This window comes from Acidovorax sp. Root219, assembly GCF_001428665.1.
Taxonomy (GTDB): Bacteria; Pseudomonadota; Gammaproteobacteria; order Burkholderiales; family Burkholderiaceae_C; genus Acidovorax.
This window is the reverse complement of sequence record NZ_LMIJ01000013.1, coordinates 1-57671: the sequence shown is the minus strand read 5'-3', so window position 1 is coordinate 57671 and position 57671 is coordinate 1. Positions and strand designations below refer to the sequence as shown.

At 65.9% G+C, this 57671-nt stretch carries 45 protein-coding genes; 17 read left to right on the top strand and 28 right to left on the bottom strand.

The window, feature by feature from the left end; genetic code table 11:
- Window positions 1–504: 504 nt before the first annotated feature.
- The 11 genes from ASE28_RS15445 to dapC all read right to left on the bottom strand — a co-directional run bounded on the left by ASE28_RS15445 (window position 505) and on the right by dapC (window position 14043).
- Window positions 505–2571 carry an ABC-F family ATP-binding cassette domain-containing protein gene (locus ASE28_RS15445; protein WP_057267385.1) on the bottom strand — a complete coding sequence of 689 codons (2067 nt, stop codon included), beginning with the start codon at window positions 2569–2571 and terminating at the stop codon, window positions 505–507.
- A gap of 11 nt (window positions 2572–2582) precedes the next feature.
- Window positions 2583–3071, bottom strand: a complete 489-nt coding sequence (locus tag ASE28_RS15440) for an N-acetyltransferase (RefSeq protein ID WP_057267384.1) — start codon at window positions 3069–3071, stop codon at window positions 2583–2585.
- Between the two features lie 99 nt (window positions 3072–3170).
- A complete protein-coding gene (locus tag ASE28_RS15435) occupies window positions 3171–5723 on the bottom strand; it encodes a hypothetical protein (RefSeq protein ID WP_057267383.1) in 2553 nt (850 codons plus the stop codon).
- Window positions 5724–5731: 8 nt separating this feature from the next.
- Window positions 5732–6079 carry a hypothetical protein gene (locus tag ASE28_RS15430; protein ID WP_057204336.1) on the bottom strand — a complete coding sequence of 116 codons (348 nt, stop codon included), beginning with the start codon at window positions 6077–6079 and terminating at the stop codon, window positions 5732–5734.
- A gap of 46 nt (window positions 6080–6125) precedes the next feature.
- Window positions 6126–7580, bottom strand: coding sequence for a DUF2142 domain-containing protein (locus ASE28_RS15425; protein WP_057204337.1), 1455 nt, complete (start codon window positions 7578–7580; stop codon window positions 6126–6128).
- 3 nt (window positions 7581–7583) lie between these two features.
- On the bottom strand, window positions 7584–8627 hold the full coding sequence (locus tag ASE28_RS15420) for a glycosyltransferase family 2 protein (RefSeq protein WP_057267382.1): 1044 nt from the start codon (window positions 8625–8627) through the stop codon (window positions 7584–7586).
- The gene (gene prmB, locus ASE28_RS15415) at window positions 8624–9526 is read right to left on the bottom strand and encodes a 50S ribosomal protein L3 N(5)-glutamine methyltransferase (RefSeq protein ID WP_057204341.1); all 903 of its coding nucleotides are present in this window, start codon (window positions 9524–9526) and stop codon (window positions 8624–8626) included. Before prmB ends, ASE28_RS15420 begins: the two co-directional genes overlap by 4 nt.
- Window positions 9523–10704 (bottom strand): succinyl-diaminopimelate desuccinylase, encoded by a 1182-nt coding sequence (gene dapE / locus ASE28_RS15410; RefSeq protein WP_057204342.1) that lies wholly within the window; start codon window positions 10702–10704, stop codon window positions 9523–9525. The genes prmB and dapE overlap by 4 nt, the downstream gene beginning before the upstream one ends.
- Window positions 10705–10761: 57 nt before the next feature.
- The gene (locus tag ASE28_RS15405; protein ID WP_057267381.1) at window positions 10762–11925 is read right to left on the bottom strand and encodes a PilT/PilU family type 4a pilus ATPase; all 1164 of its coding nucleotides are present in this window, start codon (window positions 11923–11925) and stop codon (window positions 10762–10764) included.
- A 74-nt stretch (window positions 11926–11999) separates the two neighbouring features.
- Window positions 12000–12833 carry a 2,3,4,5-tetrahydropyridine-2,6-dicarboxylate N-succinyltransferase gene (gene dapD, locus ASE28_RS15400; protein ID WP_057267380.1) on the bottom strand — a complete coding sequence of 278 codons (834 nt, stop codon included), beginning with the start codon at window positions 12831–12833 and terminating at the stop codon, window positions 12000–12002.
- Window positions 12834–12837: 4 nt separating this feature from the next.
- Complete coding sequence (gene dapC / locus ASE28_RS15395) at window positions 12838–14043, bottom strand: succinyldiaminopimelate transaminase (RefSeq protein ID WP_057267379.1); 1206 nt, start codon at window positions 14041–14043, stop codon at window positions 12838–12840.
- A 150-nt stretch (window positions 14044–14193) separates the two neighbouring features.
- On the opposite strand from dapC, the gene ASE28_RS15390 reads away from it, so the two are divergent.
- On the top strand, window positions 14194–15681 hold the full coding sequence (locus ASE28_RS15390) for a methyl-accepting chemotaxis protein (RefSeq protein ID WP_057267378.1): 1488 nt from the start codon (window positions 14194–14196) through the stop codon (window positions 15679–15681).
- A gap of 21 nt (window positions 15682–15702) precedes the next feature.
- Here the strand turns inward: ASE28_RS15390 and ASE28_RS15385 are convergent, their stop codons facing one another.
- The 3 genes from ASE28_RS15385 to ASE28_RS15375 form a co-directional block, all read right to left on the bottom strand.
- Window positions 15703–16404, bottom strand: coding sequence for an RnfABCDGE type electron transport complex subunit B (locus ASE28_RS15385; protein WP_082604335.1), 702 nt, complete (start codon window positions 16402–16404; stop codon window positions 15703–15705).
- Window positions 16401–18005 carry a polyhydroxyalkanoate depolymerase gene (locus tag ASE28_RS15380; RefSeq protein ID WP_057267377.1) on the bottom strand — a complete coding sequence of 535 codons (1605 nt, stop codon included), beginning with the start codon at window positions 18003–18005 and terminating at the stop codon, window positions 16401–16403. The genes ASE28_RS15385 and ASE28_RS15380 overlap by 4 nt, the downstream gene beginning before the upstream one ends.
- Window positions 18006–18226: 221 nt before the next feature.
- Window positions 18227–19291 (bottom strand): GTP pyrophosphokinase family protein, encoded by a 1065-nt coding sequence (locus tag ASE28_RS15375; protein ID WP_057204433.1) that lies wholly within the window; start codon window positions 19289–19291, stop codon window positions 18227–18229.
- Between the two features lie 241 nt (window positions 19292–19532).
- Here ASE28_RS15375 and ASE28_RS33450 point away from each other — a divergent pair, with 241 nt between their 5' ends.
- Complete coding sequence (locus tag ASE28_RS33450) at window positions 19533–22334, top strand: EAL domain-containing protein (RefSeq protein ID WP_057267465.1); 2802 nt, start codon at window positions 19533–19535, stop codon at window positions 22332–22334.
- On the opposite strand, the gene dusA is transcribed toward ASE28_RS33450, so the two are convergent.
- Window positions 22331–23356, bottom strand: a complete 1026-nt coding sequence (dusA, locus tag ASE28_RS15365; RefSeq protein ID WP_255361077.1) for a tRNA dihydrouridine(20/20a) synthase DusA — start codon at window positions 23354–23356, stop codon at window positions 22331–22333. The genes ASE28_RS33450 and dusA overlap by 4 nt on opposite strands.
- 242 nt (window positions 23357–23598) lie before the next feature.
- Here dusA and ASE28_RS15360 point away from each other — a divergent pair, with 242 nt between their 5' ends.
- A complete protein-coding gene (locus ASE28_RS15360) occupies window positions 23599–24867 on the top strand; it encodes an HD-GYP domain-containing protein (protein WP_057267376.1) in 1269 nt (422 codons plus the stop codon).
- A 16-nt stretch (window positions 24868–24883) separates the two neighbouring features.
- On the opposite strand, the gene ASE28_RS15355 is transcribed toward ASE28_RS15360, so the two are convergent.
- Together ASE28_RS15355 and ASE28_RS15350 are read right to left on the bottom strand one after the other, a co-directional pair.
- Complete coding sequence (locus ASE28_RS15355; RefSeq protein ID WP_057267375.1) at window positions 24884–25561, bottom strand: hypothetical protein; 678 nt, start codon at window positions 25559–25561, stop codon at window positions 24884–24886.
- Window positions 25562–25606: 45 nt separating this feature from the next.
- Complete coding sequence (locus tag ASE28_RS15350; protein WP_057267374.1) at window positions 25607–27460, bottom strand: long-chain fatty acid--CoA ligase; 1854 nt, start codon at window positions 27458–27460, stop codon at window positions 25607–25609.
- A 214-nt stretch (window positions 27461–27674) separates the two neighbouring features.
- Here ASE28_RS15350 and ASE28_RS15345 point away from each other — a divergent pair, with 214 nt between their 5' ends.
- Window positions 27675–28838, top strand: coding sequence for a GGDEF domain-containing protein (locus ASE28_RS15345; RefSeq protein WP_057267373.1), 1164 nt, complete (start codon window positions 27675–27677; stop codon window positions 28836–28838).
- Window positions 28839–28924: 86 nt separating this feature from the next.
- Here the strand turns inward: ASE28_RS15345 and ASE28_RS15340 are convergent, their stop codons facing one another.
- Window positions 28925–29560 (bottom strand): GntR family transcriptional regulator, encoded by a 636-nt coding sequence (locus ASE28_RS15340; RefSeq protein WP_057204360.1) that lies wholly within the window; start codon window positions 29558–29560, stop codon window positions 28925–28927.
- 118 nt (window positions 29561–29678) lie between these two features.
- Between ASE28_RS15340 and scpA the strand changes: the two genes are divergently transcribed.
- The 11 genes from scpA to ASE28_RS32055 all read left to right on the top strand — a co-directional run bounded on the left by scpA (window position 29679) and on the right by ASE28_RS32055 (window position 41875).
- A complete protein-coding gene (gene scpA, locus ASE28_RS15335) occupies window positions 29679–31850 on the top strand; it encodes a methylmalonyl-CoA mutase (RefSeq protein ID WP_057204362.1) in 2172 nt (723 codons plus the stop codon).
- Window positions 31851–31887: 37 nt separating this feature from the next.
- Window positions 31888–32352 (top strand): GNAT family N-acetyltransferase, encoded by a 465-nt coding sequence (locus ASE28_RS15330; RefSeq protein WP_057267372.1) that lies wholly within the window; start codon window positions 31888–31890, stop codon window positions 32350–32352.
- Window positions 32349–33395: a methylmalonyl Co-A mutase-associated GTPase MeaB gene (gene meaB, locus ASE28_RS15325; protein WP_057267371.1), complete on the top strand. Its 1047-nt coding sequence runs from the start codon at window positions 32349–32351 to the stop codon at window positions 33393–33395. The genes ASE28_RS15330 and meaB overlap by 4 nt, the downstream gene beginning before the upstream one ends.
- A 36-nt stretch (window positions 33396–33431) precedes the next feature.
- A complete protein-coding gene (locus tag ASE28_RS15320) occupies window positions 33432–34964 on the top strand; it encodes an acyl-CoA carboxylase subunit beta (protein ID WP_057204367.1) in 1533 nt (510 codons plus the stop codon).
- A 53-nt stretch (window positions 34965–35017) separates the two neighbouring features.
- The gene (locus tag ASE28_RS15315) at window positions 35018–37066 is read left to right on the top strand and encodes an acetyl/propionyl/methylcrotonyl-CoA carboxylase subunit alpha (RefSeq protein WP_057267370.1); all 2049 of its coding nucleotides are present in this window, start codon (window positions 35018–35020) and stop codon (window positions 37064–37066) included.
- Between the two features lie 19 nt (window positions 37067–37085).
- The gene (locus ASE28_RS15310; protein ID WP_057267369.1) at window positions 37086–37913 is read left to right on the top strand and encodes a YdcF family protein; all 828 of its coding nucleotides are present in this window, start codon (window positions 37086–37088) and stop codon (window positions 37911–37913) included.
- A 30-nt stretch (window positions 37914–37943) separates the two neighbouring features.
- Window positions 37944–38417: a VOC family protein gene (locus ASE28_RS15305; protein ID WP_057204372.1), complete on the top strand. Its 474-nt coding sequence runs from the start codon at window positions 37944–37946 to the stop codon at window positions 38415–38417.
- 23 nt (window positions 38418–38440) lie between these two features.
- A complete protein-coding gene (locus ASE28_RS15300; protein ID WP_235514745.1) occupies window positions 38441–38785 on the top strand; it encodes a hypothetical protein in 345 nt (114 codons plus the stop codon).
- A 94-nt stretch (window positions 38786–38879) separates the two neighbouring features.
- On the top strand, window positions 38880–39146 hold the full coding sequence (locus tag ASE28_RS15295; RefSeq protein WP_200963950.1) for a phosphopantetheine adenylyltransferase: 267 nt from the start codon (window positions 38880–38882) through the stop codon (window positions 39144–39146).
- A gap of 723 nt (window positions 39147–39869) precedes the next feature.
- Window positions 39870–40904 carry a biotin synthase BioB gene (gene bioB, locus ASE28_RS15290; RefSeq protein ID WP_057267368.1) on the top strand — a complete coding sequence of 345 codons (1035 nt, stop codon included), beginning with the start codon at window positions 39870–39872 and terminating at the stop codon, window positions 40902–40904.
- Window positions 40905–41233: 329 nt separating this feature from the next.
- Window positions 41234–41875 carry a hypothetical protein gene (locus tag ASE28_RS32055; RefSeq protein WP_157421995.1) on the top strand — a complete coding sequence of 214 codons (642 nt, stop codon included), beginning with the start codon at window positions 41234–41236 and terminating at the stop codon, window positions 41873–41875.
- 125 nt (window positions 41876–42000) lie between these two features.
- On the opposite strand, the gene ASE28_RS15285 is transcribed toward ASE28_RS32055, so the two are convergent.
- From ASE28_RS15285 to ASE28_RS15260, 6 genes are all read right to left on the bottom strand, one after another.
- Window positions 42001–42933 carry a response regulator gene (locus tag ASE28_RS15285; RefSeq protein WP_057267367.1) on the bottom strand — a complete coding sequence of 311 codons (933 nt, stop codon included), beginning with the start codon at window positions 42931–42933 and terminating at the stop codon, window positions 42001–42003.
- Window positions 42934–42936: 3 nt separating this feature from the next.
- Window positions 42937–44127 (bottom strand): two-component system response regulator, encoded by a 1191-nt coding sequence (locus tag ASE28_RS15280; RefSeq protein WP_057204381.1) that lies wholly within the window; start codon window positions 44125–44127, stop codon window positions 42937–42939.
- Entirely contained in the window at window positions 44124–47150 is a 3027-nt protein-coding gene (locus ASE28_RS15275; RefSeq protein WP_082608084.1) for a response regulator, read from the bottom strand. The genes ASE28_RS15280 and ASE28_RS15275 overlap by 4 nt, the downstream gene beginning before the upstream one ends.
- 173 nt (window positions 47151–47323) lie before the next feature.
- On the bottom strand, window positions 47324–47854 hold the full coding sequence (locus ASE28_RS15270) for a molybdopterin-dependent oxidoreductase (protein WP_057204383.1): 531 nt from the start codon (window positions 47852–47854) through the stop codon (window positions 47324–47326).
- Between the two features lie 117 nt (window positions 47855–47971).
- Window positions 47972–49174 (bottom strand): CaiB/BaiF CoA-transferase family protein, encoded by a 1203-nt coding sequence (locus ASE28_RS15265; RefSeq protein ID WP_057267366.1) that lies wholly within the window; start codon window positions 49172–49174, stop codon window positions 47972–47974.
- A complete protein-coding gene (locus ASE28_RS15260) occupies window positions 49167–50105 on the bottom strand; it encodes a hydroxymethylglutaryl-CoA lyase (protein WP_057267365.1) in 939 nt (312 codons plus the stop codon). Before ASE28_RS15260 ends, ASE28_RS15265 begins: the two co-directional genes overlap by 8 nt.
- A gap of 293 nt (window positions 50106–50398) precedes the next feature.
- Between ASE28_RS15260 and ASE28_RS15255 the strand changes: the two genes are divergently transcribed.
- The gene (locus ASE28_RS15255) at window positions 50399–53359 is read left to right on the top strand and encodes a Tn3 family transposase (RefSeq protein ID WP_057267364.1); all 2961 of its coding nucleotides are present in this window, start codon (window positions 50399–50401) and stop codon (window positions 53357–53359) included.
- A 176-nt stretch (window positions 53360–53535) separates the two neighbouring features.
- On the opposite strand, the gene ASE28_RS15250 is transcribed toward ASE28_RS15255, so the two are convergent.
- From ASE28_RS15250 to ASE28_RS15235, 4 genes are all read right to left on the bottom strand, one after another.
- Window positions 53536–53979 carry a hypothetical protein gene (locus ASE28_RS15250; RefSeq protein ID WP_057267363.1) on the bottom strand — a complete coding sequence of 148 codons (444 nt, stop codon included), beginning with the start codon at window positions 53977–53979 and terminating at the stop codon, window positions 53536–53538.
- A 127-nt stretch (window positions 53980–54106) separates the two neighbouring features.
- On the bottom strand, window positions 54107–54511 hold the full coding sequence (locus tag ASE28_RS15245; protein WP_057267362.1) for a nucleotidyltransferase domain-containing protein: 405 nt from the start codon (window positions 54509–54511) through the stop codon (window positions 54107–54109).
- A gap of 34 nt (window positions 54512–54545) precedes the next feature.
- On the bottom strand, window positions 54546–55478 hold the full coding sequence (locus ASE28_RS15240; protein ID WP_057267463.1) for a tyrosine-type recombinase/integrase: 933 nt from the start codon (window positions 55476–55478) through the stop codon (window positions 54546–54548).
- A gap of 611 nt (window positions 55479–56089) precedes the next feature.
- Window positions 56090–56392: a putative quinol monooxygenase gene (locus tag ASE28_RS15235; RefSeq protein WP_020228489.1), complete on the bottom strand. Its 303-nt coding sequence runs from the start codon at window positions 56390–56392 to the stop codon at window positions 56090–56092.
- Between the two features lie 117 nt (window positions 56393–56509).
- On the opposite strand from ASE28_RS15235, the gene ASE28_RS15230 reads away from it, so the two are divergent.
- Complete coding sequence (locus ASE28_RS15230) at window positions 56510–57472, top strand: GlxA family transcriptional regulator (RefSeq protein WP_057267361.1); 963 nt, start codon at window positions 56510–56512, stop codon at window positions 57470–57472.
- Window positions 57473–57671 lie beyond the last annotated feature (199 nt).

The following is a 57671-nucleotide window of genomic DNA, read 5'->3' as shown; positions in this document are numbered from 1 at the left end:
GGGCTGAGACGAAGGTGGCGCGACCGGGAGGGGGCGGTGAGCGCTCCAGGGTACCGCAAAGGGCTATGAACGCGGGCTATGCAGCCGCGCCCGCGAAGAGCGCGTTGCGGTCATGCGGCGGCTGCCGCCTGGAAGGGACGCAAAAAAACCCCGCAGTGGCGGGGCTTTCCTGGTGGAGTGGGTTGGAACCGTCAAAAAGAAGGGGCGGCCCGGTTTGGGAGCCGGGGCTGCCACACCCTCAGAAGCGGGCCGGGGCGCGCTTGCGGTCGCGTTCGTCTTCGGGCCAGGCGGACATGATTGCGGTGGTATTCATACTGGAAAACTCCTGTGATGTACCAACAACGCGTTCACTCCCGGCTTGGTTGACAGCGTTTCGCAAAAAAATGCAACCTAAATGGAAACGTTTTTTCGCCGCCAAGCACTGCAAAATTCATAGCAACAATTTCAAGCCTGCCGAGTTGCAATAGCTGGAAACATAGGTAATCGTTTACAGGGTTTTACACTTCACGCGCCGGCAGCTGCCGAAATTTCTTCAAGCGCTGATGAAACTTCCAGCCAGCGTTCTTCCAGTTGCGCGGTCTCGTCGTGGCCCGCCTTCAGGCGGCGCCCGCACTCGGCGATCTCGGCTGGCGGCAGGGCCTGAGTGAGGGTCTGCTCAAGTGCGCTGCGCTCGGTCGACAGGGTCGCCAGGCGCTGGTCGATCTGTTCCAGCTCCTTTTTCAGGGGGCGCGTCTTCTCAGCCAGTTGCTGGCGGCTTTGGGCATCGAGCTTGCGCTGGTCGCGCCCTGCCGCAGGCGTGGCGGCCGGGGCCGGTGTGGGGGCCTTGGCGACCACCGCAGGTGGGGCGGCTACCGGTGCGGGGGCGGGCGCAGGAGCGCTTGCGGCGGCGGCCGCCGCCTTCACGGCAGCCGCTTCGGCCTGGCGCGAGTATTCGCGCAGGCGCTTGGCCTCCTCGAGCAGGTAGCGCTGGTAATCGTCCAGGTCGCCGTCGAACGGGCCCACCACGCCGCGGCCCACCAGCCAGAACTCGTCGCACACGGCGCGCAGCAGCGCCCGGTCGTGGCTGACCAGCATGACGGTGCCTTCGAACTCATTGAGCGCCATGGACAGCGCCTCGCGCGTGGCCAGGTCCAGGTGGTTGGTGGGCTCGTCCAGCAGCAGCAGGTTGGGGCGCTGCCAGACCATCATGGCCAGCACCAGGCGGGCTTTTTCACCGCCGCTCATGGTGCCCACGGCCTGCTTGGCCATGTCGCCGCTGAAGTTGAAGCTGCCCAGGTAGCTGCGCAGGTCCTGCTCGCGCGAAGGTTCGCGGGCCGCAGCGCCCATGTCGCGCGCCAGGCGGATCATGTGCTCCAGCGGGTTCTCGGCGGGGCGCAGCACGTCCAGTTCCTGCTGGGCGAAGTAGCCGATGGACAGGCCCTTGCCCTCGGTCACGGTGCCCGCAATGGGCGCCATCTCGCGGGCAATGGTCTTGACCAGGGTCGACTTGCCCTGGCCGTTAGCGCCCAGGATGCCGATGCGCTGGCCGGCCAGCACCGACTTGCTCACGCCGGTGAGGATGGTTTTGATCTCGTCGTCCGTGGTGTAGCCGAACGCCGCATCGCTGATGGACAGCATGGGGTTGGGCAGGTTCACGGGCTCCTTGAACTCGAAGGTGAAATCGGCCTCGGCCAGCAGCGGGGCCACCTTCTCCATGCGCTCCAGGGCCTTGACCCGGCTTTGCGCCTGCTTGGCCTTGCTGGCCTTGGCCTTGAAGCGGTCGATGAACTTCTGCAGGTGGGCGATCTTGTCCTGCTGCTTGGAGAAGGCAGCCTGTTGCAGTTCCATCTGCTGGGACCGCAGTTCTTCGAACTTGCTGTAGTTGCCGCCGAAGCGGTTGAGCTTGGCGCTGTCGATCTGCAAGGTGACGTTGGTGACGGCGTCCAGGAATTCGCGGTCATGGCTGATCACGATCATGGTGCCGGCGTACTTCTTGAGCCAGGCTTCGAGCCAGACCAGGGCGTCCAGATCCAAGTGGTTGGTGGGTTCGTCCAGCAGCAGCAGGTCGGACGGGCACATCAGCGCGCGCGCCAGTTGCAGGCGCATGCGCCAGCCGCCCGAGAAGCTGTTCACCGGGCGCTCAAGTTCGTGCGACTGGAACCCCAGGCCCAGGATCAGCGCCTGCGCGCGCGGCACGGCGTCGTGGTCGCCCGCGTCGGCCAGGTCGGTGTAGACCTGGGCAATGGCCATGCCGTGGTCGGCGTCGTCGTGCGCGGCATCGCTCTGGTCGAGCTGCGCCAACTGGGTGTGCAGCTCGGCCAGGCGCGTGTCGCCTGCCAGCACGAAGGCGGTGGCGCTTTCATCGGTCTCGGGCATGTTCTGCGCGACCTGCGCCATGCGCCACTGGCGGGGGATGGAAAAGTCGCCTCCATCCTCGTGCAGGCTGCCGTTGAGCAGCGCGAACAGTGTGGACTTGCCGGCGCCGTTGCGGCCCACCAGGCCGACCTTTTCGCCGGGGTTCAGGGTCACGGAGACGTTGTCCAGCAGCACCTTGGCGCCGCGCCGCAGGACGATGTTCTTCAGGTTGATCATTCAGTACTCAATCACGGCGCCTCGGCTGCATCGTGCAGCGCAAGGCCCAGGTAAACCAGGTTGGGGATCGGATGATCCTTGAAAGGGGTGATGGGCCCGAAGCCCATCTGCCGGTACAGCGCCTGCGCGCGTTCGTTGTGGTCCCAGGTGCTGATGCCGGCACGGTCGTAACCCGCGCCCGCACACTGCCGCACCAGGGCCCGCGTCAATTCACGGGCGATGCCCTGGCCGCGTGCGCTTTCGCGCACGTACAGCCGCTTGATCTCGGCCAGGCCAGCCATCTCTGTCGGGGCAAACGCGCCGCAGGCGGCGAGTTCACCCTGCCGATAGGCAAGAACCGCACCACCGGCAGGATGCGCATACCGGCCCGGCAGACCGGCCATGTCCGCCCAGATGCTGCTCTGGCCGGCGTTGGCATGGTCGCGCTGTGCGTACTCGAGCAGCAGTTCCCTGAAATGCCGCCAGCCGTCTTCGGTGTCGACTGCGATGATCTGCAGCATGCTCGGGTTCCAGTGTCCGCGTGGGTGCTTTTCTGGAGCGGCGACACCCCAGGCAACCCCGTATTGTCGCCGATACCGGGCAAACCCTGTAGGACGGCCCTACGGCGCCGCGCCAGCCACCTCGTACCAGGCCCAGCCCTCGTACCTGCCCAGCAGGCGCAGGCGGGGGTTTTCGCCCAGCTCGAAGATGCGGTCACCGCCCACCACCACCTGTGCACCCGTCTGCGCGAAGTCGAAGCGCCGCGGGTCCACCATCACGCGCACGGTGTCGGGCGTGGGGTTGATCACCCGGTAGGCGGCCGGGGCCTGCATGGTTTCCTGCACGAAGGTCAGGTGCTGGTAGCGGTTCACCGTGTCCTGGTCCGCAGCCGGCAACTGCATGCCGCGCCACACGCTGGGCTGGGGGTAGTAGAAAACGCCATCCACCACGGGAACACCCGCCGCGGCGAGCGTCATGGCGAGCGAGGTGCTGGGCAGCAAGGCCAGCACCCGCCGGGGCTTCGCGGTGCCGTCTGCAGATGCCGGGCCTGCCACATAGCCCTGCACGGTGTCGTTCAGGGCCACCTTGGCGGGGGCCAGCCCCAGCGGATTGAAGTCGGCGACGGCGATGGCGTACACCACCACGGTGAGCGCAATCGACTGCGCCACCTTCCCGTACACCAGCCAGTACGCCATGAAGCCACCGGCCACGGCCATGCTGGCCAGCATGGCCACGCTCAGGCCCGGATAGAAGTCTTCGGGAATGCCGGCCACCACCAGTGCCGCCAGGGCCGCCGTCAGCAGGCCCAGCACCACGGCCGCCATGCGCGCCGGGCGTGGTGAAGCCACCGCCCCCTCGCGGCCACCCGCCAGCGCCATGACCAGCAGACAGGACAGCGCCAGCGCCAGATCGATGCGCGACGACGACACGTAGTGCCAGAACATGGCCTTGGACAGTGCCAAGGGCACGCCCCAGACCCCGAACACCACGCTGAACGCCGAGAACGCTGCGCACGCCGCCAGCAGCCAGGGGTAGGGCTTCCTGTCCCGGATCTGCCGCAGGCACAGGAACCAGGTGGCCAGCAGCAGCAGGAAGTACGAACCGAACTCGCTCTCGTTGAACACGCTGCCCTGCAGGTTGGACAGCGTATCGGCATTGCTGAACCCGCGCAGCAGCACCAGGGGGGACAGGTCGCCCCCCTGCAGCGCCGCGCGCTGGCCGGGGTAGACGGTGCTGCGCATGGTGGCAATCGCCTCGCGCGCGTCGTGCCACCAGAAATAGAGCAGGGCGCCCATGAGTACTGCGGCCAGCCCGAAGGCCAGCGGGGTCTGCCAGCTCCAGGCCACCTGCCGGCGGTGGTCAGCCAGCCACGCGGCCAGCACCAGGGCGTAGAGCGTGGCCACGGTGATCTGCCAGGGCGGGTAAAGCACCAGCGCAAACCCGGCCAGGAACCAGGCCAGTGCCAGGGCCAGCCACCACAGGCGGGCACCGGGCTTTTGGCGCAGCATCAGCAGCGCGGCGGCCAGGGCCCCGGACGGGAAGAACACCACATACAGTGGCCACTGCGACCAGCCCGCCGCATAGGGCGCCAAGCAGAACACGAAGGACAGCGCCAGGTTGCGCCCAGAGCGGCCGGGGGCCAGCACGTCCAGCAGCCACCACAGCGCCAGCAGGCAGGCGAAGAACGGGAAGTACCAGTACCAGCCCAGCGCCATGTCCAGCGGCAGCGCGAAGAACCCCCAGGTGGCCGGGCGTGCCAGGGCTGACACGTGCAGCACGGGCACACCAGTCATGCCGATGACCAGCATGTTCTGCCCGTCCAGGCCCAGGTTGCGGTTGATCACCGGAAAGCGGGGGTCGTGGCTGGCCTGGGCCAGCGCGCTGGCGGTGATCACCATCCACTCGTCGGAGCGCACCCCGCGTGGCTGGCCCGCCAGGGGGGTGACGGCGCTGTCGGCCGATACCACAGGGTGCTCGCTCTGGTCGGTGCGGCCCAGCAGCAGTTCCAGCGAAGAGCCGGTGGCGCCGATGCCCACGAGCACCAGGAAGACGCCGGCAATGCCGCCGGCCACCATGCGCCTGTGGCCACCGACCCACTGGCCGCAGCGGTCAAGCACCCGGCCCGTGGCGCCAAGCAGCAGCAGCACGATGGTGGCCGCCACCGCAGCAGCGATGAGCCAGTGCCGCGGGGCAATGTCGGGGCCGAGCACCTTGCCGGCGGCGGGGGAGGATGGCTCGACGTTGAAGCGCGCGGTATCGTCGAAGCGGGCGATCACGCCCACTGGCTGCTCGCCGCCCCCCAGGTAGCGCGGGTAGCGCACTTCGAGCGAGAACTCCAGCGGAATGCTCTCCCCATCCTTGAAGTAGACCGCGACGGAGGGACGGGTCTTGCGCGTGGGAATGGCGATGCGCTTCTCGGTGTCCCCGATGCGCACGGTGAAGTCCTTGGGCAGGCGCTGGTTCTGCGAGTCATAGCACCAGCCGGTGATGCGCACGACGCCTTTGGCCTGGTCGTACTCCACCGTGTCGACGAAGCCGTAGGTGCCGGGGGCCAGGGGCTGCTGGGCGCGGGCGGCCTGCGGCAGCCACAGCAGGGCGAGCAGCAGCGCCGCGAACACAGCGGCAAGCCAGGCGGCGCCCAGCGGATGCAGGTGGTACCCGCGCCTCGGCATGGCGCTGCTCATCGGGATGCGGCCACCGTGACCGCGATGCCCGACATGATGAGCGCCGTGCCGATGAAGTAGCTGGGGGCAAAGCGCTCACCGAAGAAGAAGCGGCTGGCCAGCGGCACGATGACGAAGGCCAGGGCCATGAAGGGGTAGACCTTGCCCAGCTCGGCCTTGCGCAATATCAGCACCCAGCCAATGGAGGTGATGCCGTACAGCACCATGGTGGCAAAGAACACGGCCAGGGTTTCGATGGCGAAGAAGCTGCCGGTCTTGTTCATGGAATTGGCGCTGACCTTGAACAGGATCTGGCCGATGGCGATGCCCACCACACAAAGGATGGTCAGAAGATAGACGTACATGGATCGGGATCTCGGGTGGGAGTGATCGGGCAGGGGCCCGGCGATGTTAAAGGAGCCGCAGGGCGTAACGCTCGGACAGGGTCGTGGCCATGATGTAGAGCGAAGCCAGGGCGAAGGTGGCCGTGAGCACGTTGGCCACGGTCCGGTGGGTGGGCGAGGCCGCATGGCCCATGGGCCCCAGCGCTGTGGCGCCCAGCAGGGCGGGCACAATGAAGTAGCGGCCCTGGACGCCGCTGATGATGGCCACCGGGTAGTCGTTCCAGCTGATGGCCAAGGCCAGGAAGACCAGGACGCAACTGGCCAGCGCCACGAGCAGGAGCAGCGCACGGGCAGCCGCATCACGCCGCAGCCAGCGCGCCGACCCGAGGGTCGCGGCCAGCGCAACCGCCAGGCCATACCAGACGGCCTTCATCGCATCCTTGGTGATGGACGCATCGAGCCAGCCCATCATGCCGACGAAGGAATAGGCGTAGAAGTACCCGGTCTTGCCGTCCAGCAGCGTATCGAGGACGAGGCGGGTGAAACCGAGTGGGTGCTGCAGATAGATCGCCAGTATCTCGATGGTTGCGTGGTTGCGCACCAGGCGCGCGTCCGCCGTGGTGGCGATGCCGTAGAGCGTCCAGCCGGCGCAGGCCGCGCACAGCGCGATCCAGGCCAGCAGGTGCGCGGCCGAAAACCTGCGCACCAGCAGCCACAGGGGCAGCAGCAGCAGGGGGGCCAGATTGACGCGGGAAGTCACGAGCAGGACGATGCAGGCATAGAGCGCGTATTCCTGCAGCGGGTTCGCGTCGCTGCGGGGGGCCATGCAGCGCACCGAGAACAGTGCGGCCAGCAGCAGCGCTGCGGCGATGCTCAGCCCGTCGATGGTGGGCGAGATGATCTGGAACATGGCCATGGGCATCAGCACCAGCGCGCGCACCAGCAGATTGGGCGTGAACAGCCGCCACGCCCATGCGATCAGGCCCAGGGCTGTGGCCGCCACCAGCAGGCGCGTCAGCTCGTAGCTTGCGCGCATCGACAGGTCGAGCGCGCGCGCGGTGCGCAGGCCCAGCGCGTGGGGCAGGTAGATGAAGGGCGCGTAGTAGCCCGTGCCCACGGCGTTGACGAACAGGTCCTTGTGCGCCCAGCGCTCCCCCGCGGCCTGGGCCATGAGTGCGCTGGCCGAAGCCGCGTAGTCGCGCTCGGTGCCGGAGATCGCCCGCATGCGCGACGTGAACGCCACGAAGTTCCGGTCCACATAGCCGCCCTGGTTGCCGAACTCGTCCGGCTCATCCTTGCGCAGGGTCCACTGGCCGTGGGCGATCATGTCGGCGCGCAGCAGGTGCACATTCTCGTCAGGCGACTGGAAGGCCGGTACCAGCCGCATCAGGCCCCATGCCACCACGAGCGCCAGCAGCAAGCCGCCCACCAGCGCAGGCAGGCCTGCCGTGCGCAGGTCGATGCGGGATTTCAGGTGGCGCGTCCCGGTGCGCGCGGCGGTGGCCTGGACGGAAACACCCATCCTTCAGCCATTCTTGGCGAGATCGATCTTCCTGTGCAGCACCTTGTGCAGCGGCTTCTGGGGCACCGAGGCGATGTCGTGCCCGATGAAGGCCAGCAGCAACTGCAGGCCGGCAATGACGGGCAGGGCCGCCAGCATCACGGTGCCGGCCGACGAGTAGGACTGGTGGGCGCTGGAGCTGATCCAGTGCAGCAGGCCGAAACAGGTGCCAAAGCACAGCAGCAGCAGGCCCAGCGGCAGCTCGATGGAGGCCAGCGACATGTCGCGCAGGTAGTAGTTGTAGAAGATCCGCTTGCTGAAGTTGCGCAGGTGCTTGACAGTGAACTCGGGCAGGATCTTGCTGATCTTGAGGTTGCTTTCCTCGTCGGCGTAGTGCGCGTTCATGGGCACGTCCACCACCACGGCGCGCAGGGTGTTCAACCTGAACAGCATGTCCGTCTCGAAGAAGTACCTGCGGCTGATCTTGTCGAACGGCAGGTGGCTGGCCACGCGCGCGTGGATGGCCGTGTAGCCGTTGGTGGGGTCGAACACCTGCCAGTAGCCCGACGAGATCTTGGTCAAAAACGACAAGGCCGCATTGCCGAAGATGCGCATGCGCGGCATCTGGTGGATCTCTTCGAGGTCGAAGAAGCGGTTGCCCTTGGTGTAATCGGCCTCGCCGTTCAAGATGGGGGCGATGAAGCCGGGCAACAGGCGCGGGTCCATCTGGCCGTCGCCATCGACCTTGACGATGATGTCGTACCCCGCCTCGATGGCGCAGCGGTAGCCATGCATCACGGCGCCGCCCACACCCAGGTTCTCGGGGTTGAAGACCACCTGCACGCGCGGATCGGTGCAGTGCTGCTGGATAAAGGCGCCGGAATTGACCGGGCATTTGTCGTCCACCGCAAAGATGCCCTGCACCTCGGGGCCGATGCGCTCGATGACGCCCAGCACGTGGGCCGTGACCTTGTAGCAGGGAATGACCACCGCGACACGCACGGGCGCCGGGGAAACCGAGAGGGAAAGGGGGGCAGTGATGGTCAGAGGGGTGGAAATGCCGTTCATGCCTGGACCAGCGCCTCCCGGGTGATCAGCAGCACCTGGTCTTCGCCGGCGCTGGTGTCGATCCAGTAGACCGGCAGGCGTGGGAAGGCAGCTTCGAAATGCTCGCGCTCGTTGCCGATCTCCAGCAGCAGCACGGCGTTTTCGGCCATGCGCGAAGGCGCATCCTTGAGCAACTGGCGGATGAAATCCATGCCGTCCGCGCCCCCAGCCAGGGCCAGCTCGGGCTCGGCCCGGTACTCGGCCGGCAACTGGGCCATGCTGGTGGTGTTGACGTACGGCGGGTTGCACAGGATCAGGTCCCAGGGGCCGGGCAGGGCGGCGAGACCGTCCGACAGCTGCAGCGTGATGCGATCCTGCAAACCGTGGCGTTCCACGTTGATGCGGGCCACGTCCAGGGCATCGGGCGAAATGTCGGCGCCCGTCACGGCAATCTCGGGCCAGGCCATGGCGGCCAGTACCGCCAGGCTGCCGTTGCCGGTGCACAGGTCCAGCACCCGGTGCGTGTGCTCGCCCAGGAATTCGTCCACGCTGCCGTCGGCCAGCAACTCGGCAATGAAGCTGCGCGGCACAATGGCGCGCTCGTCCACGTAGAAGGACACGCCTTGCAGCCAGGCTTCGCGCGTGAGGTAGGCGGCGGGCTTGCGGGTGCTGATGCGCTCGTCCAGCAAGGCCTGCACCTCGCGCAGTTGGTCCGGCGAGACATCTTGGCTGCTGATGGAGCCGGGCTCGTCCGACAGATCGCTGTCCAGGGGCAGGCCCAGGCGCCACAGCACCAGCCAGGCGGCCTCGTCGTGTGCGTTGGCGGTGCCATGGCCGAACGCGAGGCCGGCCGATGCCAGCAGGGCGGCGGCGGACTGCACCACGGCACCCACGGTGCCCCCGTTCAGCACCGCGCTCATGCCGGCACCGCCGCAGCCGCGAGGGCCTGGGCATGCAGGTTGTCCAGGGTGCGGCGGTAGATGTTGGTGAGCGGCTCGATGTCGGCCACCACGATGTGCTCGTCGATCTTGTGGATGGTGGCGTTGGGCGGGCCCATCTCGATCACCTGGGGGCAGACCTGGGCGATGAAGCGCCCGTCGCTGGTGCCGCCCGTGGTGGACAGTTCGGTGGTGATGCCCGTCTCGGCCAGGATGGCCTGCTGCACCGCCGTGACCAGTTCGCCCGGTGTCGTCAGGAACGGCTGGCCGCCCAGGGTCCAGCGCAGCTCGTAGTCGAGGCCGTGCGCGTCGAGCACGGCGTGCACGCGCTGCTTCAGGCCCTCGGCCGTGGACTCGGTCGAAAAGCGGAAGTTGAAATCCCACACCACCTCGCCCGGGATGATGTTGGTGGCACCGGTGCCGCCATGCACGTTGCTGACCTGCCAGCTGGTGGGCGGGAAGAAGGCGTTGCCCTGGTCCCATTCGGTCGCGGCCAGTTCGGCCAGCGCTGGCAGGGCCTGGTGGATCGGGTTGCGTGCCAGTTGCGGGTAGGCAATGTGGCCCTGGATGCCGCGCACCGCGAGCTTGCCCGACAGCGTGCCGCGCCGGCCGTTCTTGATCATGTCGCCGGTGCGCTCCACCGAGGTCGGCTCGCCCACGATGCAGTAGTCCAGGCGCTCGCCGCGTGCGCTGAGCTGCTCGACCACGACCTTGGTGCCATCCACCGAAGGGCCTTCCTCATCGCTGGTGAGCAGCAGGGCCAGGGTGACATGCGGTTCGGGCGTTGCGGCCAGGAAGTCTTCCACGGCCACCACGAAGGCGGCGATGGAGGTCTTCATGTCGCTCGCACCGCGGCCAAACAGCTTGCCGTCACGGTGCGTGGGCACGAAAGGGTCGCTGGTCCATTGGCTGAGCGGGCCGGTGGGCACCACGTCGGTGTGGCCGGCAAACACCAGGGTCTTGGCGGCAGCCCCATTGGCACCCGCCCGGCGGGCCCAGAGGTTGCTTACGCGAAAGTTGTCAGGGCCGCTGTCGATGCGCTCGCACACGAAGCCCAGGGGGGCGAGCCGTGCTGCCAGCACCTCCAGGCAACCCGCGTCGTCGGGGGTGATGGAGGGCAGGGAGATCAGCTGTTCGGCCAGGTGCAGGGTACGGGACATCGCAGGCAAATAAAGGACAAAGACAAAAAGAACATGGGGGCGCTGCGCGCCTCCGCCTCAGGCGGCTGGCTTCACGTCCAGCACGATCTCGGTGAACGAGGGCATGTCATCGGGCGTGTCGCGCGACTCCTTCTGCGCCTTGGCGGCATTGGCCGCCAGCGAGAAGTCGTTCTGCAGTCGCCACATCAGGTTGGTGGGCGAATCGGCGAAGGCCATGCCTTCCTTCTTGTCGATGCGCTTGTCCATGATCATGCGCGCCAGGTCTTCCTCGAAGGTCTGCGAGCCTTCGGCCATGGACTTTTCCATGGCTTCCTTGACGCCGCCGAAATCGCCCTTTTCGATCAGGTCGGACACCAGCTTGGTGTTGAGCATGACCTCCACGGCCGGCAGGCGGCCCCCATCCAGGGTGCGCACCAGGCGCTGCGAAATCACGGCCTTGAGGGCCGAGGCCAGGTCGCCGAGCATGGTCGGGCGCACTTCCACAGGGTAGAAGGACAAGATACGGTTGAGCGCGTGGTAGCTGTTGTTGCCGTGCAGCGTGGCCAGGCACAAATGGCCCGACTGGGCGTAGGCGATGGCTGCAGACATGGTTTCGCGGTCGCGGATTTCGCCGATCAGGATCACGTCGGGTGCCTGGCGCAGCGCGTTCTTCAGGGCAGTCTGCAGCGACTGGGTGTCGCTGCCGATCTCGCGCTGGTTGACGATGGATTTCTTGTTGCGGAACTGGTATTCCACCGGGTCCTCGATGGTGAGGATGTGGCCGGTGAGCACCTCGTTGCGGCTGTCGATCATGGAGGCGAGCGAGGTGCTCTTGCCCGAGCCCGTGGCGCCGACCATGAGGATCAGGCCGCGCTTTTCCATGATCAGCTCGGTCAGCACCGGGGGCAGTCCCAGTGTGCTGATTTCGGGAATCTGCTGCGAGATGAAGCGGATCACCACCGCATAGCTGCCGCGCTGGCGCATGGCGCTGATACGAAAACGCCCCACGCCCGAGAGCGGCACGCCCATGTTGAGCTCGCCGGTCTCTTCGAGCTCTTCGATGCGGTCGGGCGTGATGATCTCGGACAGCAGGTTGCGCGGCGCATCCGGCGGCAGGATCTGGTTGTTGATCGGCACGCACTCGCCGTTGATCTTGATCAGCGCCGGAGCATTGGCCGACAGGTAGACGTCCGACGCCTTCTTTTCGCTCATCAGGCGAAGAATCCGCTCCATCGTACTCATGGTGTTTCCCCTCTCATTGTCGGTCTGTCTGCCGGCGCTGGCCGTGCGTGCTGGTAGGCGCTGCGGGACTGGAATCAGTCGCGCAGCAGGTCGTTGATGCTGGTCTTGGAGCGGGTCTGCGCGTCCACCTGCTTGACGATGATGGCAGCATACATGCTGTAGGGCGCGCCATTGGCCGCCGTTTTGGGCAGGTTGCCGCTGACCACCACCGAGCCCGTGGACACGCGGCCATAGCTGATCTCGCCGGTGGCACGGTTGAAGATCGGGGTGCTCTGGCCCAGGTACACACCCATGCCCAGCACCGAGTGCTCTTCGACGACCACGCCTTCGACCACTTCGGAGCGCGCGCCGATGAAGCAGTTGTCCTCGATGATGGTCGGGCCGGCCTGCAGGGGTTCCAGCACGCCGCCGATGCCCACGCCACCCGAGAGGTGCACGTTGGCGCCGATCTGCGCGCACGAACCCACGGTGGCCCAGGTGTCGACCATGGTGCCTTCGCCCACGTAGGCTCCGATGTTCACGTACGAGGGCATCAGGATCGCGCCCTTGGCGATGAAGCTGCCGCGGCGGGCCACGGCTGGCGGCACCACGCGCACGCCGGTGGCCTTCATCTCTGCTTCGTTCAGGTGGGCGAACTTGGTCTGCACCTTGTCATAGAAACCCAGGTCGCCGGCCTTGACGACTTCGTTGTCCTTGAGGCGGAAGGACAGCAGCACGGCCTTCTTGATCCACTGGTGCACTGTCCACTGCCCCACGGCCTCGCGGGTGGCCACGCGCAGGGTGCCGTTGTTGAGTTCGGCAATGACGTGCTCGACGGCATCGGCTATTTCCTTGGGGGCTGCGGCAGGCGAGATGGTGGCGCGGTTCTCCCACGCGGCGTCGATGATGTTCTGGAGTTGTTGGGTCATGGTGTCAGACAGTACGAGATTGGATGAATTGGACGATGCGCATTGCGGCCTCCGCGCATTCTTCGGCTTCGGCCACCAGGGCCATGCGCACGCGCTGGGCGCCGGGGTTGGCACCACCGGACTCGCGGGCCAGGTAGCTGCCCGGCAGCACGGTGACATTGTATTGAGCCAGAAGCTCGCGGGCGAACTCGGCGTCGGTCATTTGCAGGGCGTCGGGCACCTTGGCCCACAGGTAAAAGCCCGCATCGGGCAGGGCCACGTCCATCACGCCGGCCAGCAGCGGCGTGACCTGGGCAAACTTCTTGCGGTACAGCGCGCGGTTCTCGGTCACATGCTGCTCATCGCCCCAGGCCGCGATGCTGGCGGCCTGCACGATGGGACTCATGGCGCTGCCGTGGTAGGTGCGGTACAGCAGGAAGGCCTTGATCAGCTCGGCGTTGCCGGCCACGAAGCCGCTGCGCAGCCCGGGCACGTTGCTGCGCTTGGACAGGCTGGTGAAGGAAATCAGGTTCTCGAAGTCCTTGCGGCCCGCCTGGATGGCGGCCTGCAGGCCGCTGAGCGGCGGCTCGTCACGGAAGTAGATCTCGCTGTAGCACTCGTCCGAGGCAATGACGAAGCCATGCCGGTCGCTCAGCGCAAAGAGCTTCTGCCACTCGTTGAGCGGCATCACTGCGCCCGTGGGGTTGCCGGGCGAGCACACGAAGAGCAGTTGCGTGCGCTTCCAGACCTCGGCAGGCACGCTGTCCCAGTCCACCGCGAAGTTGCGCGCGGGATCGCTCGGGGCGTAGTAGGGCGTGGCGCCGGACAGCAGGGCTGCACCTTCGTAGATCTGGTAGAACGGATTGGGGCAGACCACGACCGGGTCGGGCTTGGTCGGGTCGACGATGGTCTGGGCAAAGGCGAACAGCGCCTCGCGCGAGCCGTTGATGGGCAGCACCTGGCTGGCCGCATCGAGCTTCAGGGCATAGCGCTTGTGCAGCCAGGCGGTGAAGGCCTCGCGCAGGCGCGGCTCGCCGGCCGTTGCCGGGTAGCTCGCCAGGCCATTGAGGTTGTTACTGAGTGCGTCCTTGATGAACTGCGGTGTAGGATGGCGCGGCTCCCCCATGCCCAGGCTGATGGGGGAATACTGGGCCGGTGGCGTCACTCCGGCAAAAAGCTTGCGCAGCCTCTCGAACGGGTAGGGCTGCAGGTGGGAAAGCAGGGGGTTCATGGGGCACCATTATGGGTGATGCCGTGCACGCAAGCCGGTGCGCGCCGTCACAAGGCCGCCTTGTCGGGCCACCTTGTCAATCCGGCGTAAGAGCGCGTATCTAGTATCGCGGCAAAGCCCGCTGCGGCCTATAACGATATTGGAGACAACATGGCAGGATTCCTTCCCTTGCGGCCTGGGCTGTGGTGGATGCGCCGGCTGCGCCTTCCCGGCAAGCTGGCCACGCTGGCCGTGCTCATCGCCTGCACGCTGGCGGCAGCGTTGCTGGGGGCCCCCATGTGGGTGGACCTGGCGGGCGCCGGGGTGGTGCTGTATGCGCTGCTGGCGCTGTACCTGAGCCTGGTGGATGACATGGCGGCCCTCTCCGGCGCCATGGCGCGCATCACCGATGGCGACCTGTGCGTGCACGCCGGCACGGGCGGTACCGACGAGATGGCGCAGATGGCCCAGGCGCTCGATGCCATGGTGCTGCGGCTCTCGTCCATGGTGGCCGACATCCGCAGCAACGCCGCGCTGGTGGCCCATGCCGGCCAGAGCCTGGCGCATGGCAACCGCGAGCTGGCCGACCGCACCGAGCAGCAGGCCGCCAACCTCGAAGAAACCGCCGCCAGCGTGGAGCAGCTGTCGTCCACCGTGCAGAACAACGCCCAGACGGCCCAGGGCGCCGACCAGCGCGCCGGCCAGATGCGCCAGGCAGCCGACACCGGCGCCGAGGCCATGGGCCGCGCCGTGCAGTCGGTGCAGGCCATTCAGCAGGGCGCGCGCCGCATGACGGAAATCATCGGCACCATCGACGCGATCGCCTTCCAGACCAACATCCTGGCGCTCAACGCGGCGGTGGAGGCAGCCCGGGCGGGGGAGCAGGGCCGCGGTTTTGCCGTAGTGGCCTCCGAAGTGCGCATGCTGGCCAAGCGCTCGGCCGATGCCGCGCGCGAGATCCGCGACCTGATCAATGCCTCGGTCACGCAGGTGGAGGCCAGTGCAGGCCTGATCCGCACCGCAGGCGAGGGCATCACCGACATGGCCGGCGGCATGCGCAGCGTGGCGGCCAGCATGTCCGAGATATCCAGCTCCAGTGCCGAGCAGAGCACGGGCCTGCGCGAGATCAGCAGCGCCGTGCAGCAACTCGACCAGATCACCCAGCGCAATGCGCAGATGGTGAGCCAGGCGGTGGGGCAGGCCGAGGCGCTGGAAAGCCGCGCCTCCACGCTGTCGCGCGCGGTGTCGGCGTTTCGCCTGCAGCAGGGCACGGCCGAAGAGGCGGTGGCCCTGGTCAAGCGCGCCGCAGCCCTGCACAAGGGCAGCTCGCGGGACCAGTTCCTGGCGCGCATCACCGACAAGAGCCAGCCCTTCAACGACCGGGACATGTATGTCTTCGTGCTCGATGCCGGCGGCACCTACCGCGCCTTTGGCGGCAACCCGGCCAAGGTGGGCACCCGGGTGCAGGACATTCCCGGTATTGACGGTGACCGGTTGATGGCAGAAATTGCGGCCCAGGCAGACATCGGACCAGGCTGGGTGGAGTACGACATCACCAACCCGGCCAGCGGCGCGGTGCAGACCAAGATGTCGTTCGTGGAACGTGTGGGAGACCTGTACCTGGGCTGCGGCGTGTACAAGGCACTGGCCGCACGCTGACGCCTTCCGGGCCCGAACCGCCTAGCGCTGTGCGCGTTGCTCCCGGGCGCGGGCCATGGCGGCGGCAATGGCCGCCTTGCGCGCCTGGGCTGCGGCATCCGCCGCGCTGGCCGTAATGGCTGCAGCATCGGCTGGCGCGGCAGCCTCTTCGTCGTCCAGCTCAGGCGTGCCTGCGGCCACCCGTGCCTTGTGCACCGCATAGCGCCCGCGCGCCTGGTCCGCCAGCTGCGGGCTCCACGCGGCCCAACCCGTGGCCCGGCCGGTCACGGTTTCCAGGCTGATGCAGTCCACCGGGCACACGGGGAGGCACAGCTCGCACCCGGTGCAATGCGGCTCGATCACGGTATGCATGCGCTTGTTGGCGCCGACGATGGCATCCGTCGGGCAGGCCTTGATGCACAGCGTGCAGCCGATGCACCAGTTCTCGTCGATCACGGCCAGGGTGCGCGGCGCCTCCAGGCCATGGTCGGCACTCAGCGGCAGCACCGGCTGGCCGGTGAGGGCCGCCAGCCGGGCGACCCCTTCGGCCCCGCCGGGGGGGCACTGGTTGATGGGCACCGCCTCGAAGGCGATGGCCTGCGCATAGGCCGCGCAATCCGGGTAGCCGCAGCGGGTGCACTGCGTCTGCGGCAGAGCGGCGTCGATGCGCGACGCCAGCGCATGCGCAGCCGGCCCTGCAGGCGGTGAAGGGAGGGGTGTGCGAGCGTCCGGCTGCGGATTCAAGCCTTGCGGGCCGCCGTGGTGCGGCGGGTGCGTGGTGCCGGCGCTGCGGTGACGGCGGCCTTGGCGGTGGGCACGGCGTCCGGCTCGGGCGCGGCGGCGGCCCCGGTGGCGGGTGCGGCTTGCACTGCTGCCTTGGCCGGCGCAGGCACGGCCTTCACGGCCACCACCGCCGGTTTCTTGGGGGCAGCGGCCTTGGCCGCCGGCTTCACGGCCGCTTTGGCGGGCGCCGCCTTCTTCACTGCCGGTTTGCTGGCGACTACCGCCTTGCGGGGAGGCACGGGCGGGCTGTCGTCCGGCAGTTCGGTCACGGCGACAGGGCGGGGCGCCTTTTTCTGGGGCACCTCGTGCGCGAGGATGAATTTGCGCACCTCGGGGTACACGATGTCGCGCCAGCGCCGGCCGCTGAAGATGCCGTAGTGCCCGGCGCCCTTGGCTTCCAGGTGGCGCTGCTCCTTGCGCACGATGCCGGTGCACAGGTCGTGCGCGGCTTCGGTCTGGCCCGAGCCGGAGATGTCGTCCAGCTCGCCTTCCACCGTGAACAGGGCGGTGGTGGTGATGTCCTGCGGGCGCACGCGCTCGACCTTGCCTTCAGGCGAGCGCACGTCCCAGGTGCCATGCACCAGGTTGTAGTCCTGGAACACGGTCTTGATGGTTTCCAGGTAGTAGTCCGCGTCCATGTCCAGCACGGCGTTGTATTCGTCGTAGAACTTGCGGTGGGCCTCGACGCTGGCATCGTCGCCCTTGATCAGGTCCTTGAAGTAGTCGTAGTGGCTCGTGGCGTGGCGGTCCGGGTTCATGGCCACGAAACCCGTGTACTGCAGGAAGCCTGGGTACACGCGGCGCCCGGCACCGGGGAAGTTGTCGGGCACGCGGTAGATCACGTTGTTCTCGAACCACTCGTAGCTGCGGTTCATGGCCAGGTTGTTCACCGCCGTGGGCGACTTGCGCGCATCGATGGGGCCGCCCATCATGGTCATGGTCAGCGGGGTCTTCTCGCCGCGGCTGGCCATCAGCGACACGGCCGCAAGCACCGGCACCGTGGGCTGGCAGACACTGATGACGTGGCAGTTGCCATAGGTGGCCTGCAGGTGGCGGATGAACTCCTGCACGTAGTTCACGTAGTCGTCCAGGTGGAACTCGCCTTCGGACAGCGGCACTAGGCGGGCGTTCTTCCAGTCGGTGATGTAGACCTTGTGGTCCTTGAGCATGGTGCGCACGGTGTCGCGCAGCAGCGTGGCATAGTGGCCCGACAGCGGCGCCACGATCAGCACCACGGGCTGTGCCTTGATCTTGACCAGGGTATCGGTGTCGTCCGAAAAGCGCTTGAAACGGCGCAGTTCGCAGAACGGCTTATCCAGCTCGATGTTTTCGTGCACGGCCACGCCCACGCCGTCCACGTCCACCGTATGGATGCCGAAGACCGGCTTTTCGTAGTCCTTGCCCAGGCGGTACAGCAGATCGTAGCCCGCAGACATGCGCTGCGCGAACGTCGTCTGGCTCAGGGGCGACATGGAGTTGCTGAAGAGCTTGGACGCCGCTTGCGCAAAGTCGGTGAGCGGCTCCATCAGGGAGCGCTGGGTTTCGTAGATCTGGTAGAGCATGGGGTCGAAACTCCGTTATGTTGCAGTGCAATATAGCAGCACTTGGTTACCTCTGCATGCGGGATAACCACCTAGGCCCAGTCGCGTTGGTGACAGCGCTGTCCAACAACCGGACATGGGCCGGGGCAGTGCAGCTGTGAAAAGCTTCGCTGCTATGATTTTGTTCAGAAAAACCCTGCCCGCAACCAGGCCCCCCTGTCCGCGCCACGCGTGGTGCCTGCTCAACCGTTGTCCGCCAGCCAGGATTCGAAGGCCTCGCGCGCCACGTTGCGCAGCGCGGGGCGGAACTGCGTGCGGTTGGCCAGGTACAGGCAGTGCCGTATCACCGTGTAGGGGTTGAAGCTGCCCTGGGGGTTCTGCTCCTCGAAGTGCTGCTTGTAGCGCTTGACCGTGCCCACCGTCTCCCGCATCAGGGTGTTGAAGCGTGCGCGGGTGATGCCGGGTGACCAGGCCTGGATATCGTCCACGAAGCTGTCCACCTTGGAAGGATCGAACTCGAAGTCCTTGAAGAAATGCGTGGCGATCTTGAGGAAGGTGAAGGCATTGAGCTCGCTGCCCAGGGAGGAGTACTTGGGTGCCGTGGCGGCATCGCCGTCCATCTCCGCGCCCACTTCCTCCGTCTCATCGGGCGCCTGCAGCAGTTCGGCGGCCGTCTCGTCGCGGATCTGGCGGAACTCGCGGTCGGCCAGTTCGAACAGGGCCGAGAGCACGTTGATGCGCCGCTTGAGCTGCCCGGGGATGGACTTCTTGTACTTGATCTTGTGGTCCAGCACGCTCCAGGAGTCCTGGATGATGGTGCGCACCTGCAGCTCGAAAGGCTGGTCGGCATGCACCGCCAGCGCCGGCAGATCGCGCTGGCCGGGGCGCAGGTCCAGGTGCAGGCCCTTGTAGCCAAAGGAGGCCTCGGTGCTTTCCACGGCGGAGGCCTTGTCGGTCACGTCGATCACCGCAAAGTGGCTGCGCACGATCTGCGCCACCTTTTCCAACTCGTCCTCGTACAGGCAGACCACGCGTACGCCGACCAGATCGGTGATCCAGTGCTGGATCTCGTAGGGGGTGTTGCTCTCTTCCAGGCCGGGCCGGTACTTGCGCGCAAACTTGCGGATGCATTCGTCCACGTCCTTCACGCGCCCCTCTACCTTGGACACATCCACGCTGCGGGCATCGCCCACCACCCCGGCGATGGCGGCGGTGAAGGCCGCGCACGCCTCCTCCAGCACGGGTTTCTGGGCTGCGTAGAACGCACGGAATCGGGACTCTTCCCGTTCAAAATCAAGCGATGCCATGGTGGGGTCTGCAAAGAGGCGGGTGGTGCCGGGAATGCGAAAGAAATGCCACGCGAACGATACCTGCATTCTGGCAGCCGGGATGTCAGCCGATGCCGCGCTCCCGGTACAAGTTCACACGCATGCCGTCTGCGCCGCGCATCGGGTGACCTCGCTTGGCAGGGCCGCGCGAAACCTGATAATGAGAACGCACGTTACCAGCGCCCCGGTGGGGCGCTGCAGCAGCCGCCTGCCCCATGCGATGACACCAGAACAACACCAGCCCCCCGCGTTCACGGAGTCCGAGACGCTCCAGGACGCCCCCACCAGCCCGCGCTGGCTGGTGCTGGTGTTGCCGCCGCTGATGGCCTGCATGATGCTCGGGGCCACCGGCCTGTACTGGTACCGGGCGCACAGCGAGTCGGCGGACAAGCGGCTGCGCAATCTGCATGCGGCAACCGAGCAGATCGCCTACAACCTGCGCGACCGCATGGCCACCTACGAGGTGGTGCTCCGGGGCGTGCAGGGCTACATGGACGGGTCCGAGCGCATCGACCGGGCCGAATTCCACAACTATGTCGATGCCCTGCAGCTGCAGCAGACGCGGCCCGGCCTGCAAGGGGTGTCGCTGATCATGTACGTGCAGGGCAGTCCCCTGGAGGCCCATCTGGCGGACGTGCGGGGCCGGGGCTTTTCCGGCTACACCGTGCATCCGCCCGGCGAGCGCGCCCAGTACGCGCCCATCACCCACATCGAACCCCTGCAGGGGCGCAACCTGGAGGCCCTGGGCCTGGACGTCCTGACCCTGCCTGCAGCGCGCGAGGCGCTCGGGCGCGCGCGCGACACCGGCCGGCTGGCCCTGTCGGGGCTGCTCGGGGCCTTCGCGCCGGGCAGTACTCTGCAGGGCGAGCTGGGCATGTTCCTGCCGGTGTACGCCCCGGGCCTGGAGGCCGAGTCCCTGCCCACCCGCCGCCACGCGATCCGGGGGTGGGTGGCCGCCCCATTCCGGGTGGGTGACGTGGTCCAGGGGCTGGCGCGTGAGTTCGACCCCGACATTGCCCTGGCCATCTACGATGGCGTAGATCCCACGCCCGAAGCCCGGCTGTACGGCGACGCAGGGCTGCAGTCGCAAGCCCTGGCGCGCGGCGCGCTACCGATCCAGCGGCGCCTGGAGGTCGGCGGACGCAGCTGGACTCTGGTGATGGCGCCCTTGCCCGCATTCGATCTGCGCCATGACGACGACGGCTACTACCTGGTGGCGGTGATGGGGGTATTCGTGAGCCTGCTGCTGGGCTGGTTCGCCTGGGTCCTGGCCACCGGGCGGGAGCGCGCCATGGCACTGGCACGCCGCATGACGGCCGAGCTGCGCGGCACGCGCGATGACCTGGAAAGCACGCTCAACGCCATACCCGACCTGCTGTTCGAGCTGGACGCGCAGGGCCGCATCCACCATTGCCGCTCGGCGCGCCTGCAGCTGCCGGTGCTGGCGCCCGAGCGCTTTGTGGGCCACCGGCTGCAGGACATCGTGCCGCCCGGCGAGGCGGCCGGCAGCCTGGCTGCCGTGCAGGCCGCGCTTCAGAATGGCTACTCGGCGGGCCACCAGTTCCACCTGGAGCTGGAGGGGCGCACCCACTGGTTCGAGCTGTCCGTGGCCCGCAAGGACAGCGCCAACCCGGGCGCCGGCCCGCGCTTCGTGGCGCTGGCCCGCGACGTCACCGAGCGCAGGGTGGCGCAGGAGCGCACGCACCAGTTGGCCTACTTCGATGCCCTCACGGGCCTGCCCAACCGCCGCATGCTGCTCGACCGCCTGGGGCTGGCCCTGGCCGCCGCACGCCGCAGTGGCCAGGTCGGGGCGCTGCTGTATGTGGACCTGGACAATTTCAAGCAGATCAACGACGCGCGCGGCCACTCCCTGGGCGACCGCTTGCTGGTGGAGGTCACCCAGCGCCTGACGCACCTGCTGCGCCCCGGCGACACCGTGGCGCGCCTGGGGGGCGATGAGTTCGTGCTGCTGCTGCAGGGCATCGCCACCGACATGTCCACCGCAGGGCGGCAGGCCCTGCAGGTGGCCGAGCGCGTGCGCGAGGCGCTGGAGCAGCCCTACGCCATCGACACCCACCTCTACAGCAGCACGGGCAGCCTGGGGATCACGCTGTTTCCCAAGCGGGAGGAGGGCGTTGAAGACCTGCTGCGCGAGGCGGACACGGCCATGTACCGTGCCAAGGACCTGGGCCGCAACCGCATCCGCTTCTACGAGGCCGCCATGCAGGCCGACGTGCAGGAGCGCCTGGCGATGGAGCAGGACCTCAAGAAGGCCATGGCCGAAGGGCAACTGGCCGCATTCGTGCAGCCGCAGGTGGATGCGCAGGGCGTGGTGGTGGGCGGCGAGCTGCTCATGCGCTGGAGCCACCCGGTGCGCGGCAGCGTGCCGCCGGCGCGCTTCATCCCCATCGCCGAGTCCTCGGCGCTGATACTGCCCATGGGCGCGTGGATGATCGAGAAAGCCTGCGATGCGATTGCACAGCTGCACGCCGCCCGGTTGGTCCGGGGCGGCGTGGGGGAGCCGCTGTCGATCTCGGTCAACGTCAGCCAGCGCCAGTTCCGGCAGGACGACTTCGTCGAGCGCGTGCGCAACGTGCTGGCCCAGACCGGGGCCACGCCGTCATGCCTGATCCTGGAGGTCACCGAAAGCCTGCTCATCGAGAACCTGGACGACACCATCGCCCGCATGACGGAGCTGGTGCAGCTCGGGGTGCGCTTTTCCATCGACGACTTCGGCACGGGCTATTCGAGCCTGGCCTACCTCAAGCGGCTGCCGCTGTACGAGCTCAAGATCGACAAGAGCTTCGTGCAGGACACGCCCGGCGACCCGAGCGACACGGCCATCGTGCAGTCCATCATCTCGGTGGCGCGCCACCTGGGCCTGCGCGTGGTGGCCGAAGGGGTGGAAACCCGTGCCCAGGCCGACTTCCTCGTGGCCAGCCACTGCGAATGCCTGCAGGGCTACCTGTTCTACCGGCCGGAGCCGCTGGATGGCTGGCTGAAAACCTTTTTACGGTCTTAGACGGGTTCCGGGATCAGGGTGGTGACCAGCGCCAGGGCATGCACCTCGCGTGCGGGCCGGTCCTTGAGCAGGTGGTTGCTCCAGACCTGGCGCCACAGACGTGCCCCGCGCAGGCCATGGCGCAGACCCAGCATGTGGCGGGCGATGTGCGGCCAGGGCGTGCCGTGCAGCGCGGCCTCACGCTCCATGTAGTCCACCATGGCCAGCTCGACCTCCTCGCGCGTCAGGGTGCAGGGCTCGCCGCCGTAGTAGAGCTGGTCCCAGCGGGCCAGCCACCAGGGGTTGTGGTAGGCCTCGCGGCCGATCATCACGCCGTCCAGGCGTGCCAGTTGCCCGTGCACCACCTCGTCGGCCTGGATGCCGCCGTTGATGGCAATCGTCAGGTGCGGGAAATCGGCCTTGAGCTGGTGCACCACCTCGTAGCGCAGCGGCGGGATGTCGCGGTTCTCCTTGGGCGACAGGCCCTGCAGCCAGGCATTGCGCGCATGCACGATGAACACCGAGCAGCCCGCATCGGCCACCGTGCCCACGAAATCGCGCACGAAGCCGTAGTCTTCGTCCTTGTCGATGCCGATGCGGTGCTTGACCGTCACGGGCACGTCCACGACATCCTTCATGGCCTTCACACCATCGGCCACCAGCTGGGGCGCCTTCATCAGGCTGGCACCGAAGGCACCGCGCTGCACCCGGTCGCTCGGGCAGCCGCAGTTCAGGTTGATCTCGCCATAGCCCCATTGCGCACCGAGCCGCGCAGCCTCTGCCAGCCGGTCGGGCTCGTTGCCGCCCAACTGCAGTGCCACAGGGTGCTCCTCGGCATTGAAGCGCAGGTGCCGCTCCGTACCGCCATGGATGATGGCGCCCGCGTTCACCATCTCGGTGTAGAGCAGGGTCTGGCGCGTCAGCAGCCGGTGGAAATAGCGGCAATGGCGGTCCGTCCAGTCCATCATCGGGGCCACGGACATGCGCCAGGGGCTGAAGATGGCTGGAGGAGCGGCGGCAGGGGAGGTGGGGCTGTTTTCCAAGGCGAGAAACCGGTGTTGCAAGGGCGAGGGGCTCCAAAGAGGTGCCGGACTGCATTTTCTCAGGTCTTGGGTCAATATATTGGTTCAGGGGCTTCCGAGGCCCGAGACAGGCGTTCCTCTGCGCGAATTTGCACTCTGTTGACGCACATGGCCGCGCATTGTCTTTAGTATGGGGGAGCCGCATCCGGTGCTGCGAACGCCGCCGGGGCCGAATCAGCCATTTCTTTCTTTGAATCGCCTGCATGTGGAAGAACCCCGGTATCGCCGTAGCGATCGACCCGTCCCAACTCACCGTCGGCCTGTACGTCTGGCTCGACATGCGCTGGGACGAGCACCCCTTCATCGCCAACCGCTTCATGGTCCGCACGGCGAAGGACGTGGCGGTGATCCAGTCATTGGGCATCGAAGGCCACCTGTACCACCACCCGGACCGGAGCACATCGCAGCCGCTGCCCCTGGTGCCCATGGCCGCGCACCCACCGGAGCCGGAGCACGCCGACGGGCAGGCCGCCCTGGCCGCCGAGGTGCGCCAGCGTGACCAGGCCAAAAAGGAAAAGCGCCAGCGCCAGCGAGACGCCGCGGCGCGCGCCGACCGGGCCTGGGAGGACGCCGCGCGACAGACCCGGGAGGCGCTGCTCACGCTCACGCGCTCGCCCAAGGCGGCGGGCCGGATCCTGGCCGACCTGTCGGGCGAGACGGCGGCCCGCATTGCCCAGAGCCAGGAGGTGCTGCTGCACCTGCTGGGCGACAAGAAGGACCAGGGGCCGCAGTTCCACGCGCTCAACGTGCTCACCCTGTGCATGCTGGTGGGCAAGAAGGCCGGCCTTGCCGAGCGCGAACTGGCCGACCTGGCCATGGCGGCGCTGGCGCACGACGTGGGCAAGTCCAAGGTGCCGCCGCAGCTGTTCAAGACCGCCCGGCGCAAGCGCCACGAGGAGGAGTTCGTGCGCCAGCATGTGATGTACAGCACCCAGCTGGCGTCAGACTCGGGCGCCTTCAGCAAGGAGGCGCTGGCCTGCATCGCCAGCCACCACGAGGCGGCCGATGGTTCGGGCTGGCCGCGCGGCCAGCGCGAAACCCAGCGCCTGGCGCTGATCCTGGCGCTGGTCAACCGGTATGACAATCTGTGCTCGCCCGAGGCCCGCGACGTCGAGCCGCTGATGCCGGCCGAGGCGCTGGCGCACATGTTCAAGAACGAATCGGGCCAGCACGACCCGGCACTGCTCAGTTCGCTCATCAAGCTGCTGGGCGTGTACCCGCCGGGCACGGTGGTCCAGCTCACCGATGGCGCGCTGGCGCTGGTGGTGGCCCCGGGGCCCGAGGCCCTGCGCCCGCAGGTGCTGGTCTACACCCCCGAAATCCCCAAGGACGAGGCGCCGCTGGTGGAGCTGCACACCGAGCCCGACATCCGCGTGGCCGAAGCGATCCGGCCGTCCACGTTGCCTGCCGAGGTGCTCGACTGGCTCAATCCGCAGCAGCGGCTGTCGTACTTCTACTCTGTGGAGGACTGAGTTCTACCCCCGTGCACTACCTGCGGACGGTGAAGTCCTCGTTGATGTAGACCAACGGGTCCATGGGGCTCTCATCCCCACAATTGAATCCGCGCAGGCGCAGGACGGCAGGCTGCTTGAGCGGCGCCTTCAGGTCCTTGCGCTTCTTGCCGGCAATGCGGGTGTAAATGGCGACCTTGGCCAGGTAGTTGACGCTGGCCCGGTAGGACGATCGGGCGTCGTAGTTCTCCGCCAGGTCTTCCCTGCCGATGAGCTCGAAATCCCGGAGCTTGGGGTTGTAGCGGAACTGCATCGTGAAGCTGTCCATGCCCGAAGATTCAGCGCGCCAGACCCCCTGGACCAAGAGGGAGGTCGCGGTGATCTCAAGGTTGTAGCCCTTGTTTGCCTCGCAGAACTGTCCAGAGACGGAAAGCGGGGTGTAGCCGCCGCCCGGCGTGCCGGCCAGCACCAGAAGCCGTTCCTCGCGCGGGCCTTCCCCGGAGAGGTTGACCACCACCGCCGCCAGGTCCGCGATCCCATCACCGTCGAGGTCACCTTTGGCGCTGGTCCAGATGCTGAATCCCTTGGTGGGCAGGGCCGTATCAACGGCGGCCTGCAGCTGGGCAGCGCGCTGTGCGGCGGTGTCCTGCGCCAGGGAGGCACCCGCAGCACAAATCAGGGCGGCAAAGGTGCATGGCAAGCGCCGGGAAATCATGGCGCAAGTCTACAACCCCAGGGGCCTGGCCCGCCCGGTGCTGGTTCAGCGCGCCCCTGGTTTTTGCTGGTACATGCCCTCGATGGCCTGCCCGAAGTGCGCCATGAGCGGGGCGCGCTTGAGCTTGAGCGTGGGCGTCATGAAGCCGTTCTCGATGCTCCAGGGCGCCAGCGTCAGGTGCACGGCGCGCGGCACGGCATAGCGCGCGAAGCTGGCCGTGCTCTTTTCAATGCGCGCCAGCACGGCGCGGTGCACGGCAGGGTGGTTCAGGCTCTCGGGGTCGGCTGCGGCCAGGCCCAGGTCGCCGGCCAGGCGCTGCCACTCGTCGCGCTTGAGCACGGCCACGCAGGCGATGAAGGGGCGGTTCTCGCCCACCACGAAGGCCTGCTCCAGCAGCGGGTCGGCCAGCAGGGCCAGTTCCAGGTCGCCCGGGGGCACCTTCTCACCGGTGGAGGTGACGATGATCTCCTTGATGCGGCCGCGGATGAAGATGCGCCCGTCCACGATGTCGGCCTGATCGCCCGTGCCCAACCAGCCATCGGCCGACAGAATGCGTGCCGTGTCCTCGGGCCGCTTCCAGTAGCCCTGCATCACGATGGGGCCGCGCACCTGCAGCTCGCGGTTCTCGCCGATCCGCACCTCCACGCCGGGCAGGGCGCGCCCCACGCAGGCCGGGTCGTTGTCCTGGAGCGAGTTCACCGACACCACCGGCGCCGTCTCGGTCATGCCGTAGCCCTGCACCAGCGGCAGGCCCAGGCCCAGAAAGCACTTGGCGATGGTGGGCGACAGCGGCGCGCCGCCGCTCACGGCCACGCGCACGCGGCCGCCGAACTGGGCCAGCAGGGGCTTGGCCACCAGGGCCTGGAGCAGGCCCCAGGGCAGGACGGCCATCCAGCCGCCGGCTTGGTCGTCTTCGGGCCGGGCCAGCCCCTGCGCGGCGCAGAACTGCTGCCAGCCGCGGGCCTGGGCGGCCTCGTAGAGCTGCATCCTCCAGGGCGATGGCGAGAGCTTTTCGAGCAGCTTGGCGTGGATGCGCTCGTAGATGCGTGGCACCGAGACCAGCACCGTGGGGCGAATGGTCTGCAGGTCCTCGGCCAATTGCTGCACCGAGCGGGCATAGGCCACGCAACTGCCGGCCGCAATCGGCAGGTAGTAGCCGCCAGTGCGCTCGAAGGTGTGCGACAAGGGCAGAAAGGACAGGAACACGTCGTCCACCGTGGGGGCGATGCGCTCGAGTACGGCCTTCACGTCGCTCACCACATTGCGGTGCGTGAGCATCACGCCCTTGGGCTTGCCGGTGGTGCCCGAGGTGTAGACGATGGCGGCCAGGTCTTCGGGGCCGGGGGCCTGCGGCGGGGCCTGTTCCACCGCCTGGGCTGCGCCTTCGAGCCATTGCGCAAGCGAGCCCACGGCGGGGCTGTGCGCGCTGGGAGCGCTGGCCTTGAACGAGGCGTCCGTGTCGGTCACGATCACCGCCCGCAGTGCGGGAAAGTCGGTGCCCGCGGCGCGGATCTTCTCCCACTGCTGGGCGCTGCCCACGATGAGCATCGAGGCCTCGCAGTCGGCCAGGATGTAGGCGATGCTGCCGGGGTTGTCGATGGCGTGCAGCGGCACGGGCACGCAGTTGCTGGCCAGGGTGGACTGGTCGGCGCACATGGCGTCCAGGCCATTGGGCAGCAGGATGGCCACGCGGGCACCGGCCGGCAGTTGCAGGGCCACCAGGGCCCGCGACCAGCGGGCCACATGGGCGGCGGTCTCGGCCCAGGTCCAGGTCAGCCAGGCCTGGCTGGCGGCATCGAAGGCGCGAAAGGCAGGGGCGTCGGGCGTCAGGCTGGCGCGCCACGAGAGAAGCTGGGGCAGCGTCTGGACGCTGCCAATGTCGGGAAGGGAAGAGGTCATCGGATGGTTGGGTGCCGGGGCGGCGTGCGCCGTGCCAAGGTGGTGCCATGCTGCACTATCCTGGGGAAAACCCGCGGAATCATACCCATCCGGGCGGCACAAGCTGTGCTTCTTTGTTTCGCGCGCCAAAGAGTGCTCTGGGGGCGGGCCCCGGTCGGCCACAATCCCTCCATTGCCACAGCTGCGTCCTGCCTGCCCGCGCCCCCTTCGGTCCATGGATCCCATCACCATCTTTATCGTCGCGACGCTGATGATGCTGGCCAATGGTGCGGTGCTGGGTTTCATGCACAAGGACTTGCCGGTGTCGCTGCAGCCCTGTGCCGAAACCTGGCGCATCGCCACCTTGCTGCTGGCAGGCAGCGCCGTGCTGTATGCCGTTCAGTACGAATTGCCCCTGGGCCTGGTCTCGCCCATGGCCAATGGCATGGTGATGCTCGGCTGCACGGGCTACTGGCGTGCGCTGCGCCAGTTCGATGGCGTGCCGGACCGCTGGTGGATGCTGTTGCCGGCCGTGGCGGGCATTGGCGGCGTGGTGTGGTTCGCGGGGGTGCGGCCCGATACGCCCAGCCGCATCCTGCTGCTGTCGGGCGTGGTGGCTTTCGTGCTGATGGCTGGCACCCTGCAGCTGGTGCGGGGTGGCACCGGGGAGCGGGCGCGCAGCCGCAGGGCGCTGGCGGGCCTGTTTTTTCTGGTCGGCCTGTTCGTGGCCTTTCGCGCCGCGTACTTCCTGGTGCGGCGCGTGGGGCCGTCGTTCGACATCACCGGCGAGGGCGCCTGGATCAACGCGGCCAGCCCGCTGGTCACGGCCCTGTTGCCCGTGGTGGGCACCACGGCCTTCTTGTTCATGTGCTCGCAGCGCATCGGCCGCCAGTGGGAGCTGGCCGCTGCCACCGACTACCTGACGGGCCTGGCCAACCGCCGCACCTTGCTCGCCGAAGGCGCGAAGCGCTTTGCCACGGCACGCCAGGGCGGCACCCGCCTGGCCCTGGCACTGATCGACGTGGACCACTTCAAGGCCATCAACGACGGCCATGGGCACGAGGTGGGCGACAGGGCGCTGCAGCATGTGGCCGACCAACTGCAGGCCTCGGCACGCGGGCTGGACTTCGTGGCCCGCCACGGGGGGGAGGAGTTCGTGGTGCTGCTGGACGTGGCCCAGCATGGCGACGCCCATGCGGCCGGAGAGCGGCTGCGCCTGGCCGTGGCGGGCACGCCGTTCACCACGGGTGGGACATCGTTGCCGATCACCATTTCTGCGGGTATCGCGGCGCAGGCAGATGGCGATGCCAGCATGGACCAGATGCTGCGACGCGCCGACGACGCGCTGTACGCCGCCAAGCGCAGGGGGCGCAACCGGGTGGAAATGGCGGAAAGCTGACCGAGCGGCAGGTGCCGGTAGGGCGNNCAGTGCTGTAGCACGGCAAGGCGGACCAACGAAGTTAGACGGTTGAAGGCAAATCCGTATCAGGCCGCTGCTTCCAGCCCCTGGGCGAAGTGGGCCTGCATGGCCTGGGCCGTGGCGGCGCCATCGCGCCGGGCCAGGGCGGCCATTACCGCACGGTGTTCGCTCAGCGAATCCTCGATGCGCCCCTGCTTGAGCAGCGAGTTGTGGCGGTTGAGCTTCATCACCTTGCGCAGGTCGGCCACCATCTGGCTGCGCCAGCGGTTGTCGGCCAGCTCCAGCACCCGCATGTGAAAGCGCTCGTTCACGGCAAAGAAGCGCTCGCGCTCGCCGGCTGCGGCCTCCAGCTCGGCATGCAGAGCCTGCAACTCGTGCAACTGGGCCGGGGTGGCGGTGGTGGCTACCACCGCAGCGGCGTCGCTCTCCAGCAGGCTGAGCAGGTGGTAGACGTCGCGCAGGTCCTTGTCCGACATCTCGGTCACATAGGCGCCACGGCGCACCTTCATCGTGACCAGGCCTTCGGCGGCCAGCACCTTGAGCGCCTCGCGCAGGGGCGTGCGGCTGATGCCGAATTCCTCGGCGATCTTGAGCTCATCGATCCAGCTGCCGGGCTCCAGCTCGCGGCGGAAGATGCGCTGGCGCAGTTGCTCAGCCACTTCTTCGTACAGGGCGCGGGGCGTGAGGGTCAATGCAGACATGGGTGGATTGTAAGCTGCGAAGAATATTTTGAATCAATAATTATGAATGATGTAAACTTGCCGCCACATCGGGAACAGCCCTGACAACGTCCAACGCTTCCTCGGAGACCGCTTCGCCATGAGTGCCACGCCCCCCAACAGCCCCCCTGAATTCGCTGCCTCCTCGCTCGAGGACTGGGCGAAAGCCGCTGCCAAGTCGGCGCCGGGTGGCGATGTCAATGCGCTGAACTGGGTCACCCCCGACGGCATCACCGTCAAGCCGCTGTACACGGCGGCCGATACGGCCGACCTGCAGTACGCCAACACCTTGCCGGGCTTCGAGCCCTACCTGCGCGGCCCCCAGGCCACCATGTACGCGGTGCGGCCCTGGACCATCCGCCAGTACGCGGGCTTTTCCACGGCCGAGGAATCCAACGCCTTCTACCGCAAGGCGCTGGCCGCCGGCGGGCAGGGCGTGAGCGTGGCCTTCGACCTGGCCACCCACCGCGGCTACGACAGCGACCACCCGCGCGTCACCGGCGACGTGGGCAAGGCCGGCGTGGCCATCGATTCGGTGGAGGACATGAAGATCCTGTTCGACCAGATCCCGCTGGACAAGGTGTCCGTCTCGATGACCATGAACGGCGCCGTGCTGCCGGTGCTGGCCGGCTATGTGGTGGCGGCGGAAGAGCAGGGTGTGTCGCAGGACCAACTGAGCGGAACCATTCAGAACGACATTCTGAAAGAGTTCATGGTGCGCAACACCTACATCTACCCGCCCAAGCCGAGCATGCGCATCATCGGCGACATCATCGGCTACACGGCACGCAATATGCCGAAGTTCAACTCCATCTCCATCTCCGGCTACCACATGCAGGAGGCGGGCGCCAACCAGGCGCTGGAGCTGGCCTTCACGCTGGCCGATGGCAAGGAGTACGTGAAGACGGCCATCGCCTCGGGCCTGGACGTGGACGAGTTCGCCGGCCGGCTGTCGTTCTTCTGGGCCATCGGCATGAACTTCTACCTCGAAGTGGCCAAGATGCGCGCGGCGCGCCTGCTGTGGTGCCGCATCATGAAGGAGACGGGCGCCAAGAACCCCAAGAGCCTGATGCTGCGCACCCACTGCCAGACCAGCGGCTGGAGCCTGACCGAGCAGGACCCCTACAACAACATCGTGCGCACCACCATCGAGGCCATGGCGGCGGTGTTCGGCGGCACGCAGAGCCTGCACACCAATGCGCTGGACGAAGCCATTGCCCTGCCCACCGAGTTCTCCTCGCGCATCGCGCGCAACACGCAGCTCATCATCCAGGAAGAGACGCACATCACCAACGTGGTCGACCCCTGGGCCGGCAGCTACATGATGGAAAAGCTCACGCAGGACATGATGGATGCCGCCTGGAAGATCATCGAAGAAGTCGAGGCCATGGGCGGCATGACGCAGGCCGTGGACAGCGGCTGGGCCAAGCTCAAGATCGAGGCCGCCGCCGCCGAGAAGCAGGCGCGCATCGACAGCGGCAAGGACGTGATCGTCGGCGTCAACAAGTACAAGCTCAAGAAGGAAGACCCGGTCGACATCCTGCAGATCGACAACGTGATGGTGCGCGACGGCCAGATCGCGCGCCTCAAGGACATCCGCGCCAAGCGCGACACGGCCAAGGTGCAGGAGGCGCTCGACGTGCTCACCTCGGCTGCCGAAACCGGCGAGGGCAACCTGCTGGACCTGGCCATCAAGGCCGTGCGCCTGCGCGCCACGGTGGGCGAGGTGTCGGACGCGCTCGAAAAGATCTACGGGCGCCACCGCGCCGATACGCAAAAGGTGACCGGTGTGTACGCTGCCGCCTATGACTCGGCCGAGGGCTGGGACAAGCTCAAGAGCGAGATCAGCGATTTTGCCGAGGCCGAAGGCCGCCGCCCGCGCGTGATGATCGCCAAGCTCGGCCAGGACGGCCACGACCGCGGCGCCAAGGTGGTGGCCACGGCCTTTGCCGACCTGGGCTTCGACGTGGACATGGGCCCGCTGTTCCAGACCCCCGAGGAATGCGCGCGCCAGGCCATCGAGAACGACGTGCACGCCGTGGGCGTGAGCACGCTGGCCGCTGGCCACAAGACCCTGGTGCCGGCCATCATCCAGTCGCTCAAGGACCAGGGGGCGGACGACATCATCGTCTTCGTCGGCGGCGTGATCCCGGCGCAGGACTACGACTTTCTGTACGAGGCCGGCGTCAAGGGCGTCTACGGACCGGGCACGCCCATCCCGGCCAGCGCGAAGGATGTGCTCGAACAGATCCGCAAGGCCATTGCCGCATGAGCGTGCGCCAGACCAGGGGCCGCACGGGAGCCGCCCGATGAGTGCACCCGTGTTCGTGCTGCACCCCGTTGCCGAAGACGACTTCGAGCCGATGCTGAAGCTGCGTACCGCCGCCATGCGCGAGAGCCTGGAGCGCGTGGGCCGCTACACGCCCGAGCGCTCGCGTGAGCGCCTGCGCGCCGCCTTCACCCCGGAGCACATGCAGCATCTGGCCTCGCCCGGCGGCCAGCGCATGGGCTTTGTCACGGTGCTGCCCGAAGGGGCGGGAATCCTGCGGCTGCAGCATCTGTACCTGCACCCCGACTGGCAGGGCAGCGGCATCGGCGCTGCGGTGCTGGCCAGCGTGCAAGACCGTGCGCGCCGCGAAGGCGCCGTGCTGCGCGTGACGGCGCTCAAGCACAGCAATGCCAACCGCTTCTACCTGCGCCACGGCTTCGTGCAGACCGGCGACGAGGATGTGGACGTGCACTACGAGTGGCGGGCCGGGGAGGCTGTGGAATGAACGTGCCCCTGCCTTTGGCCGACCTCAAGCCTCCTTCCAGCACATGGTTCGATGGCATTCTGCACGGCACCCAGCCCGTGCAGCGCCGCGCCATGGCCAAGGCCATCACCCTGCTCGAATCCACCCGTGCCGACCACCGCGCGCAGGGAGACGAATTGCTCACCGCTCTGCTGCCGTACACGGGCAAGGCCTTCCGCCTGGGCATCAGCGGCGTGCCGGGGGTGGGCAAGTCCACCTTCATCGAGGCGCTGGGCCTGTTCCTCATCAACCGCGGGCACCGCGTGGCGGTGCTCACCATCGACCCGTCGAGCACGGTGTCGGGCGGCTCCATTCTGGGCGACAAGACGCGCATGGAGCGGTTGTCGATGCGCGAGGAGGCCTACATCCGCCCCAGCCCGTCGAGCGGCACGCTGGGCGGCGTGGCCGAAAAGACGCGCGAGGCCATGCTGGTCTGCGAGGCCGCAGGCTACGACGTGGTGATGGTCGAGACCGTGGGCGTGGGCCAGAGCGAGATCGCCGTGGCCGGCATGACCGACATGTTCGTGCTGCTGCAGTTGCCCAATGCGGGCGACGACCTGCAGGCCATCAAGAAGGGGGTGATGGAAATCGCCGACCTGGTGGCCATCAACAAGGCCGACATCGACAAGAATGCCGCCACCCGGGCCCAGGCGCAGATCACCTCCAGCCTACGCCTCCTGGGCATGCACGGCAACCCCGACCATGCCACGCACGGCGCCCTGTGGCAGCCGCGCGTGGTGCAGATCAGCGCGCTGCTGGGGCAGGGCGTGGACGGCTTCTGGGATGCCGTCACCCAGTTCCGCACCCAGCAGACCGACAACGGCCGCCTGGCCCTGCGCCGCGAAAAGCAGTCGCTGGCCTGGATGTGGGAGCGCATCGACGCCGGGCTCAAGCAGGCGTTTCGCCAGCATCCGCAGGTGCGCGGCCTGCTGCCCGCGCTGCAGACCGACGTGGCCGCGGGGCGCATCGCGGCGTCCACCGCTGCGCGCACGCTGCTGGCCGCATCCCATACCGCTACACCCTAGATAGACAACCACAGCCATTTCACCGAAAGAGCGACCATGCAAGACATCCTGGAGCAACTGGAGAAGAAGCGCGCCCTGGCGCGCCTGGGCGGCGGGCAAAAGCGCATCGATGCGCAGCACGCCAAGGGCAAGCTCACGGCGCGCGAGCGCATCGAGCTGCTGCTGGACGACAACACCTTCGAAGAGTGGGACATGTTCGTCGAGCACCGCTGCACCGACTTCGGCATGGAGGACAACAAGATTCCCGGCGACGGCGTGGTCACCGGCTACGGCATGATCAACGGCCGCCTGGTGTTCGTCTTCAGCCAGGACTTCACCGTCTTCGGCGGTGCCCTGAGCGAGACGCATGCCGAGAAGATCTGCAAGGTGATGGACCAGGCCATGAAGGTCGGCGCCCCGGTCATCGGCATCAACGACTCGGGCGGCGCGCGCATCCAGGAGGGCGTGGCCTCGCTGGGCGGCTATGCCGACGTGTTCCAGAAGAACGTGCTGGCCAGCGGCGTGATCCCGCAGATCAGCATGATCATGGGCCCCTGCGCCGGCGGCGCCGTGTACTCGCCGGCCATGACGGACTTCATCTTCATGGTCAAGGACTCGAGCTACATGTTCGTGACCGGCCCCGAGGTGGTCAAGACCGTGACGCACGAGGAAGTCACCGCCGAGGAGCTGGGCGGCGCCGGCACCCACACCACGCGCAGCGGTGTGGCCGACATGGCCTTCGAGAACGACGTGGAGGCGCTGATGATGCTGCGCCGCCTGTACAACTACCTGCCGCTGAACAACCGCGAGAAGGCGCCCGTGCGCCCCAGCAACGACCCGGCCGACCGCATGGACCGCAGCCTCGACACCCTGGTGCCCGAGAACGCCAACAAACCCTACGACATGAAGGAGCTGATCGCCAAGGTGGTGGACGACGGCGACTTCTTCGAGCTGCAGCCCGACTACGCCAAGAACATTGTGATCGGCCTGGCGCGCATGGAAGGCCAGACCGTGGGCATCGTCGCCAACCAGCCGCTGGTGCTGGCAGGCTGCCTGGACATCAAGAGCTCCATCAAGGCCGCGCGCTTCGTGCGCTTTTGCGATGCCTTCAACATCCCCGTGGTCACCTTCGTGGACGTGCCCGGCTTCATGCCCGGCACCAGCCAGGAGTACGGCGGCATCATCAAGCACGGCGCCAAGCTGCTGTATGCGTACGCCGAGTGCACCGTGCCCAAGATCACCGTCATCACGCGCAAGGCCTATGGTGGCGCCTACGATGTGATGAGCTCCAAGCACCTGCGCGGCGACGTCAACCTGGCCTGGCCCAACGCCGAAATCGCCGTGATGGGCGCCAAGGGCGCGGTGGAGATCATCTTCCGCGAGGACAAGAACGACCCGGTGAAGCTCGCCGCGCGCGAGGCGGAGTACAAGGAGCGCTTTGCCAACCCCTTCGTGGCCAGCGCCCGCGGCTTCATCGACGACGTGATCCTGCCGCACGAGACGCGCAAGCGCATCTGCCGCAGCCTGGTCATGCTGCGCGACAAGAAGCTCGAGAACCCCTGGCGCAAGCACGGCAACATCCCTCTGTGAGCGGTACTGCCACCAACAGTTCCAGGTCGTCGTCCTAGAAAAGAAAACTCACCATGTTCACCAAAATACTGATCGCCAACCGCGGCGAAATCGCGTGCCGGGTCATCGCTACGGCGAAGAAAATGGGCATTGCCACCGTGGCTGTGTACTCCGACGCCGACAGGGAGGCCCGCCACGTGAAGCTGGCCGACGAGGCCGTGCGCATCGGCGCGGCGCCGAGCCGCGAGAGCTACCTGCTGGCCGACAGGATCATTGCGGCGGCCAAGGAAACCGGGGCGCAGGCCATCCACCCGGGCTACGGCTTCCTGTCGGAGAACGAGGCTTTTGCCAAGCGCTGCGAGGACGAGGGCATCGCCTTCATCGGCCCCAAGGCGCATTCGATTGCGGCCATGGGCGACAAGATCGCCTCCAAGAAGTTGGCCAACGAAGCCAAGGTCAACACCATCCCCGGCTACAACGACGCCATCAGCGGCCCCGAGCAGGCCGTGGAGATCGCCAAGGGCATCGGCTACCCGGTGATGATCAAGGCCTCGGCCGGCGGCGGCGGCAAGGGCCTGCGCGTGGCCTTCAACGACAAGGAGGCCTTCGAGGGCTTCACCAGCTGCCAGAACGAGGCACGCAACAGCTTTGGCGACGACCGCATCTTCATCGAGAAGTTCGTGCAGCAGCCGCGCCATATCGAGATCCAGGTGCTGGGCGACAGCCAGGGCAATGTGATCTACCTGAACGAGCGCGAATGCTCCATCCAGCGCCGCCACCAGAAGGTGATCGAAGAGGCGCCGTCGCCCTTCATCACCGATGCCACGCGCAAGGCCATGGGCGAGCAGGCCGTGGCCCTGGCCAAGGCCGTGAAGTACCAGAGCGCCGGCACGGTGGAGTTCGTGGTCGGCAAGGACCAGGATTTCTACTTTTTGGAGATGAACACCCGCCTGCAGGTGGAGCACCCGGTGACCGAGTGCATCACTGGGCTGGACCTGGTGGAGCTGATGATCCGCGTGGCCGCTGGCGAGCCGCTGCCGCTGACCCAGGCCGACGTGAAGCGCGACGGCTGGGCCATCGAGTGCCGCATCAACGCCGAAGACCCGTTCCGCAACTTCCTGCCGAGCACGGGGCGCCTGGTGCGCTTTCAGCCGCCGGAAGAATCGATGTTCCAGTCCGACACGGCCAAAAAGCTGGGCGTGCGCGTAGACACCGGCGTGTACGAGGGCGGCGAGATCCCGATGTTCTACGACTCGATGATCGCCAAGCTCATCGTGCACGGCACCGACCGCGACGATGCCATCCACAAGATGCGCGCGGCGCTCAACGGCTTCGTGATCCGCGGCATCAGCAGCAACATCCCCTTCCAGGCGGCGCTGCTGGCGCACCCCAAATTCGTCTCGGGAGACTTCAACACCGGTTTCATCGCAGAGAACTACAGCCAGGGTTTTGCCGCCGAGGACGTGCCGCACGAGGACCCGCTGTTCCTGGTTGCGCTGGCCGCCTACATGAACCGCCGCTACCGCGCACGCGCCTCGGGCATCAGCGGCCAGTTGGCCGGCCACGAGGTCAAGGTGGGCGAGCAGTTCGTGGTGGTCACGCTGGGGGCCGAGGGCAAGAACATCCACCACGAAGTGTCGGTGACGGATTTCGAGGACAAGTCCGGCTCCAGCGCGGTGATGGTGGAAGACAAGAGCTACAAGATCAGCAGCTCGGCCACGCTGGGCCAGGTGCGCGTGCAGGGGCAGTGCAATGGCCTGGGATTCACCGCCCAGGTCGAGCGCGGCCCGGGCAAGAACCCGCTGGCGCTGCGCATCGCGCACAACGGCACGCAGATCGATGCACTGGTGCTTTCGCCGCTGGGTGCGCGCCTGCACCAGCTCATGCCCTTCAAGGCGCCGCCGGACCTGAGCCGCTTCTTGCTCTCGCCCATGCCCGGCCTGCTGGTGGACGTGGCCGTGCAGCCCGGCCAGAAGGTGCAGGCCGGGGAGAAGCTGGCCGTGATCGAGGCCATGAAGATGGAGAACATCCTCTTTGCCGCGCAGGATGGCGTGGTGGGCAAGATCGTCGCCGGCAAGGGCGAATCGCTGGCCGTGGACCAGGTCATCCTGGAATTCGTGTGAACCCAGGGCGCGCATAACCGTGTTCGTGACGGTGGATGAGTGGTCGAGCAGACCACGCGAGCGCTGGCCGCTGCTGCGCCTGGCCTGCCTGCTGGCGGGCGCCGTGCTGCTGGCCGATGGCCTGGTGCTGATGTCCATGGGCTTGTTCTCGATGGGCGTCACCGTGCCCGGCGCATTGGGGCTGGCCCTGTGCATGCTCACCTGGGGCTGGCACCCGCTGCAGGCCCGGTTGGGCCGGGCAGGGTGGACGCGGCGCGCGTGGCGCGCGGGCTGGCTGCTGTTTCTGGCCTGGGTTGCCAGCGTCGCCCTGTTCTGGAATGCGCTGGCCGGCCAAGTGCAGGCTTTCAACGCTGCGGCGGGCGATGTGCCCCTGAAGGCTATCATCGTGCTGGGCAGCGGAACGCCCAACGGCCAGCCCTCGCCGGCCTTGCGGGCGCGGCTGGACAAGGCGCGCGAGCTGGCCGCCGCCCATCCCGCCGCCTGGGTCGTGGTTTCGGGCGGGGTGGATTTCGGCGAAACCGCGAGCGAAGGCCGCATCATGGGCGACTACCTGCGAGCCCAGGGCATGGCCGCCGAGCGCATCCTGCAGGAAGAGCGCAGTACCAGCACCGAGCTGAACCTGCGCTACAGCCTGCCGCTGCTGCAGGCCAAGGGCCTGGGACTCACCAGCCCCATGGCCGTGGTCACCAGCGACTTCCACACCGTGCGTGCCCAGCGCATCGCCCGCAGGATCGGTTACACGCAATCCGTGGTGGCGGGGGCCCCCACGCCGCTCTACCTGCGCTACAACGCCTGGCTGCGCGAATACTTTGCCACGGCCAGCAGCTGGATCCTCGGTGAAGTCTGAAACCATTCCCTTGTTCTTGAAAGATCTGCCATGAATACCGCCGTCTCCCGCCCCTTCAAAGTCCTGGGCATCCAGCAGGTCGCCATCGGCGGCACCGACAAGGCGCGCATGAAGACCCTGTGGGTGGACATGCTGGGCCTCACGCAGACGGGCACCTTCCAGAGCGAGCGCGAGAACGTGGACGAGGACATCCTGGCCATGGGGCAGGGCGCCTGGAAGGTCGAGGTGGACCTCATGCAACCGCTCGACATCGACAAGAAGCCGGCCGTGCATACCACGCCGCTCAACCACATCGGCCTGTGGATCGACGACCTGCCAAAAGCGGTGGAATGGCTCACCGCCAAGGGCGTGCGCTTTGCGCCGGGCGGCATCCGCAAGGGGGCTGCGGGCTTTGACATCACCTTCTTGCACCCCAAGAGCAACGACGAGTTCCCGATTGCGGGCGAGGGCGTGCTGATCGAGCTGGTGCAGGCGCCGGCCGAAGTGATCGCCGCACTGGGCTGAGCCCGCTGCAGCCGATGGCCTTCATGGGGCGAGCCCGGAGCGCAGCAGCGCTGCTGTTTGCGCTGGCAAGTCCCACCCTCTGGGCCTCAGGTGGCACAGGCACCTCCCCACTCGACTGGGGGCACGCTGGCGAAACGCTGGAATACCGCTCCTGCGGCTGCGCCGACAGCTGCTGGGTGGCCGAGGTGAAGAACCGCCGCACCCGGCAGACCCTGGCGCGGCTGCGCTGCGACTGCGAACGCCTGTTCTCGCAGACGGGCGCACGCGGCCCCGAGGTGGAGCGCGCCCCGAGCTGCGCTGCCTTCGAGGGCACGGCGGACAAGCCGGGCGCCATCCGCCAGGCGCTGGAGAAACTGCTCAAGCGCTGACCCAGCAGTGCGCCCATGACCTGGCGGGTCATGGATCCACATGCCGATGAGGGATACAACGGGGACATTCCGTCCCTTTCTGGAGTTGTGCCCCATGCGTATCCTCACCACCTTGGCCTTGCTGGTCGTGGGCGTCATCCATCTGATCCCCTTGTCGGGCGTACTCGGGCATGAACACCTCGCCCGTCTGTATGGGGCCGCGCCCTCCGACCCCAGCGCCCTGATCCTGATGCGCCACCGCGCCGTGCTGTTCGGCATCGTGGGTGGCGTGTGCGTGCTGGCCGCGTTCAAACCCGCTTTGCAATGGCTGGCGCTGGTCCTCGGGGGCTTCAGCGTCGTTTCCTTTCTCTGGCTGGCGTAGGGCGTGTCATCCATCATTTCACCCCCGCGAAAGCCTGCAGCGCGGTGCAGTGCAAGGCGCCCTGAGTGCCGTGTAGCTCGGCTACACAAGCGAAGGGCAACGCCGCAATGTGCCGCGCTGCAGGCTTTCCCTTCGGGCTGGCCCCGGCATGCGGCGTCTGCTTTGTCGCTCGGCTTGCCCATAGTCCACTATGGGCTGCGCCGCGCTTCGCGCATCCATCCGCATGCCGGGGCCAGCGCGGGGGCGAAATGATGGATGACACGCCCTAGTCCACCGGCGGGTTCAACGCCCACCTGCAGCGCGTGGTCGTGGCCGTTGTGCTGGCTTTGCTGTGCCTGGTGGCCGGTGCGGGCGCTCTGGCGCTGGCCGAACGTGCGCCAGGAACGCGCTAACTTGCACCAACGTCGAGGCACGCGGCGTGCCCTGCCATGGGTGTTGGATGCCGAAGCTGAACATAGGCGGCATGTTCTGACAACGCATTTCCCAGTGCCTTCAATATGCAACCTACATCTGCCAATTGCTGGCTTCGCCGCTCTTCATGCATGGGTAAATGAGCGAGGTTGTTCGCGAGAATTCAGTGGCACTTTTTGTGACCCATGAGGGTGCATTTGAACCAAAACCTCATTCAAAATCATGGTGATAGCAACATGAGGCTTCGCTCCCGCAGGTACAGGGGTGGCGCCTTGTGTGGCATCTGATCCACTTGATGAAAGGACCGAACCCATGGTGAACACCGCACTTTCCACCCCCCAGCCGATCCAGCTGCACCGCCCCGTCTCCGCACCGGTGGTGCGTGGCGAATGGACAGTCGCGGCCATCCAGGCACTGCTCGACAAACCCTTGATGGACCTGCTGTTCGAGGCCCAGACCGTGCACCGCCAGCACTGGCCCCAGGGCGACATCGAGCTGGCCACGCTGCTCTCGGTAAAAACCGGCGGCTGCCCCGAAAACTGCGGCTACTGCCCGCAGGCGGCCGAGTTCGACACCGGCGTGAAGGCCGAGAAGCTGATGGCGGTGGACGAAGTGCTGCGCGCCGCCCAGGCCGCCAAGGACGCGGGCGCCACGCGCTTTTGCATGGGGGCCGCCTGGCGCGCCCCCAAGGACCGCGACATCGAAAAGGTGAGCGAGCTGATCGGCGCCGTCAAGGGCCTGGGCCTGCAGACCTGCGCCACCCTGGGCATGCTCGAATCGCACCAGGCCCTGGCGCTCAAGGACGCAGGGCTGGACTACTACAACCACAACCTCGACACCGCGCCCGAGTACTACACCGACGTGGTGAGCACCCGCGCCTACCAGGACCGGCTCGATACCTTGCAGCATGTGCGCAGTGCCGGCATCAGCGTGTGCTGCGGCGGCATCGTGGGCATGGGCGAGGCGCCCGTTCACCGCGCCGGGCTCATTGCCCAGTTGGCCAACCTCAACCCCTACCCCGAGTCCGTGCCCATCAACAGCCTGGTGCGCGTGCCCGGCACGCCGCTGGCCGACAGCGAGCCCATCGACCCGCTCGATTTCGTGCGCATGATCGCCGTGGCCCGCATCACCATGCCCCGGGCCCGCGTGCGCCTGTCGGCCGGGCGCCAACAGATGGGCGAGGCGGTGCAGGCGATGTGCTTCCTGGCGGGGGCCAATTCGATCTTCTATGGCGACAAGCTGCTGGTGACGGGGAACCCGGATGTGGGGGCTGATGAGCAGTTGCTGCGCAAGCTGGGCCTTTGCGCAACCGGCCAAGCATGCGCCAGGGAGCTGGAGCTCAACTGAATTTGAAGTCTGGCGACGGCGCGAGAGCGGAATCGTTTGGTTTCAAACTCACCCGTTTAGGTGAACCTCTGAAGCACCTGCTTCAACCCGTAGACAGCTAGCATCTCCCTAATAAGAGCGACTGTCGTGAGGGAGCGTGATGGACGAATTTCGGGAGGATACTGCGCACGCGGCTGGCGAGCCTCTACATAAGGCAGTGCATCCGCGAGACCGCAACCGCCATGCCGAAGTGCCCATCGCGCAAGTCATGATCGTCTCCAAACAGCGCGAACATGATGTTGAAGCCGTCTGAGATTATTATGACTCCAACCTTTTCTGATCGGTGCTACATGAGTCTTAAGATCAAAGTGGTATTTTCCAATTTTTTAATTTTCATATCGGCGTTTTGCTGCTTTCATATCGAGACAAGATCCGTACACGCTGGAATTCCGACATCCCCGCAAATCACTATCGAAGAAAGTTTGAGAAATGACACTGATTTCATTTTTCAAGGGCATTTCAAGCGCATTGTTTGGATAGACAAAAGTTTATACTACAAACTTTGGAAAAGAGGTGAGCCTATACCTATGGAGGAATTGGTCTTGCATGAGGAAAACGACGACGGTAGATCTGGCGCCTCCTTTGTCGAGGTGGTTGGGGTTAAATTGCTGTCCGTTCATCCAAATAACAAAAATGCCAAATCATATCAATGCGACCATGAGAAAATATACATACTCGGATCATTAGATGATGAACCGGTGGGACGATATCTTAGAAAACTCATAGGCAAGGATGTTATTTTGCGTCTGTCGCCAGAAACAAGTTATGCGGTTGGTTCTGCCAATTTCCCACAGCCATTTTTTCGAACAGCCGGTCGACAATTCAATTGGTTTGATGGAATGCCTCTGTCCATCGAGGAAAAGCCGACGATTGAAAGTATTTATAAAAAACTTGGCTACATTTCATCGGCAAATATCACTTGCAGCAAATAGGATTTTTTGCCATTGCGCCCATGCAATGCATGGCACTATGCCCAGCTCATGAAATAGTGCATGCACCACGCATGTTGGTCTTCGCCGCCTTTGAAGGGGGCAGTTGAGCATCTATTTCATTACCTTCACCCGCCCCGCAGGCCTTTTACCTCCGCCCGCAACCGCTCCACCTCCGCCTGCAGCCGGCTGTTCTCGTGCATCTGGTCAAAATCCTTCTGCAGCTGCTTGCGGTGCTCCACGTAGTACATGAGGTTGCTGACCCGCAGGCGCAGCAGCTCGGGCTCGATGGGCTTGAAGACGTAGTCGATGGCGCCCAGGCTCAGGCCCTGGTGGCGTGAGGCTTCGTCGGTCATCGCGGTGACGAAGATGATGGGCGTGCATTCCGAGGCATGGTGTTCGCGCAGGCGGCGCGCCACCTCGAAGCCGTCCATGCCGGGCATCATCACGTCGAGCAATATCAGGTCCGGCGGCGCGTCGGACTGGCAGATGGACAGGGCCTTCTCGCCGTTGTGCGCGATCTTGACCTTGAAGCGGTCGCGGAACAGGCCGGCGATCAGCTGCAGGTTGTCGGGCGTATCGTCCACCACCAGGATGGTCGCGCGCTCGGGTTCAGTGGAAAGTTCGGGGGTGGACTCCAGTGCAGGCGGGGGCGCCAGCGCGGAGACCAGGGATTGGGCGTCACGCTGCATCACGCGCTGCATGCGCTCGATGAGCCGGCGCACGGTAAAGGGCTTGACCAGCAGGTCGCCAATGCCCAGGCGGATGGCTCGGGCGGCCGAATCCCGGTCCAGCCCGCCCGACATCAGGATGAAGGGCAGGCCCGCCAGCTTGGGGTCGGCGCGCATGGCTTCGAGCACGGTGAGGCCGTCCATGCCCTGCATGTCCAGGTCGCAGATCACCACGTGCACGGGTTCGGCACGCAGCATCTGCGGGGCGCGTGTGCCGTCACGGGCCTGCAGTACCTGGCCGAGACCGAAAGTCTGCAGCTGGCTGGCCAGGGCCTGGCGCATGGCGCTGGCGCCTTCGGCCAGCAGCACGGTGGTCTTGGAAGGATGCATGTCTCAGGATGGGGTGTCTTGTGCGGTCAGTTCGATGTGCTCGGCGGGCAGATCCGTGGCCATGCGGTCTACCTGGGCGTGCAGTGCCTGCTCGCCATCGGCAAAGCGCTGGGCGATTTGTCGGAACTCTTCGGACAGCGCCAGGAAGGCGTCCACCATGTCGGGGTCGAAATGGCTGCCTCGGCCGTCGCGGATGATTTCCACGGCCACCTCGTGGGGAAACGCCTCCTTGTAGACGCGCACGGAGATCAGCGCGTCGTACACATCGGCCACGGCCATCAGCCGCGCAGACAGGGGAATGGTGTTGCCCACCAGCCCCTCGGGGTAGCCCGAGCCGTCCCACTTTTCCTGGTGGCTGTAGGCGATCTCCTTGGCGTAGCGGAAGAAGGGGTTGGTCTGCGAGGCCTCGCGCTCCGCGGCCACGATGGCGTCGCGTCCCAGCGTGGTGTGGGTCTTCATGATTTCGAACTCTTCGGGCGTGAGCTTGCCCGGTTTGAGCAGAATGCGGTCCGGGATGCCCACCTTGCCGATGTCGTGCAGCGGCGCCGACTTGAAGATCATCTCGATGGCCGCCTCGGTGAGCTCGTCCTGGAAGCGCGGGTGGTGCTGCAGCTTACGTGCCAGCACTTCCACGTAGTGCTGGGTGCGGCGGATGTGGTTGCCGGTCTCATTGTCGCGCGTTTCCGCCAGCGAGGCCATGGCGCGAATGGTGCCGTCCTGCAGCTCCACTACCTCGCGCGTGCGCCGGGCCACTTCTTCCTCCAGGTACTGGTTCTGGCGCGCCAGCAGGTCGCGGGCGCGCTTGAGCAGCAGGTGGTTGCGCACCCGCGCCAGGGTGATGGCCGGGTTGATGGGCTTGGTGATGTAGTCCACCGCACCGAGCTCCAGGCCCACCGTCTCGTCGTCCGACGCGCTCATGGCCGTGAGGAAGATCACCGGGATGTCCTCGGTCTCGGGGTTGAACTGCAGGCGGCGCAGCACCTCGTAGCCATCCATCTCGGGCATCATGATGTCCAGCAGGATCAGGTCGGGCTTGCCGTCGCCCGCGACGATCTGCAGGGCCCGCTCGCCGCTGTTGGCCAGCTTGACCTTGTAGTCCGGGCGCAGCAGGCCGCTCATCACCGACAGGTTGTCGGGCATGTCGTCCACCACCAGCACGGTGCATTTGCCGCTCGTTTCCATGGGATTGCTCATGACGTGGGTCCTCCTTGTATCGCGGGGCGGGGCAGCGGGGCTGCACGCAGCAGCGCCAGTGCGTCGGTGAAGATGTAGCTGTCCAGCGCGCGCTTCATCTCGCCGTAGACGGGGCCAAGCAAGGCCTTGAGGGCGGGGCCCGAGTCCTTGAACAGTTCCACGGCGTCCGAATCGTCGTCCGCCAGCAGTGCCTCCAGGCGCGCGAGCAATTGCTGCGCCTCTGCGGCGTCCACCGGTGCCTGCTGGGCCGCGGCCTCCTCCGTGGGCAGTGCGCTGCGCAACGCTGCCACCAGGGCCTGACAGGCCGTGTCCACCGGCTCCAGCAGCGTGCTCACCACCTGGACATCGGCATCGGCCGCAATCGCGTGCTCCACCACCTCGGCCAATTGGGCCAGGGGCGCGGCGCCGATGGTGCCCGCAGTCCCCTTGAGGGTGTGCATGGCGCGCAGGGCATCCTGCCGCTGGCCGGCAGCAAGGAGGGCGCTGGTGTTCTGCGCTGCGACCGCCTGGCCGGCCACGAACTTGCGCAGCAGGCTCTCATAGGCAGCGGGCTTGCCCAGCACCCGGCGCAGGCCGGCGGCTGCGTCCAGCCCCTCAATGCGGGCCAGGGCTTCAAGGGCGATTGCAGGCTCCGCCGCCGATATGGACGCAGCAGGAGCCAGGGCCGGGGCCCCGGCACGCGCAGGCACCCACTGCAGGAGCTGCGAAAACAGCTCATCGGGGTCGATGGGCTTGGCCACATGGCCGTTCATGCCGGCGGCCAGGCAGCTGTCGCGGTCGCCGCTCATGGCATTGGCGGTCATGGCCAGCACGGGCAGCTTGTGCCAGTCGGGGTTCTCGCGGATGTGGCGCGTGGCAGTCAGACCATCCATCACCGGCATCTGCATGTCCATGAGCACGATGTCGTAGGCGGCGCGCTGCTGCAGCATGTCCAGCGCCACCTGGCCATTCTCGGCCACCTCCACCACCAGCCCGGCGTCGCCCAGCAGGTCGGCGCCCACCTGCTGGTTCAGGTCGTTGTCGTCCACCAGCAGGACCCGGGCGCCGCGGATGGGGGCGAGGTCGGGCGCACGGGTCCGGTGCAACGCTGCGCGGTCTGTCGGGCCGGCATCCTGCACACCTCCCAGCGCGCGGATGGCGGTGTCGAACAGCTGGGATGGGCTGACCGGCTTGGTCAGCATCAGGGCAATGCCGGCCTTCTCCAGCTCGCGGAACACTTCCTCGCGGCCATGCGCGGTGACGATCACCGGTACCGGCGGGTGGGGCAAAAGGGCCAGTTGGGCGGCTGTCTGAAAGCCATCCAGCCCCGGCATTCTCCAGTCGAGAAACGCGATCTCGCAGGGCAGGCCGGCCGCGTCGGCATCGCGTGCCGCAACAATGGCTTCTTCGCCCGAGGCGGCCGTCGTCACGGCAAAGCTCATGCTGGCCAGCAGGCCCGAGAGGATCTGGCGTGCCTGTTCGCTGTCGTCCACCACCAGCACGCGGCGCCCGCGCAGGTCGGGCTCGGGCATGAGCGGGCGCGCCGAGGGCGTGCCCAGGCCTACCCGGGCGGTGAACCAGAAGCTGCTGCCCTGGCCGGGCGCGCTGTCCACGCCCACCTCGCCGCCCATCAGGCCCGCCAGCTTCTTGGAGATGGCCAGCCCCAGCCCGGTGCCGCCGTACTTGCGGGTGGTAGAGGTGTCGGCCTGCTCGAACGAGCGGAACAACCGCGACTGCTGCTCGGGCGTGAGGCCGATGCCCGTGTCCTGCACCTCGAAGCGCAGCAGCAGGCCCTCGGCATCGCGTGCCACTTCGAGCACGCGCACCACGATCTCGCCGGTGTCGGTGAACTTCACGGCATTGTTGCCATAGTTCACGAGGATCTGGCCCAGGCGCAGCGGGTCGCCCAGCAGGTCATCCGGCAGGGCTGGGTCCACGTCGAACATCAGCTCCAGGCCCTTGGCCGAGCACTTGTCGCCGATCAGGTTGGCCACGTTGTCCAGCACCCCGCGCAGTCCGAAATCGACGGTTTCCACTTCCAGCTTGCCGGCCTCTATCTTGCTGAAATCGAGAATGTCGTTGATCAGCCCCAACAGGTGCTGGCCCGAGCGCTGGATCTTCTCGACATAATCGCGCTGGCGCGGCGAGAGGTCGGTGGTGAGTGCCAGGTGGCTCATGCCGATCACGGCGTTCATGGGGGTGCGGATCTCGTGGCTCATGTTGGCCAGAAAGTCCGACTTCATCTGCGAGGCGTCTTCGGCACGGGCGCGGGCCACCTCCAGCTCGTCCTCGTGCTCGCGCAGGGTGGCATTGGCCTGCTCCAGCTCCTCGGTGCGCTGGACCACTCGGGCTTCGAGCACCTCTTCGCTGCGCTTCAAGGCCTCCACCAGCTCGGCCTGCGCGGCCAGGGCCAGCGACTTGGCCTTTTCGCGCTTGAGGAACTGGCGGCCCATGGCCACGGCCAGCAGAAAAGTCAAAAGCGCCTGGAAGGCCGTAAGCCCCGTGGTCAAAAGGGTCTGGTACTGCACCTCGGCGTTGCGCTGGTCTCCCAGCAAGGCCGAGATGCGCGAGGCATTGAGCGACAGCTCCTGCACCGTCGCGCGCAGATCGACCAGGCGCTCGCGCAACAGCCGCATGTTGGCCTGGCTGGTTCGCACGTCGGCTGCCAAACCAAAATAGCTGTCGCCGGCTTCGACGAATTCCTGCAGCTCTGCCAGGGCCTTGGCGTAGATCGGCTCGCTCTGCATGAGGGTGCGCGCGGTGCCGCTCTCCAGTGCACTGAAGCGGCTCAGGAACAGGTCGTAGCGCAGCTGCAGCGCGTCCATCGAGGTGCTTTCGGGGTCTAACTCGTACTGGTGCAGGGCGTGGTCCAGCCGTTCGTGCTCCACATTGAGCTGCAGGAAGGACCACAGGGCGTTCACGTCGCCCCGGCGCATCACGGCTTCGACGCTGCGGTACTGGTGGTACTGGACGGCCGCAATGGACACGTAGACCACCACCAGGCTGGCGATGATCAGGGGCAGGAGGTGCTTGCTGCGCAGCATGGGGAGCCCACTAGTGTGCTGTCCGGCAAAAGGATGACCGCGATAAAACCGATGGATTTCGCGCCAGGGCAAGGCGCAAACCGCATCGATAGCCGCAGCTATCGAGAGGATTTGCAACGCAGCCTTGGCGTGAAAGACGCGGTTTTATGGGCATTTATTTGCCGGACAGCACACTATCTGATCTGCAGGGTGCTGAGCTGCCAGGCAGAACGGTTGTAGTACAGCTCGGTACGCAATTCGGCCTTGGTATCGAAGGGGAAGACGATGAAGAGGGGGCCCTTCTCCCGGATCGGCATGGAGCGGTCGTTCATGAGCCGGGCCACGATCACATCGTGGCGCGTGGCATCGTCGAACGGGATCTCGGTCTTGTAGTCGTTGAGCGCCACTGCCGTGATCTTGCTGCCCTTGGCACCGGCAGCCGCGAGCACATCGCGCAGCAGCGGCCCGGTGAAGGTGACGGGCTGGGGGTACCAGGGGGTCTGGGTGGTGAAGCTCTTCTGGGGCAGCTTTTCGAGCATCTTCATGTCGAACTGTGCCTTCTCCCCCTGATTCGTTTTGCTGACGCCCCCCTGGAGGGTCAACACCACAGGCCCTGCGGGCTTCTCCAGCGTCTGCGCCTGGGCTTGAAAAAGCATGCACGCCGCCACCAGAACGCCTGCAGCCAGGCGTGACAACGGGCCAGTGGCCCCCTTCGCATCGGTCATGGTGTTCCCCCTCGCCAGCCTTTGCGGCCGTTTCTAGGTGGAGTTATAACAGCCGGCGCGCATTCATGCACTCCCAAAATGACCGCCGGCAACGCCCGCGTGCCGTGGCCCTGTCCGTCAGTCGCCGGCCACGGCACCCTGCGCCCGCAGGGCGGCCACCTCGGCGTCCGAGTAGCCCACCTCCTGCAGCAGCGCAGCCGTGTGCTCGCCCGCGCGCGGCGGCTGCAAACGGACGCCGGGGCGCATGCCGCTCAGCGTGAGGGGCAGCAGCGGCACCTTGGATTCAGTGCCGTTGTTCAGGCGGATGGGTGCCAGGCCCCCGCTTTGGTTGAGGTGCGGGTCGTCGAACAGCTCCTCGGGCCTGGTGATCGGGGCGAATGGCAGTTCGTTCGCCTCGAAGATGGCCGCCAGTTCACCTGCGCTGCGCTGTGCCAGGTGCGAGCGCAACTGGGGCATCAGCCAGTCGCGCGCCTGCACACGCTCGTTGTTGGTTTTCAGGCGCGGGTCGGCCAGCAGGTCAGCCAGGCCCAGCGCCTCGCAGAAGATGGCCCACTGCTTGTCGCTCACGGCGGCCAGGAAGATCTGCGCGCCGTCCTTCACGGTGAACACGTCGTAGATGGCCCAGGCCGAGATGCGGCTGGGCATGGGGTTGGCCGCCTTGCCGGTGCTGGCGAACTGCATCATGTGCTGCGCCACCAGGAAGACGTTGTTCTCGAACAGCGCTGACTGCACCTCCGAGCCCTCGCCGGTCAGCTCGCGCTGGCGCACTGCGGCCATGGCACCGATGGCACCGAACATGCCGCCCATGATGTCGTTCACGCTGGTGCCCGCGCGCAGCGGGTCGCCCGGGCGTCCGGTCATGTAGGCCAGGCCGCCCATCATCTGCACCACCTCGTCCAACGCGGTGCGCTGCTCGTAGGGGCCGGGCAGAAAGCCCTTGTGGCTCACGTAGATCAGGCGCGGGTTGAGCTTGCGCAGGGAGGCATGGTCCAGCCCCAGCTTGGCCATGGTGCCGGGCTTGAAGTTCTCGCTCACGATATCGGCCGTGGCGATCAGGCGCAGCGCGGCCTCGATGCCCTCGGGTTTCTTGAGGTCGAGCGCAATGCTCTTCTTGTTGCGGTTGAAGGTCGGGAAGAACCCCGCGCCCGAGCCCAGCAGGTGGCGCGTGCTGTCACCCTTGATGGGCTCGACCTTGATGACCTCGGCGCCCAGGTCCGCCAGCACCATGCCGCAGGTGGGGCCCATGACCATGTGGGTGAACTCCACCACGCGGATGCCGGCGTAGGGTAGGGGCTTGTCGTTCTGCAGGGCCTCAGACATGGCGGGCTCCCTGCTGCACGAAGCCCTTGGGCAGTCCGGCCTCAGGCGTCATGCCGTACACAGGCTCGCCGGGCAAGCCGGCCACCAGCGGGGCGCGGGCCTGCATGAGCCGCTGCAGGTCGATGCCGGTGGCGATGCCGCTGGCCTCGAACATGAACACCAGGTCCTCGGTGACCACATTGCCCGAAGCGCCTGGCGCATAGGGGCAGCCGCCCAGGCCGCCCAGGGAGGCATCGAAGGTGCGCACGCCTTCCTCATACGCCGCCAGGCAGTTCGCCAGGCCCAGGCCGCGCGTGTTGTGCATGTGCGCGGCGCCGGCCTTGTCACCCAGTTCGGCGCGCAGGCGCCTGAACAGCCGGCGCACCTGGGCCGGGTTGGCATAGCCCACGGTGTCCGACAGGCCCGACTCGTCGGCACCGGCCTCGACGCACTGGGCCGCCAGCCAGATCACCTCGTCCTCGGGCACCAGGCCTTGCAGGGTGCAGCCGAAGGCGGTGGAAATGCCGGCTTCCAGCTTCACATGCGGGGCGATGTCGCGGCGCAGGTCGGCAATGGCGCGCACTTCCTCGACCATCTCCTCGCGCGTCTTGCGCACATTGGCCAGCGAATGGGCCGCACTCGCCGACACGGGCATGGTGAGCTTGTGTACCCCCGCGTCCAGTGCCGCCTGCGCGCCCTTGCGGTTGGGCACCAAGGCCATCACCGTGAGGCCGGGCAGGGTGATGGCGTGGCGCACCACCTCGGCCGCGTCGGCCATCTGCGGCAGCAGCCGGGCGGGCACAAAGGACGCCACTTCGATCTCGCGCACGCCTGCGGCGTAGAGCGCGTCGATCCAGCGCAGCTTGTCGGCCGTGGCCATGGTCGCCTTCACGGACTGCAGGCCATCGCGCGGGCCGACCTCGCTGATCAGAACATCGAAAGCATGGGGCACCGGGGTCTCCTGTAGTGTTCTATAAGAAAGAACTTCAATCTGTCTTATGAAATTATGGAGACCATCAACGAGAGGGTCAAGCATTGGCCGGCCAATAAAAAAAGCCGTTCTGCATAACAGAACGGCATGGCAGTCGACCCGTAACGGGTAAAGGTGCTACGCAGCGAGTGCCGCCGGCTTGCGCGGGGTGATCTCGGTTTCCGTGCAATTTCGGAATCCATCTCCGAATAAGCCACTGGCGACAACAACTTAGCTGCGCTTTATAGTGTTCTCTGGAGCGAAGGAGAACGCTGATGTCGAGCTACCGATACAGATTCGTAGGCTACGAAAAACTGCCGTCCGGCTTGAATGCAGGCGACGTGGAACTGCACTGTCGGCTGCCAGACGAGCTGGTCAGGGAGATCAGGAACAGTGGCTACGCGAAACGCTATCACCTGGGACTGGCCGTGCAGCTGTCATTCCTCGCACTGACTGGCAGGAACGCCGACGCCGGGCTCAAGATGCCTACTGCGATGTTGAATATGCTGTGTGAGCAACTGGGCATCCACTCGACGGCGATTGCTTCCCTGAAGTCGCTGTACTCGAATGCCGACCGGACCATCAGCAACCATAGGGCTTGGGTTCGCGAAAAGCTCCTCTTCTCTACCTACGACTCCAACGCCGAAGAACGCCTCAAAGCGGCCCTGTCGCAGCAGGCGATCGACGCCTCGTCCGTCGATGAACTCCTCGCCTCCGCCCAGGAATGGCTCTTCGACAACAGGATCGTCCTGCCAGGCCAGCGTGTGGTGCTCGACCTGGCCCGATCTGCGTTTCAGGTTGTCGAGAACCTGGCCCTGGCAACAATTCGAGCAGCGGTCACTCCAGTACGCCTTCGCGCGGTGCTCAAGGTCATGCACGAAGAGAGTCCGACTCCTGGCATCTCGTTGCTGGAGTGGTTGAAGCAATCGGCCGGCAAACACGGGGTGAAGGGCCTCAAAGAAGTGAACTCACGCATTGATGCGCTCAAGACGCTGGGCGTGCACCTGTGGGACCTGCAAGGGCTCTCGATCGGCCGCTTCCATGCGTTCGCCCAAGCGGTGGTCAATCGGCCGCCCTCCGAGACCGCCCGCCGCATCGAGGACACCCGCTCAATCGAGATCGTGTGCTTCCTCAAGCACCTGCTCGGTGAGCTCAGCGATGAGGCGATTTTTCGGAACAATCGGCACACCAGCGATTTCGTCCACAGGGCTAAAAAGCGTGTCCAAGCCAAACAGGCACAGCGTGCAATCGAGTACCGCCATTCCATCGAATCGATGCGGAGCATTGCTGCGGACAGCGGGCGTGAGGCGCATGAACGGCTGGCAGCCATCATGGCGCTGGCTGACGATATGCTGGGCCGTCCGCTGGTCAGCCAGGCTGAGGTTGTCCGGGAAACCTTGACCGAGCAGAGCACTCAGGTTCGCACGATCCTGGACGGCATGGGCTGCCTGGACCTAAAGGGCGATCCCGAGCACGCCGACAGCCGCCTGGTGTTGGCATTGCAGGCGCTGCGAGCAGCAGGCGCCAAGGAGCTTCCAGTCGACTTTGATACCTCCCTGGTCGAACCGAAATGGCGCCCCTTTCTCGATGTTCCTGATCGCAAGGCGGCACTCAGGGCTTTCGAAGGTTGCGCACTAATGCGCATCAGCAAGGGGCTGCGGGGAGGAAGCCTGTATGTGAACCACAGCGCTACCTACCAGAACAAGGCGAGTTTGCTGATTCCGCAGGACGAGTGGGAGCGCGACAAGGTAGCTCTCTGCGAAGCCTATGGTCTGGAATTGGATCCGCGCAAAGCGCTTGACCTCCAGTACGAGTTGCTGCGTGCCGGCCTTGCCGATGTGGAGGTCGGACTTGAAAAAGGCCTGCTTGAGATCGATGAAGACGGCTGCGTGCGTATACCGGCGATTCGCGCCGCGGAGGAAGACCCGGAACTTCGACACACGAACCAACGCCTCAGCGACTTGATTGGCGCAACCCAGCTGCCGGACGTCATTTTGGAGATCGACAGTCGGACCCAAATCAGCACCATGCTGCTGGGCCGCCAGCCGGAAGACGCCGAAGAACTCATCGCACTGTATGCGGGCTTGCTCGCGCACGGCACAGAGATCGACGCCAAGGCGGCAGCAGCCATGATTCCCGGCGTGCCCGTCAGCCGCGTATCGGCCGCCATGCGCATGCTCGAGGCGCCTGGCCGGCTGCGCTCCGCCAACGATAGCGTGGTGGCATTCCAGCAGCGGTTTCCGATCGTCAAGCTGTGGAGCGATGGGAAGAAGGCCTCCTCGGACATGATGGCGCTCGACGCAACTCGCCACCTGTCCATTGCCCGCACCGATCCCCGTCGCAAGACCGCGGCGGCAGGCATCTACACCCATATCCTGGGCAGCTACCCGGTCATCTTTGACCAACCCATCGTGTTGTTGACGCGCCAGGACGCGCCGGCAGTGCATGGAATCGAAGCCTACAACTCCAACAGCGAGGACCGCATCAAGGTCGACCTCTTGGCAGTGGACACCCATGGCTACACCTACTCCGGCATGAGCGTGGCCAAGCTGCTGAAGTTCGACTTGTGCCCCCAGTTGGCCGGCCTGCCAGACCGCAAGATCTGGACACCCCGCTCGATCAAGGTGTCCGAGGCCCTCGAGCAAATCGCCATACCAGCCATCACAGAAAAAGCTATCCGGGAAGGCTGGGACCAGACTATGCGCCTTATTGCCTCGATCAAGTCTGGCCGCGTGAGCGTCGCTTGGGCGCTGGCCCGCCACGGGAGCGCAGCGGCCGGGGATGACGTTCGCCGCTGCCTGGACCAGTACGGCCGCCTGCTGCGATCGGTGTTCCTGTGCGACTATTTCACCAACGACGTCTTCCGGCGGGAAATCCACACTTTGCTCAACCGCGGTGAGTCGGTGCACCTCCTTCAGCGGGCCATCTACTACGGTCGAATCACCGCCGAAAGAGGCCGCCGCCGCGATGAACTCAAGTCGATTTCGGGATCGCATGCGCTCTTGACGAACGTCGTGATCGGCTGGAACACGATGAAACTGCAGGAAACCGTAGATCGTCTGAAGTCCAGCGGGCAACGCATTGACGACAGCATCCTGCGCCGAATCGGGCCGGTCCACTTCGGGCACATCAACTTCCGGGGCACCATGAGCTTCAGTGTTGCCCGGTATGCCAGCGTGCTTTTGAAGGGAGAAATGACCTCGAAACGCACTCCCGCAAAACGCGCCGAAAAATAACCCTATTTCGTGCTTTTGCATTTCCGTCTGCAAAATCGGAAAGCTGCTCTATATAAATCAACGACTTAGCACGCCCGTGCATTTCGCCATTTCATTTATTCCGTGCAAAAAAGGAAATACCCGACTAATTAAGTAGGCTATTGAGGGCTCGGCGGAGAAGTCGTTCGGGGCGCAAATTATTCCGTTGGCGGCCCAACGTCTACCCCCGCTTGCGCCAGTTGCCCAAGTGTCACCAGCTCAGAAGGCATGTGGAGCACCCGGATGTTGGCGAGCGCCTGTATCGCGTCGCGCTTGGACCAAATGTCTGTCTTGTCGCTCGTGAGAAAGACCGTGCAACCGGCCTTGGCCGCCGAATCGAGGTGCTGTGCGTCGACCTGGGCGCCCAACAACTTGCGTAGCGGTTCGAAGAGAGCGGACGATTTGTAGTCGTTCCAGGTTCCAGGAGCCTCTTTCGAACTCAGATTGCTCTGCTTCCAGGTAGCGCCCGAGCCGGGGACGAAAGTTTTGACCCGGCGATTTCGCTGCTCGAAAGGAAAGTAATGGGTTTTCAGAAGGCCAGCAGCCTCCAAGGCGGCCACTTCCTTGAGCATTCCGCCGGTGTCCACATACACAAGAAGCATCTCATCTCCCAGAATTTGATGGGCTCATTGGCTCACGGTTGGGCGAGCTCGCTGCGTCGGGTGCCAACGAACATCGGTGGAATTGCCCGCAAGGCTCCAGGTGACAAGATTCTTTTGCAGCTCGACTTCAACTGGGCCAGATGCGGATGGCTCTCTCCTGCCGAGTTTCAAATTGGCCAAGCGTTCCGTCAGGCTCATCTGCGATGAATTTCGTCCCCTCGTACTGGGCCTCGGTGGCTGATTTCAAGACCCAATTCCAGCGGGCCAGGGCTCCACGCTTGTGCTGCCAGGGTTCTTCGAAGTCGTTGCCGTTCACCACCACCAGGCAGTCGATGCCGCTCGGTTGGGGCAATGCCGCGCGCACAGCGGCGAGAAACCCGGATGAGCCGAACACAAGCAGGTCTGTGTCAGAGCCCGCCTGGGCTCGGCCACTGGCCTGCGAGCCGATCAGCCACACCGATGAAGGCAGTACCGGGAGACCCGTCAGGGAGTCGACGAAGGTGCGCACGTAAGGGGCAAGAATCGGCTGCATGCTGTCCTTTGGTTGGAGAGTTGTCCAGACAACGTCAGAGGCCGCTTTCGAAGCGCTCCTGTAGTCCCGCGGTTGGGACATCAAGGTACCTCAACGCCGACTCCATGTCGCGCCATCCAACGTACTCCATCATCTCCTTGATATCCCACCCGCTGGCGCGTGCCCATCCGGCAAATCCGCGCCTCAGCGAATGGCTCGAGTAGCCCTCGGCAGACTCGACGCCGGCGTCATGGAACATCTTGCGCAGCAAGGGAATCAGGCTGGTGGGGTACATGGGGCGCTCGGACATGTGACCCCACTGGTCGATGCCGCAGTACACCGGGCCCGCCTGGCGGCCGCTGACGGCGATCCATTCCAGGTAGGCGTCCACTGGACACAGCCGGGACAGAGCTGGGCAATGGAACGTGCGGCCCTCCATCGCGCGATCCGTCTTGCTCCTGTCCAGCCTGCAGGCCAGGCCCTTACCGGAGATGGCCGTCACGTTCTCCACTCGCATGTTGACAATCTCATCGGATCGAAACGCGCGCCAGAAGCCCAGCAGCACGATGGACCGGTTGCGCGTCAGTTGCAGCAAGGCCGTTTCATCGCCTCGTTCGCGTGCCGCGCGCTGCTCGGCTTGCAGCCAGTCGGAGATCTTTTGAAGCTGATCGAGCTCCAGCGGGCGCGCCTGCTTTTGCTTGGCCGGGTGCTTCGCCACAATGCCCCTGAGCACCTTACGTACCAACGGTGCCTTGGTCGGGTCCGCAAAGCCCTGTTCTGCATGCCAGCGCGCGAGCGCCGCCAGCCTTTGCCTCAAGGTGCTGACCTTGTGCGTGCTCGCGTAGGCCACGAGGTAGCGAGCGACGGTATCGCTGGTGGCCGGTAGCAACCCTTTCCAGTCCTGCTCGAAGTGCTTGATCGCAGCTGCGTAACTTCGCACCGTGGTCTCACGGTCGGCAGCCTGCAGATAGTCATCCAGTTCACCCACCACGCCTCCTTTGCACTCGGCCCCGAAGCCGCATCTCACCGGGAACAGGCCCACCTGCCGGCACTATAGGCGTTCGAGCCGCTTTCGCAACGACCTGCGGGTCGGGTCCATCAGAAATGTCCCGCCTACGTGTTTCGGGACCTCTTCAACTGCAAGCTGCGTATTTCGGATCTCCTGGACAGCCGGCTCGGTACCGTGGACACCGAGTTCGACACCGCGGTCGGAGGTCGGCAGATTGTCTAACTCTTCGCTGAGTAACAGTCGGGGCGGTCGGCTAGACTTCGGCAATCGGTCAGACGCGGCCATTTGGGAAGTGAAAGTCAACGACCGCTCCAGGCTGGGTGCGGTCGCTCGAGCGCTGAGGTTGAGTGTCGGCTTCAATACCGCTGTCTGCCACACGCAGGTTGCGGCTACCGATGACCGGACTGAGTTCTGGACCGGTTGCCTGTCAGATGCCGTGGGTTCCGCAAATGTCTGACGACCGCTGCTCCACTTAGCGGAGGGCAGATCTTGACCACTTGCGGTCAATCACCGAGTGAAGCCCCCCGCGCGCCTCTCAACGCTCAACTGAATCATCCGGCGCGACCTGATGCGGTCAAAGACGGTTGTCATCACGCAGGCAGTTTGACGGCAAGCAGTTCGACCTTCTCGATATTGGGCGGCGAGCTGAGCAAGGTCGCTGCATTGGCCATCAAAGCCGCGGCGATCTGACCATCAAGGTGTGCCTGGCGACCTGCCTCATCGGCGAAGGCATCGAACACACCGAACGTGGAAGGGCCAAACTTCAGTGCAAACCAAGCGGTGGTGCCGGACTCGGCATTAGCGAGTGGAAGTGCACTGGCCAGGAAATCGGCCAGCGCAGCTTCCTGTCCGGGTTTGGCCTCGAGACGAACAAACAGGGCGAGCTTGGTCATGGTGTGATCCTTTGGGTTGACGGGAGCTTGGTTAAAGGGATGGGCTGGTGTGTAGTCTAGGCCTGGCTTGAAGGTATCTCTATCGGCAGGAATGACAATATTGATATCATTTCTGCCATGAAGGTACATTTGCTTGTTTCTGATGGCGTGTTTGATCTGGGGCTTGCGGCGCTCACTGACACCCTGGGCTTGGCCAATGCCGTGGCGGGTTCGCTGCCACAGGCTCCCGCGCCAATTGAGATAACGCTGGTGGCCGTGCGGCGTCGCATCCGGACTGCGCAAGGATTGACGGTCCCCGTGATCCCCGCGCGCGGTGTGCCTGAACCTGACGTCGTGCTCGTGCCCGCGTTTGGCGAAAAGATGCCTGACACACTCGCCGCGCGACTCGCACGACCCGACATGCCTGACGCGGTCGCGGCTCTGCAAGAATGGTCCACCGCCGGCGCGCACCTTGGTACCGCCTGCTCAGGTGGTTTTTTGCTCGCGGAGAGTGGGTTGCTTGACGGGCACCACGCGACCACATCATGGTGGCTTGGGCCAATGTTTCGGCACCGCTATCCGAACGTCACGCTGGACGAGTCCCGCATGGTCGTGAGCACGACACGCTTCACCACAGCGGGTGCCGCTTTGGCCCACGTTGACTTGGCCTTGCGCATCGTCCGAGGGCAAAGTCCAGCGCTGGCGACCCTGGTGGCGCGTTACCTACTGGTTGAGGCACGCAGTTCGCAAGCCGAGTTCGTGATTCCCGACCACCTTGCGCATGCCGACCCCATAGTCGAGCGCTTCGAGTCCTGGTCCAGACGTCGGCTAGCGCATGGTTTCTCGCTGGCCGAGGCGGCCAGCGCCGCGGGCACAAGCGAACGTACTTTGGCGAGGCGGCTACAAAGCGTGTTGGGAAAGACGCCACTCTCGTACTTCCAGGACCTGCGCGTCGAACAGGCAGTCCATCTCTTGCGCACCGGGAACGCGAGTGTCGACCAGATTGCCGCCCAGGTTGGGTACACGGATGGGGTCACCCTGCGGGCTCTATTGCGTCGAAAATTGGGTCGCGGTGTCAGGGAGTTGCGGCGGGGGCCATGACCAGGGGTCTTTGGTGCAAAAAGCAGCCCGATGCCGCCGGAAAACGGTCGGTTGCAGCGGCTCTCGGCTGATTGCAGACCCTCGCAATCAGGGCATCGAAAGGCTGCTCCCGCTGCTTATGGAGAGCTCTCCATAAGCAGCGTTATGCACAGCACGCAGTTATGCACAGTTGGTCCGGCAGCGCGGCGTCGCCGCCCTC

Bases quoted from the DNA above. Each gene is read 5' to 3' on its own strand.
- ASE28_RS15425 (WP_057204337.1), bottom strand. From the start codon at position 7,580: ATGGGTGTTTCCGTCCAGGCCACCGCCGCGCGCACCGGGACGCGCCAC.
- bioB (WP_057267368.1), top strand. From the start codon at position 39,870: ATGGTGAACACCGCACTTTCCACCCCCCAGCCGATCCAGCTGCACCGC.
- ASE28_RS15350 (WP_057267374.1), bottom strand. From the start codon at position 27,460: ATGACCTCTTCCCTTCCCGACATTGGCAGCGTCCAGACGCTGCCCCAG.
- ASE28_RS15375 (WP_057204433.1), bottom strand. From the start codon at position 19,291: ATGGCATCGCTTGATTTTGAACGGGAAGAGTCCCGATTCCGTGCGTTC.
- ASE28_RS15245 (WP_057267362.1), bottom strand. From the start codon at position 54,511: ATGCAGCCGATTCTTGCCCCTTACGTGCGCACCTTCGTCGACTCCCTG.
- dapD (WP_057267380.1), bottom strand. From the start codon at position 12,833: ATGACCCAACAACTCCAGAACATCATCGACGCCGCGTGGGAGAACCGC.
- ASE28_RS15250 (WP_057267363.1), bottom strand. From the start codon at position 53,979: ATGCTTCTTGTGTATGTGGACACCGGCGGAATGCTCAAGGAAGTGGCC.
- ASE28_RS15265 (WP_057267366.1), bottom strand. From the start codon at position 49,174: ATGTCTGAGGCCCTGCAGAACGACAAGCCCCTACCCTACGCCGGCATC.
- ASE28_RS15440 (WP_057267384.1), bottom strand. From the start codon at position 3,071: ATGCTGCAGATCATCGCAGTCGACACCGAAGACGGCTGGCGGCATTTC.
- ASE28_RS15430 (WP_057204336.1), bottom strand. From the start codon at position 6,079: ATGTACGTCTATCTTCTGACCATCCTTTGTGTGGTGGGCATCGCCATC.
- ASE28_RS15405 (WP_057267381.1), bottom strand. From the start codon at position 11,925: ATGAGTACGATGGAGCGGATTCTTCGCCTGATGAGCGAAAAGAAGGCG.
- ASE28_RS15280 (WP_057204381.1), bottom strand. From the start codon at position 44,127: ATGAGCAATCCCATGGAAACGAGCGGCAAATGCACCGTGCTGGTGGTG.
- ASE28_RS15285 (WP_057267367.1), bottom strand. From the start codon at position 42,933: ATGCATCCTTCCAAGACCACCGTGCTGCTGGCCGAAGGCGCCAGCGCC.
- ASE28_RS15330 (WP_057267372.1), top strand. From the start codon at position 31,888: ATGAGTGCACCCGTGTTCGTGCTGCACCCCGTTGCCGAAGACGACTTC.
- ASE28_RS15315 (WP_057267370.1), top strand. From the start codon at position 35,018: ATGTTCACCAAAATACTGATCGCCAACCGCGGCGAAATCGCGTGCCGG.
- ASE28_RS33450 (WP_057267465.1), top strand. From the start codon at position 19,533: ATGACACCAGAACAACACCAGCCCCCCGCGTTCACGGAGTCCGAGACG.
- prmB (WP_057204341.1), bottom strand. From the start codon at position 9,526: ATGAGCGCGGTGCTGAACGGGGGCACCGTGGGTGCCGTGGTGCAGTCC.
- ASE28_RS15390 (WP_057267378.1), top strand. From the start codon at position 14,194: ATGGCAGGATTCCTTCCCTTGCGGCCTGGGCTGTGGTGGATGCGCCGG.
- dapC (WP_057267379.1), bottom strand. From the start codon at position 14,043: ATGAACCCCCTGCTTTCCCACCTGCAGCCCTACCCGTTCGAGAGGCTG.
- dapE (WP_057204342.1), bottom strand. From the start codon at position 10,704: ATGTCCCGTACCCTGCACCTGGCCGAACAGCTGATCTCCCTGCCCTCC.
- ASE28_RS15235 (WP_020228489.1), bottom strand. From the start codon at position 56,392: ATGACCAAGCTCGCCCTGTTTGTTCGTCTCGAGGCCAAACCCGGACAG.
- ASE28_RS15275 (WP_082608084.1), bottom strand. From the start codon at position 47,150: ATGCTGCGCAGCAAGCACCTCCTGCCCCTGATCATCGCCAGCCTGGTG.
- ASE28_RS15380 (WP_057267377.1), bottom strand. From the start codon at position 18,005: ATGCTCTACCAGATCTACGAAACCCAGCGCTCCCTGATGGAGCCGCTC.
- ASE28_RS15300 (WP_235514745.1), top strand. From the start codon at position 38,441: ATGGGGCGAGCCCGGAGCGCAGCAGCGCTGCTGTTTGCGCTGGCAAGT.
- ASE28_RS15355 (WP_057267375.1), bottom strand. From the start codon at position 25,561: ATGATTTCCCGGCGCTTGCCATGCACCTTTGCCGCCCTGATTTGTGCT.
- ASE28_RS15420 (WP_057267382.1), bottom strand. From the start codon at position 8,627: ATGAACGGCATTTCCACCCCTCTGACCATCACTGCCCCCCTTTCCCTC.
- ASE28_RS15340 (WP_057204360.1), bottom strand. From the start codon at position 29,560: ATGTCTGCATTGACCCTCACGCCCCGCGCCCTGTACGAAGAAGTGGCT.
- ASE28_RS15435 (WP_057267383.1), bottom strand. From the start codon at position 5,723: ATGCCGAGGCGCGGGTACCACCTGCATCCGCTGGGCGCCGCCTGGCTT.
- ASE28_RS15270 (WP_057204383.1), bottom strand. From the start codon at position 47,854: ATGACCGATGCGAAGGGGGCCACTGGCCCGTTGTCACGCCTGGCTGCA.
- ASE28_RS15255 (WP_057267364.1), top strand. From the start codon at position 50,399: ATGTCGAGCTACCGATACAGATTCGTAGGCTACGAAAAACTGCCGTCC.
- scpA (WP_057204362.1), top strand. From the start codon at position 29,679: ATGAGTGCCACGCCCCCCAACAGCCCCCCTGAATTCGCTGCCTCCTCG.
- ASE28_RS15445 (WP_057267385.1), bottom strand. From the start codon at position 2,571: ATGATCAACCTGAAGAACATCGTCCTGCGGCGCGGCGCCAAGGTGCTG.
- ASE28_RS15345 (WP_057267373.1), top strand. From the start codon at position 27,675: ATGGATCCCATCACCATCTTTATCGTCGCGACGCTGATGATGCTGGCC.
- ASE28_RS15230 (WP_057267361.1), top strand. From the start codon at position 56,510: ATGAAGGTACATTTGCTTGTTTCTGATGGCGTGTTTGATCTGGGGCTT.
- ASE28_RS15360 (WP_057267376.1), top strand. From the start codon at position 23,599: ATGTGGAAGAACCCCGGTATCGCCGTAGCGATCGACCCGTCCCAACTC.
- ASE28_RS15320 (WP_057204367.1), top strand. From the start codon at position 33,432: ATGCAAGACATCCTGGAGCAACTGGAGAAGAAGCGCGCCCTGGCGCGC.
- ASE28_RS15305 (WP_057204372.1), top strand. From the start codon at position 37,944: ATGAATACCGCCGTCTCCCGCCCCTTCAAAGTCCTGGGCATCCAGCAG.
- ASE28_RS15295 (WP_200963950.1), top strand. From the start codon at position 38,880: ATGCGTATCCTCACCACCTTGGCCTTGCTGGTCGTGGGCGTCATCCAT.
- meaB (WP_057267371.1), top strand. From the start codon at position 32,349: ATGAACGTGCCCCTGCCTTTGGCCGACCTCAAGCCTCCTTCCAGCACA.
- ASE28_RS32055 (WP_157421995.1), top strand. From the start codon at position 41,234: ATGAGTCTTAAGATCAAAGTGGTATTTTCCAATTTTTTAATTTTCATA.